The sequence below is a fragment of the Leptolyngbya sp. AN10 genome (genome assembly GCF_050565645.1).
Taxonomy (GTDB): domain Bacteria; phylum Cyanobacteriota; class Cyanobacteriia; order Leptolyngbyales; family Leptolyngbyaceae; genus Leptolyngbya.
On sequence record NZ_JBNXVP010000005.1, the window covers coordinates 1 to 54,745 of the forward strand.

The following is a 54,745-nucleotide window of genomic DNA, read 5'->3' on the forward strand; positions in this document are numbered from 1 at the left end:
CGTAAAGCGCAATGCTCGCACGTAAAGCGCAATGCTCTACACCAGACGCGCAGCAATCGCTGCGCTGGTTTCTTTGCGCTCATCGATACAAAGTTTCTCTGGCTTGCCTAACCCGCAACTTGGGTTACTAGACAGAAAGCATATTCAAGTTGTCTTTCAGCTTGATCCTGAAGTTCAAAGCGTTACAGACTTGATTATTCGCTACAACTCAGTACCGATGGCGTTCGCAGACGCTTGCTTAGAGGGTGTTTGAGAAGGATAAAAAGCGGCTTTGCTGCGTTGCCAGTCCGCCCGGAAATGAATCTCCGGGCTAATGGAAGAAACCCCGCTGAAGCGGGCTGGGAGCGTAATCCGGAGTTCTTAGCCCAGTTTAGTGGGCTTCCCCGATTAGCCCGGAGATTCATTTCCGGGCGGGTGAATGCGATCAACGATCACTTCTCAAACACCCTCTTAGTACGAATGACAGAACTTTATCCCAATAGTTCTGTTTTCACGATCGATCAAGATTTTCTAATCTATCGAAAGAATACTAATCAACTGATTTCGACGATCGCGCCTTGGAATTGAAAGAGAAGTGCGATCGAGACTCTATCACCAATTCATGCAGCACTCACAACGCGCTGAGGTTCAGGTAGAGGTTTTCCGCTTTCTTGGTAATCTTCAATCAACATTTCAATCACTTCTTGTCCACGTCTCGCTGCCTCTTCATAAGTTTCGCCATGCGTCACAAAATGCTGAGAGGGAAACTCAGGCAAATGTACCAGATAGAGATTGTCTTCCTCTGACCACTGAATCATCATGCTGTATTGAGATTTCATTCTTCCGAGTCCTCTAACGATTCCAGTCGTTTCAAAGCTTTTGCCACTTCCTTTTCTAAATATTTTGGCGCATCGTCTCCATCTTTTCCTGGAATCACTAAAGGATCATCAGGTAATTGTGGATGCGTCCAGAAGGTGTGACTTCCCTTGCCGCGCTTCGGCTGATAAATATAGCCTGCGTCTTGAATCAGCTTCTTTAGTTCGCGAATTTTCTTGGGCATTTCAGCGTTGCTCGATCGTTTAATGAATCGGTGAAATGGTCGATCGAGACTCTATCACTAATGGCTAAACCAAAAAACTCCTATATTTATATTTAAGTTGAACGTCTCAGTCTGGAGGCATGAAGGATGACGATCGCATTCCCCACAAAAACCTATACGCCGCAAGAGTACCTTGATTTAGATATCAAGGCTGAAAGCCGCAATGAATATCGCGATGGAGAAATCATTCCGATGCCCGGTGGAACCCCTGCTCACAATGAAATTAACAGCATTTTCAATTCTCTACTCCGGGTCAGTTTGAGGGGACAACCTTACAGTATTTTTATTGCAGATCAAAGACTTTGGATTCCCGATCGTAATACTTATACTTATCCCGATTCGATGATTGTACGGCGACCTGTAGAGCTACAACCAGGACGAAAGGATGTGATCGCAAATCCGATTCTAATTGCAGAGGTACTATCAGATTCAACAGAAGCATACGATCGCGGTGATAAATTCGCGGCATATCGCACGATCGCAACGTTTCAGGAATATCTCTTGATCGATCAGGAGCAACGGCATCTAGAACAGTACGTGAAACAAAGCGCAAATCAATGGTTATTTACTGAGTACAACGGTGACGAGGGGCGGGTTTCGCTGACGACAGTTCCAGTTGAATTTGCATTAGGAGATCTTTACGAGAATCTTGAAGGCTAGAACCCCTGAAATTAGTGCGATCATATCCTGAAGCTAAAAGAGAATGTCGATCGAGACTCTATCATCAATAGCAACGGATGTTACAGGAAAATAGACGCAGAATCAGGTAAAGTATTTTTGTACTGATTTAATATTGACCTATGGGTGGTAACACAAGATACGTCTCGGTTCCTACTCAAAGTCGTTTTTACGAACACTTGTTGGCAGATGAAGCATTTTATATCTTCGCAGAATGCTCTTTCTTCAGCGACTTCGAGAGCGAGTTTATATATGAGGATTGTCCAGAAGACAGCGAGAATACCCTTGAAGAGTTCATCGAAAACTACCCAGACCTTTTTCAAACTCAAGAGCAGACAGAACGCTTGACCAATGAATTTAAAGCAGAAGTGGAAAAAACAGCAATCAGGTCTGCCTCATTTGAAAAAACTGTAGGTCCTATTCACGATCGCCTTCTTGCAGTATTCAATGAATCACAAAGCGACAAGCTTGAACTGATAGATAATATATTTAGTGGCGAGTGCTTTGATCCTCACAACTTTTATCACAGCAATTATTCAGAATTTGAACTGATTTCGCTGCCAATTGTTCAAGCGGGTGCAGAACTGCTTCGCAATATTAAACCCGCAGTTTTATTCAACGTTTCTGAAAGATGGAAAGAAGGTGTTTGTCCTGATTGGAGTAGGACAACGGATGAAGACTTTCTCGCGTATGATTTTTGGTACTGGAAAAGTTTTTATCTCAATGCAGCACAGTCACAAAGCATAGTTTTTGTTGGAAGCTGTTGAAATGCAGCCAGTTTTACGGCAAGTGATTGAGATCCTTAAAACATTCCATATCGAGGAGATTTTAGAATTTACGATCGCTGCTTTTTCACTTCCAAGATTCGAGGATTAGCGGACAAACCTGCTGCATCCGAGTGAAGTCGCCATCAGCCGAAACAAGCGTAAGATTGTGTTGTAATGCGGTAGCAGCAATCCAAAGATCATTGTCATAGAAGCCAAGGGTTTGAATACTCGCTTTGCGCCGCTTGGCTTGATCTTTAGGTGCAAATTGGTTGAAAATTGCGATTTTTAATTGACTATAAATGATGGCTGTTTCTTCGTCGAGTAAATGGAGTCCGATCGTATCGAGGAAGGATTGAACGGTCTTGAGATTGCCGGCTTTTTGTGCAGATTTCTCAACCATGTAGAGAAGTTCACCTTGAGTGATGATACTAATTGCAAAGCTGGCTCCTGAACGCGATCGAAACTCTGCGCTCACTTGAGGATAATTATCGATGATGTAACTACAGTGATTGGTATCCAGTAAGTACATGATCGATGCTAGAACTCTGACTGAGAGCGAGTCTCTTGCACAAAGCGAAGACAGTCTTCAAGATCATCCCCCTGCCATGTCCCGACGAATTTGGAAAGATCTTTACCCTTTGTCTCTTGCCGCAAGGGTTCAGCACGTCGGAGGGGAAGTTGTTTCACGTCAGCCAGAAACTTGCTAAATCTCGCTTTTGGATCATCAATCTGCTCTGAGTTGACAGTCTCTACTAAATCTGATGATTCTTGATCCATTTGTTGTGAGTGATTTACTGACTTTGTTTTCAGGAATCGAATGAAGTCGATCGCTTCTGCAAGAACTTCATCGGAGGCGGTTTCAATCTCTTGCAGCAGAATGTCTCTGTAGGTCATCAATCCATTTCCCTGAGCGCTTGTCTCGAATCTTAGCAGAATGTTTTCCAAAATTGTGTTCACTAATTGGGAACGCTTCTGCTCTCGCTTAAGATATTTGATAGTGCTTGAATTAAGAACAATGCTCCTCTCTATCCTGACCGCATACTTATTTGGAATATTACTAATAGTATTAATCATCCTCACACATTGGTGCTTTAGTCGAATCTATGTCACTATGTATTTCCATCACATCGACTATCTTAAAGGTATTTCTAGTTTTGTTGGAGAAAATTTATTTTCTCTAGATTTCTTTCAACATTTCTTCCTTTTGTGTTTCACTGCTTTACCTCTCATATCAGAAATAGGAATCTCTTTTCTCTTCATATTTCTAGTCGATTCATACTTAAAGAATCTATCGCTCTTAGATATTTTTGCGATGATCTCCATTCCATACCTAATGCTGTTATTAAGCCGATTGCCAACGATGTCTGAGAAGATGTTTTATTTTCAAGGTGCGATCGTAGTCGATGAAGATATTGAAGTAACACCAGTATTTACTTGCGTTCTAGCAATTGGTTTGATTGCTGGCTTTCTGACAGCTAAATATTTCTAGAAAACATTGCTCAAAACTCCGTTTACCGAGATGATCGAGAAGATTTTTAGCTGAGAACGATCGATGCGGAAACTGATTGCAGATGTACTGGTTGTGGGAGGCGGAACCGGAGGAACAGCCGCAGCAATCCAAGCCGCAAGGCGGGGAGCCAAAACGATTTTAGTCAGCGAATTTCCCTGGTTAGGCGGAATGCTCACCAGTGCAGGTGTCACCGCTCCCGATGGGAACGAACTCGCAGCCTTTCAAACGGGAATCTGGGGCGCGTTTTTGCGAGAATTAGAGCAGCGACAGCCCGACGGATTGGATCACGCTTGGGTAAGTTTTTTCACATACCAAGCGCGAATTGGAGCCGAAATCTTTGCTGACTGGGTGAAAGCTTTGCCAAATTTAGAATGGATTCAAGGCGAAACTCCGGAGAACGTATTGAAGGATGGAGATCGCATTCTCTCCGTCGAATTCCAATCCGTCAAAGTCGAGGCAAAAATCACGATCGATGCCACCGAACTCGGAGACTTACTCGAACTCGGAAACATTCCGTATCGCTGGGGCTGGGAACTTCAATCCGAATTCAATGAACCGAGTGCCCCGATCGAACACAACGAACTCACCCAAACTTATCCCGTTCAAGCGCCCACTTGGGTTGTCGTGATGCGCGATTTTGGAGATGCGATCGCGCCCGAAATTCCCAAACCCGCCCATTACGATCCGTCCAAATTCGAGCAAGCTTGGACAAAATACGGAGCCGAAACCTTTCTCAATTACGGACGCTTACCGGGCGATCGCTTCATGATCAATTGGCCCATCTCCGGCAACGATTACGGCGAAGGCATGGAACGCTTACTCAACCCAGAAACCCGCGCCCAATTCCATCAAGAAGCCAAAGATCATTCTCTCGCCTTCGCCCACTTCATCCAATCCCAACTTGGAACCCGCTACGGACTTGCAGAAGACACCTTCCCGACAGGCGCGATCGCACTTCATCCGTACTATCGAGAAAGCCGCCGCCTCATCGGAATCACCACAGTTCGCGAACAAGACTTGCTGCCAAAAGGACGAGTCGCCCCGTTGCCGTTTCGAGTCGAAGCGATCGGGTGCGAATACGCCGAAAATTTCTGTCAATCGATCGCGATCGGCAATTACGCGAACGATCATCATTATCCAAGCGGCGATATTCCCCTCAAACCCAAATCGATTCGCTGGGGTGGACGCTGGACAGGCACACCGTTCACAATTCCTTATTCGGCTCTAGTGCCAAGGTCGATCGACAATTTCCTAGTCTGTGAAAAAAACATCTCCGTCACACACATGGCAAATGGCGCAACCCGTCTACAGCCCGTCGTCTTAGGAATTGGACAAGCCGCAGGAATGGCAGCCGCTCTTTGCATCGAACAAAACTGTCAGCCGCGAGATCTTGATGTGCGATCGCTCCAACTTGCCCTCGTTACAGATCCAGTCGCACCCGCCGCAATTTTCCCTCTGTACAATTTGTCACCTTCACACCCCGAATGGCAGTACTGGCAACGCTACTATATTGATCATTCAGAAAGCTATCCCAACAGCGGTGAATGCCCCGCCAAACCTTGGATTCAGCCACCGAGCAAGACCGCTCAACCCTTCAGCGGAATCTTTGAACGAAAAGCAGTACAAGAGTATACCTTGAGATCGATCGACAATTCTCAGCAAATTTGGTCGATCGTCACCGTAGAAGCCGCGATCGATGCCCAACTACAGAAAATCCCGTCCGGGCAACTACTGAATGGTCTAGGTAAATATAATCGAGCGGGAAATTGGATTTTAGTAGAAGCGCTGAGTGCGGAATAAGAACACTAACATCAAATATTTGTCAAGTAGGTACGACTACCGAATTTGAGTTAATCCATTGATTTCGTCCTGATTCGATGCCCCAAAGCGTGTAAAGGGGTATATCACACTGAGGACGTACTATTATGCGCGCTCAAACTTTGGTTGCACTCTTTAGCTGGCTCATCGGAGCAGTTGCTATCGGTTCCTACGCCACCGAGCGTTTCTCCCCCGCCGCTCAGTTAAACGCTTCTGAATCAGTTCCGCAAGTTCTCGCCCACCGGGGAAGCGGACGCATCGAAACCCAATGGGAGTTCATGACCGTTCCTATGTAACTTCTGTTCTAAACACGAGCTTCTCTTAACGGAGGTCACTGTTCTAGAAGGTTGACCTCCGTTTCTCAATTTTGCCCCCAATCCTCGAATCGCTTTCCATTCTCTAAACAAAGGCTATAAAATTCGACTGTTGAATCTCGGCTAAAGTTGGGCACGTTCAAAACAGCTAACTTTATCTATTGATTAGAGGTAAAGTTGGCGATGACTTCCCAACGATGAAGTTTTGACCTACAGATGGCGAATCTCACGGTTGTCCTCCGATTCTCGCTGTAGACTAAACTCTGTTGCCGTTTCGACTGTTTTCGTGTTCTTTGTTTCAGTGGTGGCGCTTCCTGATATGACAAACGACCTCGATCTGATCAAATTGCTCAGTCCAAGCGCGATGGATCAGATTATGTTGTATCTGGCTTTTAGCGCGATGCGGACTGGGGGACATCGCCACGGCGCGTTCTTAGATGCTGCCGCGACTGCCGCCAAATGTGCCATTTACATGACCTATCTGGAGCAAGATGGAAATCTCCGCATGACGGGGCATCTGCACCACATCGAACCGAAACGAGTCAAAGCGATCGTTGAGGAAGTTCGGCAAGCACTCACCGAAGGCAAGTTACTTAAAATGTTAGGGTCGCAAGAGCCTCGGTACTTGATTCAGTTGCCTTACCTCTGGATGGAACACTATCCGTGGCAGCCTGGTCGCTCAAGAATTCCGGGAACCAATCTAACTTCTGATGAAAAGCGCCAAATCGAACAAAAACTTCCGCCCAATCTCCCCGACGCGCAGTTAATCAACGCCTTTCAATTTCTGGAGTTGATCGAGTTTCTGCATGGACGATCGCAAGAGGATCTCCCCAAAGATCAACGAATGCCGCTGAGTGAGGCTTTAGCAGAACATATTAAACGTCGTCTGATTTATTCTGGAACCGTCACCCGCATCGAATCGCCTTGGGGAATGCCCTTCTATGCGCTGACTCGCGCTTCCTATTCTCCCGATGACCAAGAAGAACGCGCCTATGTCATGATCGAGGACACGGCGCGATTTTTCCGCATCATGCAGGATTGGGCGAATCGACAGAACCAAGTGATGCGAGTTTTGGAAGAATTGGATATTCCGAGCGATCGCATTGATAGCGCGATCGCAGAACTTGATGAAATTCTTCGGAACTGGGCAGACCGCTATCACAAAGATGGTGGAAAGCCCTTTGTTGTGCAAATGGTCTTTGGTTCTGCCGAGTTGTAACGCCTTCACATTACGCAATTTAAACTTTTGCAACTGTCTGAAAGAGTGTAACAACCTTGCGGAGTAAACTAGGCAATGATTCTGAGAACAGACGGTTTTACGATCGTGGACTTTTCAGGACTAAACAGATGATGCCAAATCATAAGCACTAATCTGGAGCCTTCCATAATATGTCGCATACGGTCAAAATCTATGACACCTGTATCGGGTGTACGCAATGTGTTCGGGCTTGCCCAACAGACGTTCTAGAGATGGTTCCCTGGGATGGCTGTCGAGCAGGTCAAATCGCATCTTCGCCTCGCACTGAGGACTGTGTTGGTTGCAAACGGTGTGAAACTGCTTGTCCGACCGACTTCCTCAGCATTCGGGTTTACCTGGGTGCTGAAACAACTCGCAGTATGGGTCTGGCTTACTAAGCAAAACTTCATACAGCAATCATTTTTCATTTATGTGGGTTCAAAGTATGGGGGCAGTTTGCCCTCTTTTTTTGTCTAAATCCAGCCTGAGAAATCGTGAGCGAATTGGGCGAGGGAAAGTAAGTGAATGCGATCGCTCTTTTCCCCCTCGTGCCGCTCCGATTCCGTGTTGTATCCCCAATCCGCTAAGAATAGTTCCACGTTCGCCAACGTTTCTTGTTTCTCTACAGCCTCTAACGTTTTCATACGGTCTTCGACAAACCAGATCGAAGCCGCTTCACCATAAGTCTGTTTCAATTCGCTTAAAATCTGCGGCTTCGGGCGTTTCGATTCTTTGCCGTAAACCTGTTCGTCTCTTAGGTCAATTCCTTGTTTTTGCAGCAGTTGTTTAATAAATCGACCTTCTTTGGTGCTGATGATAAAGAAGTCGGTTGAACTGGTGAGAATTGATCGCAGTCGATCGAGAACTCCTGGATAAAATTCGTGTTCTGCCAACCAGCTTTCTAGATCTGTCGCAATCTCGCGATCTCGAATCGTGTCTACGATCGCACTAATTTCCAACGGCTTCAAATTGTCTTCCGAAACGATCTGAGTCGCGATCGCGATCCAATCCCGAAAAATCTTTTCTTCCTCAACGCCTTCTACTAACGCTCGAATCAAAACAGGCATTTCCCAACCCGTTTCTACCACCGGACGCAATCGGTAAAACGCAGGCGCAAACCGTTGATCAGGAGTCTCTTCAGCCTGCCAAATTTGCGCGTAAGCCTTCCAAGCAGTCTGAAAGTATTCCTTCAGCCCATCACAAATCACACCATCAAAATCGAGCGCCAGAACGCGAGGAGTCACAGACATTTTCTTTGAGAATCGCAACTTCCCCAAAGTAGCGTATTATTCGTCTGCGATCGCTAACGGCGGCTTTGTACTGCTCGTGGCAATCACATTCATGGCATCCGGACTGACAATTCCACCCGAAATAATCACCTTGAACGCATCCTCGATCGGCATCGACAAATTAATCACATCCGCTTCAGGCACAACCGCATACCACCCCGTCGTCGGATTTGGAGTCGTGGGAATAAAGACACTCAGCATATCGTGACTAAAATTCGATTGCACTTCCGCCCCGATCGCACCTGTGACAAATCCAAGTGACCAAACTCCTTTACGCGGATATTCAACCAAAACGACTCGACGGAACTTGCCACTCGAATCGCGCAGAACCGTTTCTAGAAGCTGCTTCAGCGTTTTGTAAATCGCACCCGCTAAGGGAATCGCCTGTAAAACTTGCTCACCGACATCCAGTAGCCAGCGTCCCGCAATATTTCGCGCCATCAGTCCGATGAAAAGGATACTAAACAGCGGAACTGCCAAACCAACCAGGAAATTGAGCAGGTTTACCAATAGCGGATTCAAGCCGTCGAACGGATTCACCTGTTTCGGAACGCGAGTGAGAAAGTTGATCACCCAATTCGCGATCGTATAAGTCAGCCAGATCGTCGTCGCCAAAGGAATGACGACAAGTAAACCTGCGATCAGATCATTCTTTAGATCTTGTTTGAGACGATGGATTACAGACACTCTACTCTCCTTCATCTGATGCCATCAGTGTCGTTTGTGAGAATCAAAATCGAGCATTTCATCTGATCTCACAAGCTACATTCCTATTTTTAAAGCTTGTAAAGAAATGTTGCAAGTTTAATTGGATTTCTAAGCTGTCAATCTCCTTAAATTTAACCATTGATCCCCGATCGACTATATCCGCACATGATTAGTATATTATTTTACATTTTGCAAGGATTCAACGGGTTCGGGTACTTCAACAGGCAGATTTTTGAGTTCCCAAACCTTCAGCAGAATCAAGTACTCGTAAAATGCCTGCAACGTACACCAGGTGAAACCGGGATAACCATCAAGAATCCCACCCAACAGAAAATACATATAAAAAAATCGAATCAATGGGCGAAACGGTAAGCGAAGAGAAATATCTTTTAGAGCGCGTCGCCGTTCGACTTCCGATCGACCAAAAAACAGCGCTTGCCAATTTAGAGATCCGGTTTCGAGTTGGCGCAACGTCTCGATCGCTTCATTCGTCGAATATCGATTGTGCTTATCAATCCAGCGACTAAAGCCTTTGCCCGATGTGTAATGTGGATAAGTTTCTTTCAAAAATCCGGTTGTTCCTTCGACCACTTCCCGTTCTGTGTGCCCGTAATCGGTGAACCAAACTTTCTCCCGCTGAAACAGGCGTAATTGATAGCGCGGATATTGAGTACTGCGGCGAATCCATTTGCCCATAAACATCACACGTTCAGCTACATAATATCCAACGTGTTCAGCAGTTTTAATCGTATCCAAACATTCTTGGAAAAGCTCCGGAGTCATCCGCTCATCCGCTTCGAGAATATACACCCAATCGTACTTCACGGAAATCGATCGCAGCATCCAAGTCCGTTGTTTTCCGTGGCTCTCGAATTTGTGTTGAACGGTTCTAACTGAATACGACTCCGCGATCGACATTGTGCGATCGTCGCTAAAAGAATCCACCACAATCACATCATCCGACAACAACGCCGATTCAATACAAGCCGCAATCTCGGTTTCTTCGTTGTGCGTCAAGATGAAGATAGAAAACATAAAAAAACAAAGTGGGCGAAAGGGATCACTTTCTATTTCTCCCCGTTTGCCCACTTCATCTTTCAGATGTTTGGCTAATTTAACGCATCACAGGTTTGCGCTTGCTGCTCAGAACACCCATTTCTTTCAGACCTAGCCAACCAATAATGAAATAACCCAGTGAGAGCAAGAGGCTACTGATACCCACCCGCACTCCGGTCTTCCAAAATTCGTTACGGGCTTGTCCTTCTGCTCTCGTGCGTTCTTCACGAATCTTTGTTAACTCTGCATTACGAAACTCTTTTGCACGATCGGCAACCGAATTCGGATTTGCCTTCAATGCTTGCAGTTCTTTCTGAGCGCGTCTTGCCTGTTCAAGCTGGTCGCCTTTTAATTGACCGCTCGCGATCGCAGCATCAATCTGTTTCAACTGATCATCTAACTGCTTCGCTTGATTTGGATCACGCAGCGCAGCGGAGATTTGCGCTTCACGTTGCTGCACTTCGTTATTCAATCGGCTTTCCGTCGTTCTTGCTTGTTGATCAATCCGCTCCAACGCTTGATCAGACAATTGGCGCGTATTATTCAAATGCAGCGGGAAAGCCACAAGATAAATCAATCCAAGGAGTAGCGATAAGAGCAGTGCCCAAAAGCGAAACGTTCCGAACGGCTTACCGCGATCGCCGACCGCGATCGATCCATTTTCGAGAAACGAGCCAGCTAACAAAAAGCCGAGTCCGACCATTGGAATAATGCCGCGATCGACAATTTGCGTCACTGCATTCGCGAACCAAGCTTTGTCCGAAAAATTGGGTGGAATCAAAACCGAAGTGTAGTCTATCAGCGCTGACAGAATCAAAATCGTGCCAACGAGTCGAAGGACGAAGGGGGCGGTAGGAAGAGAATTCGTTGCTTTCATCGGACGTTCATAGTTCTAACGGTGGTCTACGGTATCGCAAATGGCTCAAATCTAATCGGGCAATTAAAGCATTCGCACAATTTTCTACGGTTCAACGTAAAGTAGTTTTAGAAACTCAGTCATTTTACATGGCTTATCACACGATTCAAGCGCAGGAACACCGAAGAAAATTTGAGTAATTTACAGGATGAATGAAAATTGGATTTGAACCGCGCCGCAAGTAGAGGGTAACATTGCCGCGCTTATAAATTACAAGGTTTTTTTACTTGAAACATTAGGGGACTTGGCTTTATGTTGTCGGTTAATTGATTTAGTTCCCCACTCCACAATGATTCAAGTTTCAGTTCTTGCTTCCAAGCTAAATATCTATACACTCCAAAGTGTCGCGGTCAGTAAAGATAACGTAATTGTGCCGCTACTTGATGGACAATTGTTGAAGTTTACGCCAGATGGAAAAAATACGTCGATCGTCAATTTAGTCGAATCTGAATTCGGTGTCCCGTTCGGAATTGTGGAGCAAGAACAAGACCTAATCGTGACAGTTTCTGGCTATTTACCGCGACATTATTTATTGAGAGTGAAGCCGGATGGCAAAGTTGAAACGATCGCAGATTTAACGCAACGCAGCGGATTCTACGGAGCGCCCTTTGGTGTCACGATCGACCAAGGAGACTACATTGTGACGCTCTCAAATGATGTGGTGGATTCAACGAGCGAATTGATTCGCGTGAGTCGGGATGGGAAAATTAGCCCGATCGCGAATTTAACTAAATTTGGAAATCCATTTGGGTTAGTGGTTCAGAATCAATCGATCGTGGTTGCTCAGTCGTATGGGCAACTGGTACGAGTCGAAAAAGGAGAAGCGACTGCGATCGTGGATCTCAAAGCTCAAGGATTCGGCATTCCGTTTGATGTTGCAATTTGGCGCGATCGCTTAACGGCAACGACAAATTCTGGGCTAGTCGTGCAAGTGGATGAAAACGGGAAAGTGAATACGATCGCAGATTTAGCCAAGGCGAAGTATCAGATTCCTTCAGGCATCGCACCTCTGGGCAAAGATTTAATCGTGACGACCAATGGCGGATTCCTTTTGAGAATTTCGGGATAGCCCCGTCTGTTACAAATCACAGCAAAGTGGCAAGACTAGGGGTACTAAATACCCCTGTTTCCCAAGCTGCGAAGGAGTGACGATCGTATGGAATATTCAATTCCAGAGCTAGAACCTATCAGCCGACAATTTATGACCCTCGATCGACCCAAGAAAACGAAAATGCTCGTGGTCGATGATGAACCTGACAATCTCGATCTGCTGTATCGGACATTTCGCCGCGATTTTCATGTTCTAAAAGCAGAAAGCGGAGTTCATGCACTTCAATTGCTCGCGGAAGAAGGCGAAGTTGCAGTCATCATCTCTGACCAGCGAATGCCTGAAATGAAAGGAACAGAATTCCTCAGCCGCACCGTTCCCCAGTTTCCCGACACGATGCGGATTATTTTGACGGGTTTTACCGATGTCGAAGATTTAGTCGAAGCGATTAACTCTGGACAGGTTTATAAGTACATTACAAAGCCTTGGGACCCGAACGAACTCAAAGCAGTCGTGCAACGGGCAGCCGAAACTTATGAACTCCTGAAGCAGCGCACCGAGGAACTCCGTCGATCGCAATCTCAAACTGCTTTACTTTCGACGATCGTTGCCGTCGCCCAAAATGCGACCACGCTCGAAAGCACTTTAGATCCGATCGCGGTTGCCTTTGCTCAGAGCTTTTTTGCCGATCGCTCTGTCATTCAACTCGTCGAAAACGGCTCATTTACCGCATTCGGCAGTCATGGAACCAGCAGCGATTTGGATTTAGCTAAATCTGAGAGTGTGAAAGCAGCGATCGAGTCTCAGAAGATGCAAATCGTAACCGAATCTGACAACCCGGAATTTGGTGCACATCTGATCGTCCCAGTGACGCTGCGGGGAGCAGTTCTCGCGGTTCTTTCCTTGCAATGGAAACAGCCTCAAAGCCTGAGAGAAGACGAGCTTTTATTACTTCATCTCTCGGCTCAACAAGTAGCACTGGCGTTAACTTGCACACGCTCGATCGCGGTTTAATTTCCAATAGATGAAAGCCTTCTCTAAAATTGCCCGTCCCAAGTGAACCTCCTGAAACTTAGAATTTTAGAGAGAACAGTTTTAGAGAAGCGCTCATCATAAATGAATTCTGATCATATTCAAGCATTATTCGATCGGATTGCCCCGGTCTACGATGAACTCAATAACGGTCTGAGCTTCGGACAGCACCGCATTTGGAAGCAAATGACCGTCAAGTGGAGCGGCGCAAAACCGGGTGATATTTCCCTCGATTTATGTTGCGGCAGTGGCGATATTGCCCAAATGCTGGTAGAAAAAGTGGGCAGAACCGGAGAAGTCTACGGGGTAGATTTTTCTGCGGCTCAGTTAGAAGTGGCAAAAGATCGGAGTGAACGCCGCTGCATCAAACCTCCGATTCATTGGATCAAATCTGATGTTTTAGAGTTGCCCTTTTCAGATCATTACTTTGATTGCGCCACAATGGGATATGGCTTACGAAATGTGGTCGATATTCTTGGCAGTCTAAAAGAAATTCACCGCGTTCTCAAACCCAAATCAAAAGCCGCAATTCTAGATATGCACCGTCCAGAGAGTGAATTGGTTCGCTCTTTTCAGCAGTGGTATCTGGATGAGGTCGTGGTTCCAGCCGCTCAACGGTTTGGCTTCACCGAGGAATATGCCTACATCGCGCCCAGTCTCGACAAATTTCCCACAGGCAGAGAGCAGATTCAACTTGCGGCTCAAGCAGGTTTTGTGACTGCCACCCATTACCCGATCGCGGGCGGTACGATGGGAGTATTGGTCGTTACAAAATAACGCGATCGCCCTTTTCACCCTTCATTGTCTTAACCCCTGTGGATCTCTCGACGCTCTGGCTTTTTGTTGGTCCTCCTGTGGTTGGCGGAGTCATTGGCTACTTCACCAACGATATTGCGATTAAAATGCTGTTCCGTCCGTATCGAGCGCGATACTTTGGGCGGCGGCGCATTCCGTTTACACCTGGTTTGATTCCTCGGAATCAAGAGCGACTCGCGAAGCGAATTTCTGACACGATTATGGGGTCTTTATTAACTCCTGAAGAGTTACAGAATTTAGCGCGGCGATTGTTACAAACGGAGCGAGTTCAATCGGCAATTCTTTGGTTGTTGCGCTTATCGATCGAGCAAATTCAGGAAAGCAAAGAGCAAAAGACCGCTAAGATTTTAGGCAATATTCTAAAGGATTTGTTTGGGCAATCTTTACCAAGATTACTAAAGGTTTTAGCGCGTCAAGAGGAATTCCTCGAAGATCAGTTAAATCATATTTTTGATCAGGTTATTTTAGAGTTTCAGCTTACTGAAGACCAGGCAGAAAAGCTGTCAGACTGGCTGATTCAAATTGTGATTCCTCCAGATGTTTTACGTCAAACACTGGTGGATTTTCTAACCGATCGTAATATTCAAGTGATCGATGAGGGATTTCGAGAAAAAACCAGCGGAACTTATTGGGTTGTCGCCAATCTATTTGGAGTTCGCAATACTTTAACTCGGTTAAGAACGTTTTGTTTAGATGAAAAAGAAGCGAGTAATTCTGTTCTCTCAGAACTGCTATTTTCGCTTGGCGTGAAACAGCGATTTAAGGAATGGCTACAAAATGTTTCATTGCAGAATCTTCCTGTTTCTACGGTGAGACAGCTTCGCAAAACAATGCGAGATAGTGTCCGTCATTATCTTCAAGATCGAGGTTCAGAAGTTTTACAAGGATTGAGCGCTTCTGTAGATTGGGAAAATGTGGCTTCGATCGTGCTAAATCGCTTACAAAATTCCGAGGCTGTTAACTCTTCTCTAGAACTTGTAAGCGAAGAATTAGCGCTGATTTTAGAACGATATTTAGAGAAGGATTTAGAAAATATTGTCGCTCAAGCCATTCCAATTCTGAATATTGATCAGGTGATTATCGATCGAGTAAAAGCGACTTCTCCAGCCGATTTAGAAGCAGCAATTAATGGAATTGTTCGGAGTGAATTACAAGCGATCGTAAATCTTGGCGGAATTTTAGGCTTCTTTATCGGTGCGCTTCAATCTGCTTCACTCTTGATTCGTTAAGCGATCGGAAGCCGTCAAAATGTCTTCGATGAATTCTACGCTTTCGCTTCTTTCTTCATAGACGAGAACGAGATGATCTTTTGCACGAGTCATTGCAGTATATAGCCCTGCTTTTTCCTCAAATTCATCAGAGGTTTCAACTCCAACAATAATCACGGCATCGAATTCGATCCCTTTGACAGCGTTCCACGAATCGACGAGTACACTTGATCGATCGACAATTCTTCGATCTCGTTCTTGCGACCTCATCGGTGCATGATGCGAAATTCCCAATCGGAAAAGTTCTTTGCTGATTTGAATTTTTAACTGATTCGGATTCTTTGGATGAAGCAGAATACCAATTGAAGAATCCGAGTGGCTTTCTAGCGCAGCTTTGACTTGATTGGCAATCTCGATCGCCATTTGATCAGAATCCACTTGCACCAAAATTGGAGGAACACCAGAACTACGAGAAGCTTTCTTTTTGGGTTCGATTAATTTGTCGATCGATGGACTGTTTTCACGTTTTTCAACTTTGATTTCTGCTTGTTCTAAACTCGGCTGAATGAATTTCCAAGCAAGTTCTAAAATCTCAGGAGCATTTCGGTAATTCAAATCAAAAATCTGCGATCGTCCAACGACATCAATTCCTAATTTTGCCCAACTCCAACCACTTTTTCTTCGATGCGATTGTCCGTAAACAGATTGAGTATTGTCGTACACAAAGAAAAGAGAATTCGTTTCTCGATCGAGAACTTTCAATAACGCCTGAAACCACTCATCATAAAAATCTTGAGCTTCATCGATCAAAATCGCTTGATAGTTCAAATCAGATTGATGTGCAGATTCAATTAGCTTTTGTCTTAATTCTTTTTCTTGATCAAACTCATAAGAATACTTCAGACGTTGAAATGCCCAACGATGAAACGTACTGCATTCAACTTGCAAATCATTTTGGTTTAAATTTGCTTCAATCCAACCGTGCATGAAGCGATTGTAGGAGAGAACGAGAATACGATCGAACTTCTCATCTACGAGCCGCTTAATGCGCTGTTGCAGCACTAAAGATTTACCCGATCCCGCCACTCCACGGACTAACGAATGCCCTCTCAAATTGAAGTTCTTTGCCTGACTTTGCGTCTCATCCAGTTGCGAGTAAATTAGTCGCTGATGAGCGGTCTTCTGGAAATCAATCCACTGCATTACAAGTCTCTCAAACACTCCGCTGAGAGTGCCCAAGAAGTTCTTGCTTGTAACTTATTCAGTTTCTTTTTCCTCGTTTTCCATCAGCTTGTCGATATCAAGTTTCCGAAGAGATTGCTGCTGATTTTTACGGGACTCGCGCCGATATCTTTTGAGGTCTAATCGTGGCTCGTATTGTGTCCCTTTACCTTTTGTTTTAAGCTTCAAGACTTCATCTGGATCGGATTGCTGATTTAATTGGGTTTCATAAGCGATCGCATCTTCCAAAAAATCCAAATAATGCTCGTATCGCTCCCAATCTCCGCGCACAATACACCCAGGTTCATCCCGATGCAAGCAATCACTAAACTGACAGGTTCCCTCAGCTAATTTTCGCCGCACTTCTGGAAAGTACTGCATTAATTCATGCGGAAGACAATATAAATCCGGCTGATTAAATCCTGGTGTATCTGCTAATAATCCGCCTGTTGGAAGCTCAAATAATTCAACGTGTCGAGTTGTATGTCGCCCTTTTTCTAATTTTCCAGAAACAGTATTCACTCGCAGATCAATACTAGGAATCAATTGATTAATTAAGCTCGATTTTCCAACGCCAGAGGGACCAGATGCAACGGTAATTTTCTGATTCAAATATTGTTTTAATTCAAGTATTCCTAATTGCTGACGCACACTAATAAAAATCGGATGATAGCCCCATTCACCTAACCGATTCTTCCAATGTTCTTGGTCATCAATTGAAACTAAATCACTCTTACTTAGAGCTAAACAAACAGATACTCCCGTCGATTCAGCTTTGACCAGAAACCGACTGAGTTGATAAGGCTCGATCGAGGGAGATGCCAGAGCAAACACAAGCAAAATCTGATCCACATTCGCGATCGGTGGACGATCTAACTCAGATCGCCTCGAAAAAACCTGCGAAATTGCACCTCGATCGCCGTTCCAATCCGGTTCCTCGACCAAAACGCGATCGCCCACCATAACCCGCTGCCCAATCTTTTTCAATCGAGTCCGCCGAGTACAAAGCAGCATCGACTTCGGCAAATCCTCATCTTGAAGTTTCACCTGATAAAAATTTGCCTGAACTGCCAAAACAGTGCCCGTAACTTGTCGGGGTTGATCTGCTTCCAAAATCTTGTCGGAACTCATGAGAAGGTTAACGGCGAATTTTGACCGCAAAAAAGTTCGATCGATCTTCGATACTCTCGATCTTATAACCTTCCATCGTGAGGCTGTCAGGAACTTGCTCGATCGGCTCCCCTGGATCAAGCCACACTTCCAGCAATGATCCAGGAGCCATCTGCTCTAACCGTAATTTGGTGCGAACAAAATTGATCGGGCAAGGAGTCCCGCGCAAATCCATCTGCACATCTGAAGTTTCTGCTGCTTGACTCATCCGCCGAAAATCTTCCCGATAAATCCTTCTACGCCACCTTTGCCGATCCGATCGCCTCGAATTTTCGCAAGTTTCTCCAACAATTCCCGCTCTTCTTGGCTAATCCGCGACGGAATATCGACCGATACCGTAATCAAATGATCACCTCGGCTCACCGGATTTCCAAGCTTCGGAACACCTTTATTTTCCAGGGTTAGAACCGTTCCCGGTTGCGTCCCTGGTGGAATTGTCAACTCTTCTTCACCGTCAACCGTTTTGACCTCAATTCGAGATCCCAAAATCGCCTGAAGGTAGCTGATCTTAACTTCTGACAGAACATTGATTCCATCACGCTGAAAGTCAGCATCATCATTGATGAAGAGATAGACATACAAATCGCCCGAAGGACCGCTTCGCTGTCCCGCATCTCCCTCACCCGATACTCTCAACCGAGTTCCATTATCGACCCCTGCCGGAATTGTAATTTTCAGCTTCTTCGTTTCCTGCCGCTGTCCGTTTCCGCCACAGACTTCACATTTCTCTTCGATCATCTGACCCGTACCATTACAGGTCGGACAGACTGAAACTTGAGTGAAGCTTCCAAACGGGGTACGAGTTGCTCGACGAACTTGACCCGAACCGGAACAAGTTGTACAAGTCCGTGGACGGGTTCCCGGCTTTGCTCCGCTACCCGTACAGTTCGTACAAGTCTCTAAATGGCTGATGCGAATTTCCTTCTCGCCACCAAACACCGCTTCCCGAAAATCGAGCTTCAGATCCAATCGCAGGTCATCCCCTCGAACCGGACCGCCGCGCCGTCGAGTTTGTCCCGCCGCTGTGCCACCAAATCCACTAAAGAAACTTTCAAAAATATCCGCAATGCCGCCCATATCGCCGAAGTCCTGATAGCCGCCTGCGCTTGCCGCAGAACCGACTCCAGCTTCACCAAAGCGATCGTATCTCGCTCGCATCTCCGGATCAGAAACCACCTCGTAAGCGCGGTTGATCTCTTTAAATCGCTCTTCAGCACCCGGCTCTTTGTTAACATCAGGGTGATATTTTCGGGCAAGGCGACGGAAGGCTTGCTTGACTTCTTCCTTGTCTGCATCACGCGAAACGCCAAGAATTTCGTAGTAATCACGAGCCATAGGGGTAGAGATTCAGGGGTAAGGGGGGCTGAACTGGAGGCGTAGGGTAACAGTCTAGACTCCCTATCTTACTACCCTACACGCTCAACTAATCGACTGCCTCATAATCCGCAGTCATGGTTGCATCTGCCTCAAAGGTGAATGCACTCATATCCACCGAGACAGTATCATCTTCAAAATTCATACCAGAATCGGTGTTCGTTTCAAAGGTGGAATTCCCGAACGGTTGAACATTTTCATAAACTGCCGACCCAACGGTATACAACAGTTGCTGCAATCCATTGAGATGCAATTTCACTTCATCGATACTAACCTTTGGATCAGCGATCGCGCTTCTTAGTTGGGCAATTTTTTCATTTGCCTGCGCTTTCAGTGAATCAGCGATCGCCATTCCATTTTCTTTCAGCGTCGTTTCATAACTGTGGAACAGACTATCCGCCTGATTCTTCAGTTCGACCAATTGCATCCGGCGGCTATCTTCCTCAGCGAACATTTCTGATTCTTGCCGCATCCGCTCAATTTCACTGTTGCTTAATCCGCCTGTATTCGAGATTTCAACGCTTTGAGCGCGTCCTGTTCCCTTGTCGCGGGCTGCAACTTTCAGAATCCCATTGGCATCGATTTCAAACGCCACTTCGATTTGAGGAACGCCTCTCGGTGCTGGCGGAATTCCAGTGAGTTGGAATTTACCCAAACTCTTGTTATCTCGCGCCATCGCCCGTTCACCCTGTAGAACGTGGATTTCTACAGAAGTTTGTCCATCCGTTGCGGTCGAGAAGACTTGGGTTTTGCTGCTGGGAATTGTGGTATTACGATCGATAATTCGCGTAAATACTTCTCCTAACGTTTCGATCCCCAATGAAAGCGGTGTTACATCAAGCAGCAACAAGTCTTTCACTTCGCCGCCCAAGACTCCAGCCTGAATCGCCGCACCGAGCGCAACAGCTTCATCCGGGTTCACAGAGCGATCGGGAGCCTTGCCGTTAAAAAACTTCTTCAACGCATCTTGAACCGCTGGAATTCGAGTCGAACCACCGACCAAAAGAATGCGATCGATTTCTTCAGTGGTTAAATTCGCGTCTTTCAGCGCCTGTTCCATTGGCTCGATCGTGGCTTGAATCAATTGACTCGCCAACTCTTCAAACTTGGCGCGAGTTAATTCAATTTCTAAGTGTTTGGGTCCAGTTTCATCTGCGGTAATAAACGGCAGATTAATAGACGTGCTGAGAGTTCCAGAAAGCTCGATTTTTGCCTTCTCAGCCGCTTCTCTTAGCCGTTGAAGCGCCATCTTATCCTGCGTCAAGTCGATGCCTTCTTGCTGGCGGAAAATGTCATTCAGCCAATCGACAATACAAGCATCAAAATCATCGCCACCCAAGTGGTTATTCCCTGAGGTCGCTTTCACTTCAAATACGCCATCGCCCAATTGAAGGATCGAGACATCAAACGTTCCGCCGCCAAGGTCAAACACTAAAACGCATTGGTCTTGGTCTTGTTTCTCCAGACCGTAAGCCAGTGCGGCAGCAGTCGGCTCATTGATGATTCTCAAAACTTCAAGACCAGCGATCGTGCCTGCATCTTTGGTCGCCTGCCGTTGAGCATCACTAAAATAAGCCGGAACCGTAATCACGGCTTGAGTAACACTTTCACCCAAATAATTCTCTGCATCCTGCTTCAATTTTTGCAGGATCATCGCGCTGATCTCTTGCGGCGTGTAATTTCGACCGCGAATCTGAACATCAACCGTATCGTCTTTTCCTTTGACACAGTTATAAGGAACCCGCGATCGCTCAATCTGCGTATCTTCCCATCGTCGTCCAATAAAACGCTTAATACTAAAAACCGTATTTTCAGCGTTGGTGACAGCCTGCCGTTTTGCTAACTGACCGACTAAGCGATCGCCCGTCTTTCCAAATCCCACCATACTCGGCGTGGTTCTTCCACCTTCCGAATTAGTGATCACAACGGGCTGACCGCCCTCCAACACTGCTACACAACTGTTGGTAGTTCCTAAGTCGATGCCGATGACTTTTCCCATATCTAGCGCTGCCAAAAGTACGCGAGGTGAACGCAGAACGTAAGTTCTCAGTTAGTTCTCCGTACTGTACGGATATATCTGAACTAACTTTACGGATGATTCCCTATTTCAGAGTTTTCTTAACGTTGCGTTCACAAACAAGCGAAACTCACTTGTCTCGGTACTTTCACAGAGCTAGTCATTAACCTTCACTTCCTGAGCCGTCTTCTGGGGGTGATGCAACCTTCACCATTGCATGACGGAGAACTTTGTCATCCAGCATATAGCCGCGCATCAATTCTTCCACGACGGCTCCTTCAGGATATTCGCTCGTTGGTTCACGCATTACCGCTTCGTGCAGGTTTGGGTCAAATTCCTTGCCTTGCGCTTTCATCGGTGCGACCCCGACTTTCTTTAAGCGATCGACCATATCTTTATAAACGCCCTGATAGCTCTTGTGGATCGCCGACTCGCCTTCGGTTTGCGGCTTGATCTGCGATCGCGCTCGTTCAAAGTTGTCCACAACCGGAAGCAACTCTTTCACGGTATTGCACTTAATTTGGGTTTCTAGTTCTTCTCGCTCTCTTTGAGTCCGGCGGCGGAAGTTCTCGAAATCGGCGGCAATTCGCATGTACTGATTATTCAGTTCTTCAGCCTGTTTTTTCAGACCTTCGATTTCTCGTTCTTTGGCGGCATAGTTCGATCGAAGTTCCATAAACGCCGCTTCATAATCCGTCGTATCTTCTTCGGTTGGAGTTTCCGCCACAACTTCTGTCTCTACAGCCTCACTCGTCGGCTCAGACGGAGGAGGAGTTTCAGAAGATTCGCTGACGGGTGCTTGAACTTCTTCGGGCTGCTGCTGATTTTGTTCGTCGATCATTGTGCGCTAATTTCCCTGTATAGAACGCTGGCTTAAGCAAGCCTCTTCCATCGTAGCGAATGGGCTGTCGGATGCCGCACCGCTTAATCGATAAGCATCATATCGCACTGATTCCGGTTTGACCGCTTGAGTTCAACTTTAAGCGTTCTTCAAAAAACATTTTGGGAATCATCAATAAGGTGATCTTCGTTCATCCGTTATGACAAATTCTTCTTCTCAGCGGCGTGCGCTTGTCGTTCAAAACAATTTTTCGCCGTTCGGTAATAAATTAATTCAATCTGGCTACGTCAATAACGAGCAGATGCAACAAGCCCTGATCGAATGTCGCAAGTCAGGAAGACCGCTCACGGCAGTTCTAGAGTCGATGACGGGTCAGCAATTGTCCCCAGATCTGATTCGCCAATACAAGAAGCAGCAACTGTTTGAGTTGAAGATTCTCTACGGAGTTGAATCGCTAGATCCTGAACTAAATCAAGTGTCTTCGGCTCAAATCGGTCAACTCATTGGCGATCTAATCCCGATCGAGCTTTGTCGCCGCTACAACTTAATTCCGTTATCTCAAAATGAGGGCAATCCGCCATCCCTTCTTGTGGCAATGGTTGATCCGGACAATCTCGCTGCTCAAGACGAATTAAATCGAATTCTGCGTCCGAAAGGGTTGGGACTTCAGCGATTGGTTATTACGATCGACGATTACCAGCGCATTATGTCCACTTATATGGATGCGCGTCTGGAGCAAGAGAAACAACTCGAAGCCCAATCTAGAGTCGATGTTCGCTCTGATCTTGAAGGCTTGGAAGGACTTGCGGAACTGAAAGATGACGACAGTGCAGAAATGGATCTGGATGCGTCGGCTGATGCTGAAGCGGCTCCAATTATTGCATTAGTCAACAAAGTTCTGATTAAAGCGCTTCAAATGGCGGTGTCTGACATTCACATCGAGCCACAAGAAGAATCGCTTCGCATCCGATTCCGTAAGGACGGTGTACTCCGAGAAGCATTTGAACCATTTCCGAAGAAAATTATCCCGGCAGTTGTAGCACGTTTCAAAATTATTGCTCAATTGGATATTGCAGAACGTCGCCAACCTCAAGACGGTCGGATTCGCCGAATCTATGACGGTCGGAAAGTCGATTTTCGGGTGAACACACTTCCCAGCCGCTACGGTGAAAAAGTCGTACTGCGGATTCTTGATAACTCTGCGACCCAACTCGGTTTAGATAAGTTGATCGGCGACGAAACTTCACTCAAAATCGTTCAAGAAATGGTGAAGCGTCCTTTCGGTCTCATCCTTGTTACCGGTCCGACTGGATCAGGTAAAACGACCACACTTTATTCAGCACTGGCTGAACGGAATGATCCTGGAGTCAATATCAGTACAGCCGAAGACCCGATCGAGTATTCACTCCCTGGTATTACTCAAGTTCAGGTGATCCGCGAAAAAGGAATGGACTTTGCCGCGATTTTGAGAGCGTTCCTCCGACAAGACCCTGATGTGATTCTAGTCGGTGAGACGCGAGATAAGGAAACGGCGAAAACAGCGATCGAAGCTGCATTAACAGGTCACTTGGTTTTGACCACTCTACACACGAATGATGCGGCAGGTGCGATCGCTCGACTCGATGAAATGGGTGTTGAACCCTTCATGGTTTCGGGTGCTTTGCTCGGCGTTGTCGCTCAACGTCTTGTCCGAAAGGTTTGCGACGAATGCCGGATTCCTTACACTCCGACCCCTGCTGAACTTTCTCGGTTTGGCTTGACCAGTTCCAGCGATGCTCAGTTAACGCTCTACAAGGCGAATACGCTCAACGGACACGAAATTCAAGAGGCGCGGGAACGAAACCAACTTTGCCAGAAGTGTAATGGCGTTGGCTATAAAGGGCGACTGGGTGTTTACGAGGTCATGCGAGTAACCGAATCGCTCCAAACGTTGATTACTGAAGGCGCACCGACTGAGCGAATCAAAGAGGTCGCGGTGGAAGAAGGAATGCAAACGCTTCTTGCTTACAGCTTAGACCTCGTGCGCCAAGGACTTTGCACCTTGGAAGAAATCGAGCGTGTCACCTTCACCGATACCGGACTTGAAGCAGAACTTAAAGCAAAACGAAAAAGTTCGCTCACCTGTCGGACTTGTAGCGCAGAAATGCAGCAAGACTGGCTCGATTGCCACTACTGCACTACACCTCGATTCCAAGATTAATTTCTTCTTCCTCAAGGGCAGACTAATTTTCAGCTTTCCAATCCTTTTTATCTCAGCAATCAGGAGCAGATCTTATGGAAATGATGATCGAAGATTTAATGGAACAACTGATCGAAATGGGTGGGTCAGACATGCACCTGACTGCTGGACTGCCGCCTTATTTCCGAATCAGTGGACATCTTCAGCCGATCAGCGATCAAGTTCTCAGTTCAGAAGAGTGTCAGCGTCTGATCTTCAGTATGCTGAACAACACCCAGCGCAAAACCTTAGAGCAAAACTGGGAGCTTGACTGTTCTTACGGTGTTCGCGGACTAGCACGATTCCGAGTAAATGTTTACAAGGATCGTGGAACCTATGCCGCTTGTTTACGGGCGCTCAGTTCCAAAATTCCGAACTTTGAGAAGCTGAATCTTCCTGATGTTGTACGAGAAATGTCAGAAAAACCGAGAGGTTTGATTCTCGTCACAGGTCCCACTGGATCAGGAAAAACGACGACATTGGCGGCAATGATCGATTTGATCAACCGCACTCGTGCTGAGCATATTTTGACGATCGAAGACCCGATCGAGTTTGTCTACGAACCCATCAAGAGCCTCGTCCACCAACGTCAACTCGGTGAAGATACGAAGAGTTTCGCCAACGCTCTAAAAGCCGCGCTCCGTGAAGACCCAGATATCGTCTTGGTCGGGGAAATGCGGGACTTAGAAACGATTTCACTCGCGATTTCTGCGGCTGAAACAGGTCACTTAGTCTTTGGAACCTTGCACACCAGTTCCGCTGCTCAAACCGTTGACCGGATGATCGATGTCTTTCCATCCGAGCGCCAAACCCAAGTTCGAGTTCAGCTTTCTAATTCGCTCGTTGCGGTATTCAGCCAAACTCTGGTTCCCAAGAAGAATCCCAAGCCGGGTGAATACGGACGAGTTATGGCGCAAGAAATCATGATCGTGACTCCAGCGATCGCGAACCTGATCCGCGAAGGAAAGACCGCCCAAATCTATTCCGCGATTCAAACAGGCGGAAAACTTGGAATGCAAACACTTGAGAAAGTCCTCGCCGATCAGTACAAAGCGGGACTGATCACATTTGAAGCGGCTGCCTCCAAAACCTCTCGCCCAGATGAACTCCAGCGTTTGATCGGGGGAACTCCCAATGGAGCCGTTGCTGGTGCAGCCATGAAGCGCTAATCCCGTTCCCATCGCATCCAAGTTCTCATTACCCCTACTGAAACGTTATGCCAACCTACGTTGCCCGCGTCCGAGACGCTAAAGGAAACGCCAAAAAAGAAAAGATCGTTGCAGACTCTCTGAGTGATGCGCGATCGGCGTTGCGCGAACAAGGCTTGTTTGTGCAAGAACTGAAAGAAAATGAAAGCTTCGATCTCAATTCGAGCTTTGCGAAATTCCAAACCTCAATGGTCTCTGTCACAGTTAAAGACAGAGCTGTTTTCTCTCGTCAATTTGCAGCACTGGTGAATGCAGGTGTTGCACTGGTTCGAGGTCTGGGTGTCTTGGCAGAGCAATGCACAAATCCCAAGCTGAAAAAAGCGCTGATGGAAATTAGTGCCGATGTCCAGCAGGGGGTGAACTTATCGGATGCGATGCGGAAACACCCTCAGTGTTTTGATGGCTTATACGTCAGTATGGTGCAGGCTGGGGAAACAGGTGGGGTACTTGATGAAGTTCTGAACCGTCTTGCGAAGTTGCTTGAAGATGTCGCACGCTTGCAGAACCAGATTAAGTCAGCCATGAGCTATCCGGTTGTCGTTGGCTTTCTTGCGACTGCAATCTTCCTAGGGATGACGATTTTTTTGATTCCAATCTTTGCTGGAATCTTTAAACAACTGGGGGGAGATTTGCCTGCTTTCACTCAGTTCATGCTGGACGTTAGTGCATTTCTTACCAGTCCCGCAGCATTCAGCCTGTTAATCATTGTTCCGCTGATCGTTTTTGCCTACAAGCAGTACTACAAAACGCGCGTTGGTCGGGAAACGATGGATCGCTTTTTTCTCAAAATGCCGCTGTTTGGTGATCTGATCCAAAAAACTGCAACTGCAAGATTTTGTCGGACTTTCGGAGCATTAACCCGATCGGGGGTTCCAATTCTGACTTGCTTAGAGATTGTACGGGATACATCAGGAAATCAGATTGTTGCGAATGCGATCGACGAAGCCCGCAAAGAAATTCAGACAGGTGGAATGATTAGCATCGCCCTGCAAAAAGAGCAAGTTTTCCCAGCGATGGCAATTCAGATGATCAGCATCGGCGAGGAAACTGGAGAAATCGATAAAATGCTGATGAAAGTGGCTGACTTCTACGAAGACGAAGTGGAACAAGCTGTAAAAGCGTTAACGAGCATTATGGAACCGATCATGATTCTGTTTCTCGGTGGTATGGTCGGAAGTATTCTAGTTGCAATGTACTTACCGATGTTCGCAATTTTCGACAAGCTCGGTTAAATCGTCTGAAACGGAACTTTTGTTGATTTGGGTCAGATGGATAGGGCTTTTACTCCCTGACATCTGACCTTTACCGTTCATGAAGTGTTATGGAAATTTCTGCTCAAAAAATTCAGTACGAGGAATTACTCGCAACCTATAGTCATCCGATCGAAGCGATCGAGCTTTTGAAGTGTCATCGCGTCTACCTCGAACTGATTCCAAGTATGCGGCGCGTCGAAGAGAGTATCATCACGATTCCATTACCGATCGTGCGAATTCGCCACACCACACCGACTGCAAATGCAACAAATGTCACAACTGTTGAATCCCAGCTTCTTCCCTGTGAACTCGCAATTTTGATGTGCGACCCAGAATGGAAAATCAAGACGGGCAAAGAAATCTTTGTATTCATTCACCGACCAAACGAGGATTTTTCAGAATTACTCGGTCGATGGCGGCGGACACAACTGATGCTTGGTAAAGATTACGAGTGGGTGTTGCCGTCTAGATATCAACACTTTCTAAACGATGGAGCCGATAAGATTTATCCGCTTTTTGTGGTGTTTGAAGACACTCCTGAGCGGATCAAGCGAGGATTGAGCGGGTCACATCTTCCATTTGCGATTCAGGGCAAAACCGAGGTCTTAGAAGAAACGATTTAATCGAACCAGATCGAGGAATAAAAAAAGGCTCCAGGCGTTTCACCTAGAGCCTTTTATCTAACTTTGATTGCGCTTCGTCTTTTCTTTACGCTTGCGTCGATTCACTGTAACCATCGCATGATCAACGGGAAATCCAGCAACCGGAATCACTTGATACTTTCGCTCTTCCTCTAGTTGCTTCAACTCAGCGTAATTTACCCAGTGAATACAATCGACTGGGCAGGTATCGATCGCTTCTTGAATCAGTTCTTCAGAATCGCCATCCTGTCGAATGACTCTTGATCGACCATAATCTGGTTCGATGTAAAACGTATTTCGTGCCACATGAGCGCAGTGTTTACAGCCGATGCAGGTAATCTCATCGACATAAACGCCGCGCTGTCGAAACACTCCTCCCAACTCAGGTTCAAGACCCGATCGCCCTTCAGCTTCACGTAGAAACCCGCCTAATTCAGGCTCTAGACCAGAGCGTTCCGAGGAGGAATCACCGTCGGACAGTTGAAAGGAGTCAGACATTACGCACTCCAGCGCTGTAGGACTAGACGAATAGAACCATCTTCATTCTTCTGTTGCTCAGACACTTGGAAGCCTTTTTGAGCGCTTTCATTCACGATCGTGTGATACGCATAGCGTTGAGTGACCTTGCTCAAAAAGCGATCGACCGAGTTGTCTAGATTCCAGAATTGTAGGTCAGCCACCAATTCATACTCGTGACCGTTCCAAGCAAAACCCACATCGTAGCCATTATTTTGTTCGATTACGACTTCCGCAGCTTGAGTTTGTCCGCGATAGCCCCGGACATCACGCGGACCCGATTTCCAGTCCATTCCTAGGTCAGACAGTGCAGACTGCAAGGAAGTAAGATTACGAATTTGAGTTTTGATTTGGCTAAAGTGTGACATGGCAAATAGTTACGAATCAAGTTGTAAGGGGTGTAAACAAACTTACCAATCGCTATATGTCGCTTGGGTTTTTACAGTCTCGGACTGTTGGACGGTTTGGGCAAAGTACTCAGAAGTTTGCTCTTGGGTAATGACTCGACCCAATTGAGCCTCGATCGCGGCAGTCACTTCCTCGCAGGATTTTCCAACGATTCCAGTCACTTTTTCTTGCACTCGACCATCTGGATAAATGATGAACTCTAACGTCTCCATTCGCTTTGCCCAAGGTAAAAGTTATCTTGCAAAACAGCGGTTTGCCTAGAGATAAATCTCAATTGAGACAATCGAAATTTACCTATTTTTAAGAACTTGGCTATTTCACTTTAAAACGTTACAGAACTTCGTAGCTAATAGAAGTGGTTTCTGATTAACTGTCAGTTTCGCTTAACTTCAGAATAGAGTCAAGATAAAAATCGGTTGAAACGCTTTACATAAATATGTATTTGTTCAAGTCTCGTATACTTCTATCGGTAGGCTGATCCCCGTTCGGGAGGATCAATTTTCCAGAGTCTCGATCCAGCAAGATGCTTACGTGAAAATACGGAGTAAGTAGACGCATTTTACTTATTGCTCGTTCAAGCCCGTCATGCGATTTCTTTGAATGAGGGGTCTTGCCCCATAGGAGTCTCAGTAAAAGATGAGTAAAAATGGCTACAGTGAGTCATCTTTTGTTCTATCTCTAGAACTTTACAATCCATCATGGTGTCTTCTATCACGTCAGGAACGCTACTACGGCAACGGTATCTCATCAAGCAAGTTCTCGGTCAAGGAGGATTTGGACGAACTTATCTTGCGATCGACCAAGAGCGCTTTAACGAACTCTGCGTCATTAAAGAGTTTACTGTTCCGTATCAGGATGATGGTTTGGTAGAGAAAGCCAAAACGCTCTTTCAGCGGGAGGCAAGTACGCTTTATCAGATTCAACACCCGCAAATTCCACGATTTTGGGCAGCGTTTGAAAGCGATCAGCGGTTGTTTCTAGTTCAGGACTTCGTACAAGGGCAGACTTATCGAAATCTACTGCAAACTCGGCGGCAGCAAGGAGAAGCGTTTTCAGAGGCTGAAATTCTCCACTTGTTGAATCATCTGTTGCCAGTTCTGACCTATCTACACGATCGAGATATTGTTCACCGGGATATCTCACCTGAAAACATTATTCTCAGAACACGAGAAGCCCGTGAGATGGTGATTCCAGCAGAAGTTACACTGACCACGAATCAAGGATTGCCTGTTCTAATCGATTTTGGAGCCGTGAAGGAAGCGGCAAGCCATTGGCCAATCATTTCAACGATTACGCGAGTCGGTAAGGTGGGATATGCTCCACCCGAACAATTGCAAACTGGAAATGTTTCGCCTCATAGCGATCTGTATGCTCTAGGTGCAACTTGTTTGGTGCTGCTTACAGGACGAGAACCGCAATCGTTGTTAGATAGTCAAACTTTGGCCTGGCAGTGGCAGCCTTACACGCAGATTAGTGAAGGGTTGGCGAGTGTTCTTCAGAAAATGTTGGCGCTGCATCCGAACGATCGCTATCAATCCGCACGAGAAGCTTGGGCAGATTTACAACCTTTGATGGAAGGATCAGTTAAAAGCACGTTGCTGAATCCAATGGTGCAGCCTCCCGCCCCGATCGATCAAGATATTGCACCTGCGGCACGAGATATCAGTCTCAAGCGAACTGCCGCGACGATTAGAACACAGCTATTTATGACTAGCAATTCTGAAAATAGCGCTTCGGATACGCCAAAATCTGGTCTTTCTAGAAGTTCTCCAAAAAGGGCAGCAACCCTGAGTCAATGGGCTGTGCCTGCTGCGATCGCGACGAGTTTACTGGTTTCTAGCGGAATCGGATTGCATTTGTTTCGGATGACTGAACCGCTTCCTAGCACACAACAAATTAGGGCAGATGCACCGTTTCGGAACACTGGAGATACTAGCAACGGCAAACCGAAACAAATCATTTTTACACCAGGAGAAATCTCAGCGGTCGTGCAGGGGAATCTGGTGGAGCGAAATTCTCACACCTATACCGTTGGTGCATCTCAAGGGCAAATCATGATTGTGACGATCGAGGGTGCAGGGGTCTTCATGAATTTGCTCCAGCAGAACGGACAAGCGATCGACAATTCATCGCATCAAACTCGGAGTTGGACTGGGCAACTGCCGAAAACGGATCAGTACCGGATCGAAGTGACAGGAACCGGAGCTTATTCTCTAGATGTGACGATTACACCTGTTTCCCAATTTATCAACTCCAATGTTCAACACGTTCGATTCCCTCGTGGTCAGAATCAAACAACTGTCACCGGAGAAGCTCAACCCAAGAAGACTCGGCGGTATCTACTAAAAGCCGCAGCGGGTCAGATTATGGCAGTTCGAGCGCTCAAAGGTGATGTCGCCCTTGTGGTGTTGGCTCCGAATGGACAACGAATTGGGGGTAGCTCCGCAGAGTCGCGAAATTGGAAGAATCGACTGCCGATGGATGGAGAGTACACGATCGAAGTTTCCTCAAAACAAAAACAGGATTTTGCTCTGGGCTTCGAGATCTATTAAGGGTTTGATTTACAGGTAACGAAGGGCGATCGTGTAGTGCGATCGCCTTTTTCTTATTGCGCTTCTAAAAAGGTTTGAACGACTCCTTTTGGAGTCAATCGCAATCGAATCACAGGTGTTCCGCCACCTTTGATCGGGGAGACGAATTCCTGCTCTGTTACGGGGAAAGAAGCATCGAGCAAGCGAACTGCCTCTTGACCGAGCGGCTCGATTCTATCGATCGTGCCATCTGCTTTAAGCGTCAGTCGATATTCAATATCTTCGATCATTCCTTGAGGTGGCTTCCAATTTTTTTGGAAGTACGTTCTGACTTCAGCAACTTGAGGAATTGTTGCGCCTGCGGGGACGGGTCGAGGTGGATTGGCTTGTAGACTTGCTGCGGCGGGAGCAATGCTTCGAGCAGTTTCAGTCGAACTTGATGCCGGAACTGGCTCGGCGTTCGGACTGGGTGAAGATCTCGCAGTTGATGGCGCTTGAGAAATTTTGGTTTGATCGGGAATGGCAGGAACGGGCACATCTCGGATCGGAATCTCAAGTTGGGGAGGAGGGCTAACAGGCGCTTCTTGAGCGACTTTGAGACGGGGCGCTTGATCGGGTTGAGTTGGAGTGGTTGAGATGCCGGGAGCGGGAGGAGTGGTGGTTGGGGGGAGTGTGGTTAAGGGAGGGGGAGCAGTGGGAAGGGTTGCGATCGTATTCGGTGCGGGTGTCGCTGGTAGAGGTTGCACTGGAAGCCGTTGATCGTTGCTGCTGGCTCCTTGGCTGGTGGCAGTTTGAGTGGGTGCAGTTGGCTCGAAGACACGAGCGATCGAGGCTGTCACTCCTACAGCGACAATCACCGCTGCTGCGATCGTGCCCCAAGCGGGTGTAACTGTCTGCCAACGTGGTTTTTCTAAGTTGGGAAGGGTGGTGACATCAGCGGAACATTCATCAAGTGCGGTCGCTAAATCTGCAAGTTGAACAGCGCTGAGAGATAGAACTGCGCCAGATGATTCGTTAGCAAGCGATCCGAGATGAAGTTCGTGCGAGATTAATCCTTTCGGTTTTAAGTGAATTCCAGCGGAATTTTGTTCGGCTTGAGTGAGGAAATCAGTCACAGGTTCAGCGACACCGATCGAGGATTGGGTGCTGAAGCGACTCGATTGACTGAGGAAGTTTTGGACGTAGTGGCTGACTGCATCGGTAAGGGCTTGAAGTTGATTGCGATCGCCTCTAACGGTGATCCATTGGTCTTCGCTGACTCGTGGATCGTCAAAGCTGAGTTTGAAGCGGAGATTTTTTAAGACGGATTGCCCCATCCAGCGAGACAGGGGTGAATCTTTCGCTGCGATCTCTAGAGTACAAGTGGGTGGGGTGTAACGGCGGATGACAGAGGTAGGTGAGGACATGGGGTTCAAAGGTTGAGCGCGTCAGTTCGGAGGAGTGGGCAGGGAGCGATCAAGCAAAGTCAGCCAAAGTCGGCGAACGCCTTGGGGACTGCCGTAGAACAGGAGATCGATTAAAAGTTTGAGCGCGAGATGGGTGAGAGCTTCAGTGGAAATTGTTTCTCCGTGTTCCATTCGCTCTTGATAAGTGTTGTGGAACGTGTCCAAGTAATTGCCTAAAAGGGCGGCTTGGTGCGGTTCGCGATTTTGTTCCGTGAGTTGTTCAAGTAAAGCAACGGCACGACGGATGAGTTCATTCTGTTGTTTTGCCAGGTGACAGATAATCAGGGTGAGAGCGCGTGCTTCATCGACATCGAGCTTTTTACGTCCGCCTTGTCCTTTGCGTAGGGGACTCGATTGGCGCAACCGCCAAAGAGACACACGATCGCTAATCATCGATTCGAGATTGAGTTCGGAGGCGGCTTGGAGCATGGCTTCCGAAGAGAGGTTTGCGATCGCTTCGAGTGCCAGCAGAATGAGATCCAGTTGGGCTTTGATGTTGTCTAACTGGTCGGGATTCGGCTGGGCGGAAAGATGCGGATCTTCCCAGTTGGAGGGGGAGGCGGTTGGCTGCACGATCGAGGTCATAGATTCAGCGTATATAAGCACCCTGGCAATGGGTGGATGGTTACAGGTCTTGAAACAAGCGACTCGCTTAATTTCAATTTGTTTCCTCGCCTAAATTCAACCACAAATCAGGCTAGAGACTGAAAGAGATGAAAAACTTCTGCCGATTGGAGGAAATTTTAGAAAATTAGGGCTTGGGTGAGGAAGAAGGCGATCGCTGCACTCGAAATCGGTACGGTTAAATTGTCGATGCCAAATTTGGAAAAGGCTTCTAGAGTAGCAGCGCTCAATCCTATAACGATCGAGATAAGCCAGATTTGCCAGATATTGCCGATCGTGAATAACAGAATTAGAGCGCAAACGGTAAAGCTAATCAGTGCCATCGCGCCTGAGCCTTCCCAACTTTTTTTCATGTCCCACAATCGGTAGGAATGTTTGCCGAAGCGTTGACCGATTAAAGCGGCGAATCCGTCTCCCCAGGTCATGACGAGAATGCCGATCGCAGCAAATTGCGGCTGGGAAATTGCCCAAAACCAAGCGACTAAAACGCCGATACTGACCGCATAAAAAAATGTTCCGAAGCTTTTTCGCCCGATGCTGTTGATGTTGGGCAGGATTGGAACGTAATAGGAAATGAGAGCAACTGCGCTAAACAGAATCGAAGCGCTCACGCCTAGCCACATTGGAGTATTGAGCCACCAGGCAAGCAGAATTACGTTTCCTGTGCCGATGTGAACGACTTTGCGAACCAATTCGTTATTGCCCGTCACACGATTGACGATTTCAGCGCACACGCCCACGATCGACAGCCAGAGAAGGACGATCGCAATTTGCCCGAAGAGAGAATGAATCCAGTCAGAACTCACAAGTTTGCCATCTAACCCGATGTCTTAACTCTAACGGGTTTCGGGATCGGAAAGAATCGTCCAAGAGCCAAAGCGATCGCCATAATACGCCAGAATTTGCTCAACCTGAGTCCGGGCTTGCGAATCGGTTGGATCAGAAAATTCAATTTCTAAACTACCGATCTGTGAGAGTTTGTACTCAAACTGTTGGGACGTTTGGGGCGTTAAGCGGGTTTGAACGCCATCCACTTGGGTCAAATGCGCTGCAACTTCTCGATAAACCGCCAGCGGTAAAGTGGGATTTTGAACTGTGTAACTCATGCCGATGTTCCGTTGCCGTTGCTATTCGGATTGTAGGGCGGCAAGGTGCAGCAGTTTACTTCATCAAGACACACTTTGCCCCACTGGAGTGCCCAGCGGACGAGGGCGACCCGATTTTCGGTTTCGGTCTTCGTCAAAATATTGCTGATGTGATTGTCTACTGTGCGCTTGCTGATTTCGAGTTTTTCCGCGATGTCTTGATTCGTTAAGCCAGCGGCTACTAATTCAATAACCTGCAACTCGCGTTCGGAAAGCGGCGCTTGTACTTGAGATTCACCGTCTGACATAGAACTATCCTTACGATGTGTATATGTACTTATCGTCAATTCTATTCTAGGTGGAAATGCTCAATTCGCAAATGGAATCTCTGATAGAAACAATTGAAGTTGAAGGGATGTGGACGAATCAGCATTGAATATTGGAAAATCGCTAGACTAAGAGAGGCTGAAATTTAGAACGATTATGCAGCATCCGAAATCTGGCTCGATCGCAGCTTCAGAGCGACGCACGTTGAATTATCAAGAGGCTTATCCTTGTCCGATTTGTCGGCATGGACAGGTGGAAGGCTTAACGCTGATGGATGCATTTGCTTGTAATTTCTGCCGCCATATTTTTACTGCGAATCTGAAAGAGCAAACGGTTCACGTCGAAGATAGTTCGCAGCCGATGACCTGGAAATGGACGGGGCGGAAGTGGCAAGCGGCAAATCAGACGGATTTGGATTTGTCGATCGTCATTTGGATTGTCGGAATCGCGCTCGTTATTTTGCCGCCGGGTTTAATTTGGCTGCCTGCTCAGATCTTTGTTCCGTTGGATGGCGCTTCAGGCAATTGGTTTCCGACGTTTTGGATTAGTCTGACGTTTTTCTGCCACTTCGCGTTTGTGGCTTGGCTCATGGCAGAACATTATCAATTGCCCTTTTATGTGGCAGGAAAGATCAGGATTCGACGGTGGTTGGAGCGGTTTAGTAGTTAGCGGAAATGGATTGCTGCGTTGGTGTCTGCCCGGAAATGAATTCAGGGTGATGAATGCGATCGAGCAGTTGAGGATCAATCGCTGCGTTGGTGTCCGCCCGGAAATGAATCCAGCGGTGATGAATGCGATCGAGCAGTTGAGGATCAATCGCTGCGTTGGTGTCCGCCCGGAAATAAATCTCCGGGCTAATGGGAGAAACCCCGCTGAAGCGGGCTAAGAGGTGGGATGCGCTTTGGGGTGGGAGGAGAGAGGTTAGGAGGGAGGAAGGTGGATTTCTAGGGCGCGAATTAGGGAGCCGTTTTCGTGATGGCGCTTTTGATTTTGGACGTAAGCGATCGCTGTCGGGGATTGAGACTCGCCCATTGAAAACACACCGTATTCTAATTGCCAAGCAAAGGCTAGAGGCTCAGAGGGCAGGCTGTGGTTGACATAGTGAGAGCTACCGCCTTTGACGCGACAGACGTAATCTGAAATTGCTAATGTTGGCGGGATTGAAACAATCAGGTGAATGTGATCTGCCATTCCACCTACGGCATGACAGATACAGTTAAGCGCATTCGTCTTTTGCTGTAGATATTGGTACAGTTCAGGTTCGCGAGTGGGCGTGATCAGAGGCTGCCGATTTTTTGTTGCCCAAACGAGATGGTAGTGAAGTTTCCAAAGCGCCATGAAGTCTCATCTGAAAAGTATTTCTCTTTTCAAAATGCCCCTTTCCAAAGTTTGCCTCTTCAGCTAAAGATGAACTCCTAGCCCGTTTTAACGGGGTTTCTCCCATTAGCCCGGAGATTCATTTCCGGGCGGGTTATGCGATCGACAATTCGCTAATTTTGCATGCTAATTTTGCCCATATGACTGCTCTGGGCGGGTCATGCAATCGACGATCCATCCTTCCATTTCGCTAGTATTACTCGCATCTAGGCAGAGCGATTTTGAACATCGATCGTTCATTTCACAAGCCTTTAACTCAGCGAAAAACGCGGCTGAGATCGAGGACGAATCCTGGTAGAACCGCCTCATCAGAAAGCGTCGCAGGATTTTGTAGGGTTTCGACGGGTTCGCCTTGGCGGTAGATCTTGACTTGTTTTGTAATCGGGTCGAGTAGCCAGCCTAGACGCACTCCATTTTCCATGTACTCTTGCATTTTGGCTTCGAGATCCTCAATGTCGTCGGTTCGGGAGCGCAGTTCGATGACGAAATCAGGCGCGATCGGGGGAAAGCGTTCTTGGTCTTCAAGAGATAGAGCATTCCAGCGATCGTTTGTGATCCAGGCAACATCAGGCGATCGTCTGGCTTCATTTGGTAGCTTGAAGACGGTCGAAGAATCAAACACGACTCCTAGATTAGTCTGACGATTCCAGAGTCCAACATCTACTGTTAAATCCGCATTGCGTTTTCCAGAACCTCCTCCCGTTGGCGGCATGACGATTAATGCTCCTTCTGCGGTTGATTCGATTCTGAGATCTGGATTCTGTTGGCAGAAGTTAAGAAATTCGTCATCGGTAAGCTCGATCGTGGGTTTGAGATTAATTACTAGGGCTGTCATGGCTTTTAGTCCGCTAAAATAGTTTCCGCAAGCTCGATCGGTAAACCGACAAGAGATTTCACCCGCAATTCTTGATAAAACTCATCCTGGGATAATTCAACCTTCGATTGGGCAGAGAGTAGCAACAGCGCCCAAAATACGCCGACTCGCTCATAGTTTTCGGAGTGATGCGGCTCGATCTTATTATTGCGTTCTTGAACGGCGACCCAGAATTCTAGAACCAGTTCAAAATCGATCCAGTCTTGTCCTTTTGAGACATCTGACCAGTGATCCGCGAAAAAGCCTTCGATCGCGACTGCCATTTCAGACAGATTTTCCTCGTGTGCCAGAGCCGCGATCGCTTTAACGGCTTCGGCTCTTGGGATTTTTGTGCGTTTGATTCGGGCGCGTGGCTCTTTTTCTTCGAGCGCGATCGCAATAATTTGCAGTTGTTCGATTAGTTCTTTTAGCGTTACTCGTCGGCGTTTGGGCGGTTGGGCGACGGCTCTTCGACGCAGTTGACGTTCTAAATTCAGCGGTAAAGTGGTCTGCGTGAATTCCATTTCGTCGAGGAATTCGCCGCCTTCAGGAAATTCTGAAAGTTCTGGAGTGGTATCAACTTGAGCCAGCGTATTTGCTTTTAAGAGTAGCAACATCGACGCATACAAAAAAGCTTGCCCTGACTGGGTGAGGTTTGCCTCGTAGAGTTCTCGTCCGGTTGCAGGGGCAAGCTCACTCAGAAAGCGATCGATGACATCAATCACTTTCACATCCCACGGGTCAATTTCGCCGCGTTCAGCTAAATCAATTAAAAGCGCGATCGCGTCTTCAGCAAGGGAGACTGGCATAAATGGGAGGAAGTTAGCGAATCTTGACTCGTGCGAAATAGACGGCAGTTAGCACGATAAAAGCTAATAGCGTCAATGGTACACAAAAACTTAAGTCTCGACTCGTTAAACCACCCAGATTTTCCATTTATTGAGCGTAAATTTCACGCGATTCGGCATCTTGAACGGTTTGAGCAGCAGGTAAAAGTCGCTGTTGTTCTTCGAGTTCGGCTTTGTAGCGTTCTAAGTTGTCTTCGAGTTCGTGAATACGATCGTCGCGAACGGTGACTTCTTTGCGGATTTCGACGGTTTTCTGAACTTGCGACCACACGCTAAACACCCAAGCTAAAACGGCTCCAATTCCGGCTGCCAAAATCAGTTCGATCGATAACGGGGCTTGAAACTGAATGTTTTTAACAATGTGAATCACTGCGGGTTCAGTGTTCTCGATTCCAAACAGAACCAGCGCTAAACAAATTACGAAAATGATTACGAAGTTAACTTGTCTCATCGTTGATGCTCCAAATCACGCCGCTAGTCTACCAAGGTTCGATTCGATGTGATGTAAAGAAAATCTAATCAAGTGGCGGAGGAAGCTCTTTTTCGGGTGGAATGACGATCGGGGGTTCAGGATGGCGAATCGCATCGATCGTGCCCTTGATTGTGCCTGCGATCGGAACGGCAACAATGACTCCGAGAATTCCTGCAACTTGTAATCCGATTAGTAAGGCAATGAAGATCCAGAGCGGGTTTAAGCCTGTGAAATCGCCCATAATCTTCGGAGCGAGGAGATTGTCGCGGATTTGCTGAAGGATCATGCAAGCGATCGCAACTTGCAAGGCTAACCACCAGTTTTGAAGCGCGATGATCAGAGTGACGAGTCCAATTCCTAGCGCTGCACCGATAAATGGAATGACTTCAGCGATTCCAATAATTAATGAGAATACGAGCGTAAAGGGGACTTTTAAGGCAGTAAAAATCGGAATAACTGCTAGTGCCATAAATAGCGCTAGAAGGATTTGGCTGAGAAAGAAATTATGGAAGTTCTTACGAAGTGAATCGCCAAATGGAATCGAAAATTTAGCTGGAATTAAATTCAGTAATCCATGCCAAAGTTGCGCTCCATAAAGCAACATATAAAAGGCTAGAACAATGACTAGGATTGTATCGACTAATCCGGTTAATGTACCTAATGCCAGTCCTAATGCTTGAGGTGCAATGTTTTGCAGTTGGCTTTCAATTTGTGTGCTTAAGCGACCTCCGAATCCTCTAAGATCGATCGGGTAATTTCGCTCTCTTGCCCAATTATCCCAAGCATCTAAATTTAAGCGACTGGTTTCTAGCCATCCTGGAATCTTTTCTAAAAGCTGCGTTGTTTGAGATAATAGGATCGGCATTAATGTGGTTGCGAGAATCGCTAAAAGCGCGATCGTAATTACGCTAACAATGACGATCGCACCTTGTCGTTTGATTCCAAATTGCTGAAACGCTCGAACAGGATAATTAAGCAAGAAAGCCAGAATTGCAGAAATCGTTAGAATCGCAATTAGATGATCGAAATAGGTAAATAATTGACTAAGCAGCCAAACATTTAAAGCGATGATTGGACCGCTTAAGCCAATAATTAACCATCGCTGCAAATCTTGTGAACGACGCGCCATAGTGGATTAGACCGCAGGTTTAGCCGCAGGCGGTAACTGTTGATTTTTGAAATAGATACCCGTCGCTACGATCGCAATTACAATTACGGTTCCAATTCCAAGCGGGCTAGGCATCCAAAATGCAGTTTCAATATGATTTTGCAGACCGGGTTGAAGTGTCCAAATCACCCGTTTTCCATCTCGATGAACGGTGCTGTTTTTGGTTGAGCTACTGGCTCCCCAAGGTGCATCAATGCTGAATTCTAGTTCTAGAAGCGAATTTGGATTAACTAAACCATCAGCGACACCCAGCGATCGCAAGTCCACATCGTAAATTAATCGAGTTCGTTCAAATAAGATGAAATTGCCTTGTTTAACTTGTAATTTAGAATCAATTTTAGGCAAATCGATCGGCTTTTTATTCCGAATCTTTGATGCCAGTTCTTCACTAAAATAACGATTAAATTTCTTCTCTAAATCTTGTCCGCTACTAAACGGAATTGTGGCTAAAACTTCTTGATTTGAAAGCTTTCGAGTTTTGCCTTGTAATCGTTTGACTCGCTGATCAATGTTTGAAAGCCAAGATTGTGCTGTCCCGCTTGTGAATGTGCTTAAGCGATCGTCAAGTTGAATTCGCTGCACGATCGCCCCCCGGTTTGGACTCTCAAACTGAATTCCCACATCGTAGTTGACACAACCAGAAGTCACAAGTGCGACAAATACAAGAATGATGCAGGTTTTGAATAGTCGGAAGAATTTTGCAAACATATCTAGGGGGCGATCGAATCAGCGATTTCTATAATGGCTCACGATCGACGATCGTGGACGGTTCGCTTAACGGGAATTCAAAGAACTATGCTGCAACCTGTTCAACGGCTTGCATATCGACGGGCGCACCTTCTTCGACCATTTGCGCCATTTTGCCGCCTTTGTTGAGGAAGTTTTGCATCGCAGCCAGCATCGCATCGACTTTTCTCGATCGCCATTCATCGATCAAGATCTGAGTCTGACGCGCTCCATATCGACGCTCCATCGCCTCACGCAAATAAGCTGCGTGTCCCGTCTCATCCAGTGCCACGCTCATAATTCCTTTCTTGAGATTTGTGCTGGCTGGATCATCAGGGAGCGCATTGGCGATTCTGACAAAATCCTTACTAGCATCGAGTTCGAGAATGTAAGTGCTTGCCATGAACACGCTCCATTCGATGTTTTCGGGCTTCAACTGTTCTTGAGAATAGCCCTTGAAATATGAACCAAAGAACGGACTGCGCTGTTCGCTCGGATTGCCGTCGATTTCTCGTTCGCGCATTTTGCTAAAATCCATCACGCGGCGATTCAGTTGCTTCAGACCGTGGGCGAAAATTTGACCGTGACGTTTTTCATCGCTGGCGTGTCGATCGAGTTTTTCTGCCAGCCAAGTTTCTCCTTCAGATGCGGCTCGATCGCGTAATGCTTGTAAGAATGGAACGGCTCCCGATTCTGCCATTTGGAAGCCTGCAATGACATTGGGACGAGTTTTCGGGTCGCGAATACTGCTGGAAAGAACGTAAGCGCTCGCACCGGAACCAACAATGTGAAGAACTTGAGTAAGAAGATTCATAAGTGAGGGTTGAAATTCTTACTGGAAATGGTAACGTGCGATTTCAGTTCAAGAAATCAACCTTGCTACACATCTCAAATTCGTGAGCAAGGGTACATTTTTGGCATCGCGAAAAAGCGAGAATACTGAAATTCACACAGGGTACTGAGATGCTCACTGTCGGAAATTGGCGCAAAACCTTAGAGGCGATCTGTATTCCGATCGCTGCCCTCCTCTTTTCATTGGTTTTGTTTGGAATTTTTTGTTTCGCTGCTGGTGCAAATCCGTTTGAAGTTTACGGCGCGATTTACCAAGCAGCATTCGGAAGCTGGTCATCGTTCCAGAATTCTCTGATTCGGGCGGCTCCGTTGATGTTGACTTCACTTTGTACGGCGTTGCCTGCTCGATTGGGCTTGGTGATTATCGGGAATGAAGGCGCGTTAGTGATGGGCGGAATTGCAGCGACGATCGTGGGATTGTCTGCGATTAATCAAGCGCCTGCTTCGGTGACTCAGGCTTCAATGGCGATCGCAGGAATGATCGGCGGCGGAATTTGGATTGGAATCGTGGGAGCTTTGAAACACTACCGAGGCGTGAATGAGACGATTAGTAGTTTGCTGATGAACTATATTGCGATCGCGCTTCTAAACCATTTAGTTGGCGGTCCGATCCGCGATCCGAGTTCGCTGAATAAGCCTTCGAGTTATCCGATACCGGATCTCGATCGCTTAGGCACAATTCCATTTTTGCCCAGAGTTCACTACGGTCTGATTTACGGAATTATTGCCTGTGTGATTGCCTATTTCCTGATTCAGCGCACGACATTTGGATTTGCTGCTCGAACCGCAGGCGGAAATATCAAAGCTGCGAGAATTGCAGGGCTTCCGGTTGGACAGTTAACGCTGGCAATTTGCTTTCTCGCGGGATCTTGTGCGGGCTTGGCGGGAATGGTGGAAATTGCCGCAGTGCATGGACGGGCGAATGAATCCCTGAATGCGAATTATGGCTATTCGGGAATTTTGGTTGCATTTGTGGCGCGGAATAACCCGATCGCAGCCAGTCTGATCGCGATTCTATTCGGTGGCATTCTCGCATCGGGCAGTATTCTACAGCGACGATTAGATTTGCCCGATGCCACGGTTTATGTTTTACAAGGACTCGTCTTTTTGGTGGTGCTCTATAGTGAATCGCTGTATGGACGGTTCAAGATTTTCAAAGAGCCAGAGCCGAAATTACCCGCGTCATCTGCTGTTCAAGGAGGTTAAACAACATGGCAACCGAAGCATTGGGATGGTGGGGAGTACCTTTAGCGATCGTGGCTGGAACGCTCCGAGGTAGCGCACCCTTTTTGTTCGTCAGTTTGGGCGAATGTTTGACCGAGAAAAGCGGCAAGATTAATCTCGGCTTGGAAGGCAATTTGTTAATGGGAGCCATGAGCGCGTATGCGGTGGCATATCTGGCTCAAGGAACGGTTGGAAGTGCCTTGTCTCCTTGGCTCGGTGTTCTCGCGGCGGGAATCGCTGGAATGTTGCTGGCGTTCATTCATGCTTGGTTGTCTCAACAGCCGAAAGTGAATGATGTGGCAGTTGGAATTGCGATGATTATTTTTGGAAGTGGATTGGCATTCTTTTTAGGCAAGCCATTTATTCAACCTTCTGCCCCAGGATTACCATCGATCGGGCTTGGAGATTGGAGTTCGGTTCCGCAGATTCAGCAGACGTTTCGGATCAATTTGCTGTTTATTTTGGGAATTGCGATCGCGTTCGTCATGAATTGGTTTTTCAGAGCAACCCGCTGGGGCTTATTCATTCGAGCAGTGGGAGACAATCCTGAAGCGGCTTTGGCGATGGGGATTTCGATTAAGAAAGTTCGGATGCTGTGTATTATGGCAGGCGGATTTTTGGCGGGAATTGGAGGCGCATATTTGTCGCTGTATTATCCCGGTAGTTGGTCGGAACGGATTTCAAGTGGACAAGGATTGATGGCGGTTGCGCTCGTGATTTTTGCCCGATGGAATCCGATTCAATGTTTGTGGGCTTCGATGTTGTTTGGGGGCGCACAAGCGATCGGACCTGCACTGCAAGGAGTCGGAATTGAGACTGGCTACTATTTGTTCAATGCCGCTCCGTATGTGTTGACGCTGATTATTATGATTTTGACTTGTTCACCCAAACGAACAATCTCCGGTGCTCCTGGGGCATTGGGCACATTGAATTGAGACTTGAACTTTTGTGGGTTGGGCATCTTGCCCGACCTTAAGAGCAGGCAAGATGCCTGCACCACATTACAACATCCAAACTTATGACCACTGCAACTCAACTTTCAGCTTTAGAAACTCGACAATTTCCCCCGCTGCTCCAAGTCCGGGAAATGACGAAACGGTTTGGAACTTTTACCGCACTGGATCACGTTTCGATGACGCTGAAACCGGGAACCTTTCATGCGCTGTTGGGTGAAAACGGAGCCGGGAAAAGTACCCTTGTGAAGTGCATTATGGGGTTCTATACGCCCACCAGTGGGAAAGTTCAATTAGACGGGCAGGATTGTACGATCGCTTCTCCACGTGATGCCCAAAAATACGGAATCGGCATGGTGTATCAGCATTTCACCTCGGTTCCCGCGATGACGGTTGCGGAAAATTTGCTGATTGCTCGATCGGGTGGCGATTTAGTCATCAATTGGAAAGCTGAAACCGAAAAACTCTCAGCGTTCATGCAAACTTCGCCGTTTCAACTGCCGCTCGATGCGTTGGTGTCTCAACTGGCGGCAGGCGAAAAACAAAAGCTCGAAATTCTCAAACTGCTGTATCTCAAGAGCAAAATTCTGATTCTTGATGAACCAACTTCCGTTTTAACTCCGAGTGAAGCGGATGAAATTCTCGGATTGCTGCGGGAACAGGTCAGCGCAGGACAATTAAGCGTTTTGCTGATTAGCCACAAGATGCGAGAAGTCACAGGCTTTACCGATGAAATCACCGTTTTGCGGCGCGGTAAATTGGCGGGAACGGGTAGCATGAGCGTCTTAAAGGTTCCTGATATCACTGAGATGATGATGGGCGAACGGCGCGAGGCGCAACCCGTCGAAAAAGTGCCACATGATAATCCGGTTCCGGTGCTGGAAGTTCAGAATCTTCATGCCGATAAAGATAATGGACTCGAAGGCGTTGCAGGCGTAAATCTGAATGTTCACAGCGGCGAAATCGTAGGTATTGCTGGCATCTCAGGGAATGGACAGCGAGAATTCGTTGAAGTCTTGGCGGGACAGCGATCGCCTACTTCCGGTGAAGTCCGAGTGAATGGAGAAGTCTATCAAGCGAGTCGATCGCAGATGTTCCAACATGGCGTATTTGTTCTGCCGGAAGAACCACTGAAAAATGCCTGTGTTCCTCACATGAGCGTCGCGGAAAATCTCGCGTTGAGAACCTTCGATCGACCTCCGCAGTCCAAAGGTCTACTCCTGATTTTCAAAGCAATTCGCGAATCGGCTTTAGGACTAATTCAACAATTTCGGATTAAAACGCCTTCGCCAGAAACACCAGTGAGAGATTTATCGGGCGGAAATGTGCAACGAACCGTTTTGGCGCGGGAACTCTCTTCGGATCACGTCAAGTTATTAATCACAGCGAACCCCTGCTTTGGTCTAGATTTTGCGGCAGTCGAAGATATTCACAATCAAATTCTTCAAGCTCGAAATCGCGGTGTCGCCGTTCTCTTGGTGAGTGAAGACTTAGACGAATTGCTGAAATTGTCCGATCGTATTCTCGTGATCAGCGGCGGAAAATTCCTATACGAAAGTTCAATTGACAAAGCCGACTTTAATGCGATCGGACGCAGTATGACTGGGCACTAATAAGTAAGTTACACAGCAGTTTTGTAAAAACTTTACGGAACTGCTGACTTTCTTACTGAGATCTCCGTATGAAATCGTCCGCTCAGATTTGGCTCCCGTTAGCAGTCTTCTCACTTTCGCTATTTGCACAACCGCAATTGGTTGCTCAAACTCCTACGCTCGTCCAAGAAAGCGCCCAGAGTCATCGTGCCTTTGAACAGGGCATGAGACATTTACGCAATCGAAATTATCAACCCGCGATCGCAGAATTTAACCGAGCGATTCAACTTGATCCAAACTTCAAAGAAGCCTACAGCGGACGAGGATTCGCCCAATTACAAAGCGGACAATTGCCACAAGCGTTAGAAAGTTACAACCGGATTCTGCAAATTGATCCGAAAGCCGCGATTGCATACTCCGGATTAGCACTGGTGCGATCGCGCTTAGGAGATGAACGCCAAGCGAGACTCGACACTGAAAAGAGCGCGGCTTTAATGGCAGAACAAACCACTCGACATCTTTATCACAGCGAAATTAGTCTACTTGAACTTTCAGTTGCAACCGCTGGACAAACTCCACAAGGCGATGTCTGGAAACTGATCGAGCAAGGCTATCAACAAATCGATGCCCGAAATTTTCGAGCGGCATTGAATACGTTTAATCAAGCGGTGAAATTATTGCCGTCAGGATCAGCGCGTCCTTATGTCGATCGAGGAGTGGCGTATTTTTGGATGCAGGATTATCGATCGGCGATCGATGATTTTTCCACCGCAATCCGGTTCAATCCGTTCTACATCAAAGCCTATGAGTATCGCGCTCGTGCCTATGAACAGATGGGACGATCTCAAGCTGCAAGAGCGGATTTGCAAAAAGCGATCAATCTAGCGCGTCAGTTTGGTGCTCAAGCAATGTATCAAGAGCTAACCACTCGCCAACAAGCGAAACAATAGAGTTCTTGCATGAATGCTGATCGAATTCTACTCGCTACGGCATTCATGCAGAAAGTTGATTTTTGCTGCGATGATACGATCGCGCTGTGACGCTCTAATTAAGAAGTACATATCGGGATGACAGGATTTGAACCTGCGGCATCCTGCTCCCAAAGCAGGCGCGCTACCAAGCTGCGCTACATCCCGTAACTAAGCTCTGAAATTATAGCGTGGAAAACGCGATCGTACAATCTAAATCTCTAAACTGTTAGAGAATGGTTGAATTGACAGATTCCTCTCAAAATGAGAGCATGGAGCAACATTCAATTGAATTAATCATTATGAAAAATTTGTACGGTAATGCACCTAATTCACATTCGCAACTTACGCATTGATGCGGCTCAGTATTCTGATGTAAGTTCTCAAATAGAGCAGTGGTACGCCACAGTCAGAAAGGCAAACTGGCAATCCTTAGAAGATGCTCGACTAATCTATCGAGATGCTGAAGCTGTTGGCAATTTTACCGTCTTCAACATCAAGGGAAATGCTTATCGATTGATTGTTGGCATTGACTACGAGACGCAAACAATCTTTTACAAATATTTCCTAACTCACGCTGAATACGACAAAGACAAGTGGAAAAATGACCCTTACTTTTGATCAAACTAAATACCGTCAACTGCTGACCGAAACATTACCGCAAGTAATCGACTCAGAACAAGAATACGAGCGAATTCTAACAGTCACAGAGCAACTGCACTTTAAGAAAGATCGAACCTTAGAAGAGCAGAAGTTGTATCAATTGCTTGTGACACTGGTAGAACTCTATGAAACAGAGCACTACCCAATTCCAGAAGCCGCTCCACACGAGATTCTTCAGCATATTATGGAATCGAGTGGAACACGTCAGGCGGATCTCGTGGGCATACTGGGTTCAAGCGGGGTAGTCAGCGAAGTTGTGAATGGAAAAAGAGCCATTAGCAAGTCACAGGCTAAAGCGTTAGCCGATCGCTTCAAAGTTTCTCCGGATCTATTTCTGTAGAGCGATCGAAAAAAGGGAGGCAATTCTGAGCCTCCCCTAAAATTCACCGATTAATGATGGTGATGCTCGTGTCCGTGATGGTGATGTCCGTGATCATGATCGTGGTGGATTTCGCCATGTACCGGAACAACCGCCAAAGCTTGTTCGGATAGGAGCGACTCAATTTGGGGAGTTGCCCACTCTGCAACCATCTTGAGAAATTCGGGATCATCGTTCACGCAGGGCATTCTGACGTACTTCACATCGGAATATTTGCGGTGAAGCTTTTCGATGATGTGCTCAACATCGAGAAGGGTTTCATGATTTTCAGTGGCAAAGCCGATCGGCATAAAGACGATCGCTTTTGCTCCCAGTTCGATCAAGTTTCTCGCTGCCAAATCTGCGTTCGGTTGCGTCCATTCGATCAGCGGCGTTTGGTGATTCAGCCAACCGACGGAAATGAGAGGATATCGATCGATTAAGCGATCGCGTACCTTGTCGTACAGGGCTTGGCTCTCGGTAATTCCAGACGTAAAGCCTTTTGCTTTGTGTGGACAACCGTGATTCATCAAGACAATGCCGATCTGAGACGGCAAGTAATGTTCAGCCAGATCAGATTGGACTTGGGCTTCGACTAAATGAGCCATGCGATCGATATATTCAGGTCGATCGAAGAATGAAGGAATATAACGAGTTCCCTTCAGCCAATGTTCTCCTTCGTCTGCTAGATTTGCCAACGCTTTATTCACTTGCTCGACTGCGATCCCGCTTGTGAAGATGGAATCTACAACCAGTAAGGGATAGATCAGAATTTTGGTAAAGCCTTGAGCTTTGATGTCTGTGAGGACTTGTTCGGGTAAAAAGGGCTTGCAGAAGTTGAAGGCTTTGAAGACTTCAATGCGATCGCCCCATTTTTCTTGTAATGCAGCTTCTACGCCTGCACGTTGTTTCTCAAAGATTTCATTGTGTGGAGAAATGAATTGTCCGTGTTGATGTCCCCATTCATGCAGATCGAAGATAGCTAATAGTTTTGCTAACGGTGGATAAACCCAGGTGGGAACAGGGGCGAATTTTGCTGTTAATAGATTTAGCGCCTGTTCGTTGTAATTGGCAAAATCGTCGTAGCTCTCGACCTCGCCGTATCCCATAAGCAGAACCGCAACTCGATTTGAGTCTAAAGATGCGGAATGATGGTGAGTGTGTTCGAGCTTTTCTGGAGTCGCGACCACGTGTAAAACCCCTTTTTTTTGCAATGTATCGGTTTCGATTTAGTTTCAGGCTAACATCCCCTACGGGGGGAGAGGATCAATGAGTGAAATATTGTTACGTAAGCAATGCAGATTCTAATTTGTCCAGGGATGCACCCTGCTGAATTGACGGAGGCGTTTGTTTCTAAAGTGCCTCTGTCAGTGGAAAGATGTTCGATTTTTCCATCCGATCGACAGCCTGTGTATTCGTCTCAACACATTCTAGAGTTCTTTCAGCCGAGCAATTCTGTTTTAATTGTTGCGTTTAGTGCGGGTGTGGTGGGCGCGATCGCGGCGGCAAGAATTTGGCATCGTCAAGGGATTCGGATTGCCCGACTGATTGCGATCGATGGTTGGGGCGTTCCTTTGTTTGGCGACTTTCCGATTCATCGAATGAGCCACGATCGTTTCACGCACTGGAGTTCTCTAATGCTTGGCGGAAATGCAACTCACTTTTATGCAGATCCCGCCGTTGAACATCTGACACTTTGGCATTCTCCGGATGCTGTGCGAGGCGTGATTGAATCCTCGAATCGTGAGATGACTGCGGCTGATTTTATTTCTGAGTTGGTCTTGCTTGAGTGAATTCGTCGATCGACAAAGTTCAAAAGTGGATCGATTGATTAGGATTGAGATAGCCAGACTTGGTGCGATATCAAGGTTCTGTGACATAAGAATTTGTGCGGTTCATTCCAGATGCTTGGTATCGTGGGCATCTTGAAAAATCCGTAAGACATTCTCTCGACACAGGTAGGGTTCAGCCTTACACTATATTTCTATTACTTGCATCCTACGATACAAAAGTCTTCCAATTTATCCAATCGAGCATACTTGAAGAGGGTATTCCTGTGCAGTTGCAGCAACGATCAGCAGTCCAAAAGGTGACGGGTGCTTTTGCTTTAATCGACAGCCTAAGTCGTCATGGTGTGAAGCATATTTTCGGCTATCCAGGCGGCGCAATTTTACCGATTTATGATGAACTCTATCGGGCTGAACAGGCTGGAATCCTCAAGCACGTTCTCGTGCGCCACGAACAGGGAGCCGCTCACGCTGCCGATGGATATGCGCGTGCAACTGGACAGGTGGGAGTTTGTTTTGCAACTTCAGGACCGGGTGCGACGAATTTGGTGACAGGAATTGCAACGGCTCACATGGACTCGATCCCGATGGTGATTGTGACAGGACAAGTTCCGCGTCCTGCGATCGGAAGTGATGCGTTCCAAGAAACGGATATTTACGGAATCACGTTGCCGATCGTTAAACATTCATATGTCGTTCGCGATCCCAGAGATATGGCGCGAATCGTTGCTGAAGCGTTCTACATCGCGAGTACGGGACGACCGGGACCTGTTTTAATTGATGTGCCGAAAGATGTCGGAGTTGAGCAATTCGATTATGTTCCGGTTGATCCGGGTTCAGTGCGGTTAACGGGCTATCGTCCGACCGTGAAAGGTAATCCGCGTCAGATTGGACAAGCCTTAAAGCTGATTCGGCAGGCACAGCGTCCATTGTTGTACGTCGGTGGAGGCGCGATCGCAGCAGGTGCACATTCAGAAGTGAAAGAACTCGCTGAGCGGTTTAAATTGCCTGTCACCACAACGCTGATGGGAATTGGCGCATTTGATGAGCATCATCCTTTGTCAGTTGGAATGCTTGGAATGCACGGAACAGCTTACGCGAATTTTGCTGTAACCGAATGTGATTTGCTGATTGCGGTGGGAGCACGATTTGACGATCGTGTGACTGGAAAGCTCGATGAATTTGCGTCTCGTGCAAAAGTAATTCACATCGACATTGATCCAGCGGAAGTTGGAAAAGTTCGCTTACCTGACGTGCCGATCGTGGGAGATGTGAAGCAAGTTCTGAGCGACTTGTTAGAGCGGAGTGCGGAAGAAGGCGATCCGGCGAATCCGGAACAGACTGCCGCTTGGTTGGCGCGAGTCGATCGCTGGCGTGAAGATTATCCGCTGATTGTGCCTGAATATCCGAGTGTGCTGTCGCCGCAAGAAGTGATCGCGGAAGTTGGACGGCAAGCTCCGAATGCTTTCTATACAACGGATGTGGGACAGCATCAAATGTGGGCAGCGCAGTTTCTCAAGAATGGTCCTCGTCGTTGGATTTCGAGTGCAGGACTCGGAACGATGGGCTTTGGAATGCCTGCGGCGATGGGAGCTAAAGTTGCAGTTCCAGATGAAGAAGTGATCTGTATTAGTGGCGATTCCAGCATTCAGATGAATATTCAAGAGCTTGGAACCTTGGCGCAATATGGGATTAATGTCAAAACCGTGATTATTAACAACGGTTGGCAGGGCATGGTGCGTCAGTGGCAAGAAGCGTTCTACGATGAGCGCTATTCCAACTCGAATATGCAGGTCGGAACGCCGGATTTTGTCAAATTGGCAGAGGCGTTTGGGATCAAAGGAATGGTGGTTGAAACACGCGAGGAACTGAAAGATGCGATCGCGGAAATGATCGCGCATCCGGGTCCAGTTTTGATGGATGTGCGTGTGAAGAAGAACGAAAACTGTTATCCGATGGTTCCCTCTGGTAAGAGCAATGCTCAGATGATTGGACTACCTGAGCGGAAATTGTTGGAGCGGGCGGCGGAAACAATCAGTTGCCACAATTGTGGTGCTGAGAATGTTCCGACGAATAAGTTCTGTCCGAGTTGTGGAACGAAGATGTAGAATCGATTGAACAAAAAGAGGGAACGGCGCGATCGTACCGTTCCCCTTTTTTGTGTTTTAACGTGATCGCGTTTGTACCCAGTCCGCGATCGGTCTAACCTTCTCTGGCATATTGGTTTCGCTTAGATCAATCGAATGCGATCGACCATTCATCTCAATCATGAGCGTGTATCCGAAGCGATCGGGCTGCGGAGAGGCTTCGACGATCGAATTCAACTGAAAGAAATTGGAGCTTTTCACCAAATTCTCAAGCTGTTGGGCTTCGGATGGAGAGAGATCTTGAGTATCGATCGATTTCGTGATCATTAGCCCCGCGAATCCTCCACTTTGTTCAAGCGTGACGCGCATTGCTCTCTCCTTTTGAGTTAGACAACACCAACTGTTTTCCAAGCAGTTTGAACTGCTTTTTGTTCGTTGCTGTTTGCGCCATAAAGTTCTGCTGCGATCGCAGATGTGACTCGTGCAGCGGTGCGGAAATTAGATGAAGGGCGCAAACGCTCTGTAAGTGCAAGATACCAAATTTTTCCAGCTTTTTCCCAGGCGTATCCTCCGATCGCGGTTGCGGTGAGATAGAAGGCACGATTCGGAATTCCAGAATTAATATGAACGCCGCCGTTATCTGCATTTCCGGTGTAAAGGTTCTTCATCTCCGCAGGTTGGGGATCTTTGCCAAGGACTTTATCATCGTAGGCAGTTCCAGGAGCTTTCATCGATCGTAAAGCTTTGCCATTAATCTTAGAAGTCAGTAACCCTTCGCCAATGAGCCAATCGGCTTGATCAGCGGTTTGGTTCAAAACTTTTTGCTTGATCAAACTGCCAAACATATCAGAAAACGATTCATTCAGCGCTCCGGATTGTCCTCGGTAAATTAAAGCAGCTTCGTTTGATTGCTCCAAAGTTTTGATGGATTCGATGCACTCGCGACGATTCTCTGTAGACCAGACTACAAATCAGTTCGCAACTCTCCGCGTTTTCTTTAGAAATTGTTTGGGAAGGGGGTGAAATTCAATGGGATTCGATCGACGGGTGAATTAACACAAATCAAGGATTTATCTCAATGTGTTAAGCAACGCTACAAATTATCGAAAGAATTGCTAGGGAGAAATGCTTAAATTATTCTCTTAGAATGAACTGGAGATTTCTTTGTAAATTGTTAGATTAATGCTTGTTTTATCATTTGGGCAACGTATGTAGCAATACGTTTGCAAACGCTAACCGACACAAGGAATGAACTGTTATGACAATGGCTCTCGATCGCACAACGACCCCGCTCGATGTTCCGACCGCAATTTTGCAACGTCGATCGATTAAATCGTTCAAGCCTGATGCGATCGCACCGGAACTCTTACGCCAATTAGTTGAACTGACGGTCGCTGCTCCCAGTAGCTTCAATACTCAAAGTTGGCGAATTATTTTGGTGCAAGACGAAGCGCAAAAACAGGCTTTATGTGCGGCTTCTTGGAATCAACAGCAAATCGCTCAGGCTCCCGTCACTTTTGTTTTTGCGGCTGATCCTCATGCTCCAGAAGGTGATCTCACTCCGATCCTTGAACAAGGAATGGCGACAGGCGCATGGAATGAGGGAACCGCGAACTATTTCAAAAATGCAGTGCCACAGTTTCAAGTTGGACTGGGCGAGAAGCGACGTGAGTATGCGATCAAAGATGCCATGATTGCGGCGACTCATGCAGCTTTAGCAGCAGAGAGTTTGGGACTTTCAACTTGTTTTATGAATGGTTGGATTGAAGACCAAGTGAAAGCGGTGATCGGAGCAGATAATTTAGCGATCGCGGTTCTTCTCCCCGTTGGCTATGCAGCGGAACCCCGAAAAAATCCCGGACGATTGCCGCTGAGTGCAAATGTGTTTGTCGATCGGGTTGATAATAGTTACAGCGGTTGATCTTCCCCCCACTCCCCACTCCCTACTTCATAAATAACTTAGGATTGCTACAGCAGCCAATATAATCAGGTCTTTAGTCCAGTAAACGGAACTAAAGACCTGATTTCTAATCCAAGGCGGAATGAATCGTCGTGAAGACACTTCTTATCCCTTTAAACATCCTCTAATTGCTACCTGATCCGGGTTCGCTCAATTGACGATGAGCCGCTGCCTTGATCGGTTCGGGCATGGCTTGAATGACCGCAGCCTGAACCTTATTCATGAATGATCCAGCAACCACTTCATCTTTACCCGACATCAACGCTTCAAAGCCCTGTTTTGCCACTTGAGCCGGATCATCTTTTTTGCTCGATGCTGCTCTAGTATCATCCATCTCAGCAGCATGGAAAAAGTTCGTATCGGTCGGACCTGGCATTAATGCTGTGACAGTCACACCGAAATCTTTCATCTCTTCGCGCAGTGCTTGGGAGAACGATCGTAGAAATGTTTTCGTCGCAGCATACACCGCTTCAAAGGGTCCTGGCATCAATGCTGCGATCGAGGACGTAAACAGAATCCGACCTTTACGCCGCTGTTCCATCACTTGTGTTGCAAACTTTGCCAGATGCACTGAAGAAGAGATATTGAGGTCGATCATCTTCAATTCTTTTTGCAGGTCGGTTTGGGTGAATTTTCCACCTTCCCCGAATCCAGCATTAATCGCGATCGCTTCAAGCGGTTGTCCGGTTGCTTTAATTGCCTGAATCAGTTTTTCAACGCCTTCGTATTCTGCTAAATCTGCTTGAACGGTTTGAACTTTCGCACCAAAGAATTCAAACGCAGGAGCCGCTTCGTCGATTTTAGAATCAATGTCCGTGACCAACAGATCAAAGCCATGTTCAGCGAATTGTTTCGCCAATTCATAGCCAATTCCGCTTGAGGCTCCTGTTACGACTGCAAAGGGACGATCACTCATTTTTAAATTCCTTCTTTCACATACGTACTGTCATGCTAGGAAGGCAAAACTACGATCGCGTCTTTACAAAGTTAGAGTTCTAAACCAAGGCAGGAACCGCTTGCAAAATGCTTTCAAACAAAGCTAATCCATCTGTGCAGCCTAAAGCTCGATCGCTGGCTCGCTCCGGATGCGGCATCATTCCTAATACATTGCCCTGACGATTACAAATTCCAGCAATATGATTCAGCGATCCATTCGGATTACTTTCATCCGTTAGATTGCCGTTTGAATCACAGTAACGGAAGAGAACTTGATTGTTATCTTCGATCGATTTCAATGTATCCGGATCAGCGTAATAGCTGCCTTCTCCATGCGCGATCGGAATATCAATCACTTGTCCTTTCTCATAGTTCCGAGTCCAAATCAAATCATTGCGCTCGACTCGTAACGGAACGCGATCGCAAATAAAATGTAAATCTCGATTTCGCACCAATGCACCAGGTAACAATCCCGCTTCGGTTAAGACTTGAAATCCGTTGCAGATTCCGATCACTAATTTGCCAGCGTTCGCATGGTCGATCGTCGATCGCATCACCGGAGAAAATCTTGCGATCGCACCACAGCGAAGATAATCCCCGTAACTAAAACCACCCGGAACGACTACAACATCAATATCAGACAAATCACTATCTTCATGCCAAATCATTCGAGTTGGCTGATTCAGTAAACCTTGAGTCACCCAAACAATATCGCGATCGCAGTTCGATCCTGGAAACACTAACACGCCAAATTTCATCGTCTTTCTCCTTGATTAAACTTGTGCCAGTGCTTGAAGTTCGATGCGATAATTTTCAATTACTGGATTTGCCAACAACTGATCACAAATTACGTCTAATTGTTCTCGTGCGGCAGTTTCGCTCTCGGCAGTCAGCGACAGTTCCACATACTTTCCGATTCGGACTTGTTCCACATTCGAGTAGCCCATGTGTGATAATCCCGACTGAACCGCTGTTCCGGCAGGATCTAACACCGAAGGACGAAGAGTAACATAGATCTGAGCGTGAAATTTCTGAGTCACAACGGTCTCCCGACTGATGGTTCAAAGCCTATCTATTCTAAAACTGCGGTGATTCAAAACGGCATTGATCTCTACAATTTATTGATATGAAACGTACCCAAAGCCAAGACCGAATCCTGGATATTCTCAAGAGCCTCAATCGATCGATTTCTGCTCAAGATTTATACGTTGAGTTGCGAAATCGAAATCAAAGTATGGGCTTGGCAACGGTGTATCGTGCTCTAGAAGCATTAAAACTCGAAGGAATGATTCAAGCTCGAACGCTTCCAAATGGGGAATCGCTGTATGGATTAATTCAAGAAGATCGGCATCATTTAACCTGTTTGCAGTGTGGAAATTCAATTCCGATCGATGAGTGTCCCGTTCATGATCTCGAACAAGAGTTGAATCGATCGCATCGCTTCAAGATTTACTATCACATGCTGGAATTTTTTGGATTGTGCGATCGCTGTCAAGCCAAAGCAGAAGAAGCATAGAATTCATCGATTGCGTATTCCATTTAATAGCAATCGCTGTTCTGCTCGTGC

64 protein-coding genes and 1 tRNA gene (1 of these 65 cut by a window edge) are annotated in these 54,745 nt (G+C 46.8%); 28 read left to right on the top strand and 37 right to left on the bottom strand.

Going from position 1 to position 54,745, the window contains the following annotated elements:
• Positions 1 to 599 precede the first annotated feature (599 nt).
• Positions 600 to 818 carry a type II toxin-antitoxin system HicB family antitoxin gene (locus ACQ4M5_RS08325; protein WP_430675116.1) on the bottom strand — a complete coding sequence of 73 codons (219 nt, stop codon included), beginning with the start codon at positions 816 to 818 and terminating at the stop codon, positions 600 to 602.
• Positions 815 to 1,039 (bottom strand): type II toxin-antitoxin system HicA family toxin, encoded by a 225-nt coding sequence (locus tag ACQ4M5_RS08330; protein ID WP_430675117.1) that lies wholly within the window; start codon positions 1,037 to 1,039, stop codon positions 815 to 817. The genes ACQ4M5_RS08325 and ACQ4M5_RS08330 overlap by 4 nt, the downstream gene beginning before the upstream one ends.
• A gap of 126 nt (positions 1,040 to 1,165) precedes the next feature.
• Here ACQ4M5_RS08330 and ACQ4M5_RS08335 point away from each other — a divergent pair, with 126 nt between their 5' ends.
• Positions 1,166 to 1,738 (top strand): Uma2 family endonuclease, encoded by a 573-nt coding sequence (locus ACQ4M5_RS08335; RefSeq protein WP_430675118.1) that lies wholly within the window; start codon positions 1,166 to 1,168, stop codon positions 1,736 to 1,738.
• Positions 1,739 to 1,878: 140 nt separating this feature from the next.
• Positions 1,879 to 2,523, top strand: a complete 645-nt coding sequence (locus ACQ4M5_RS08340; protein WP_430675119.1) for a hypothetical protein — start codon at positions 1,879 to 1,881, stop codon at positions 2,521 to 2,523.
• A gap of 85 nt (positions 2,524 to 2,608) precedes the next feature.
• Here the strand turns inward: ACQ4M5_RS08340 and ACQ4M5_RS08345 are convergent, their stop codons facing one another.
• Positions 2,609 to 3,052 (bottom strand): type II toxin-antitoxin system VapC family toxin, encoded by a 444-nt coding sequence (locus ACQ4M5_RS08345; protein ID WP_430675120.1) that lies wholly within the window; start codon positions 3,050 to 3,052, stop codon positions 2,609 to 2,611.
• Between the two features lie 8 nt (positions 3,053 to 3,060).
• Positions 3,061 to 3,417, bottom strand: coding sequence for a hypothetical protein (locus ACQ4M5_RS08350; RefSeq protein ID WP_430675121.1), 357 nt, complete (start codon positions 3,415 to 3,417; stop codon positions 3,061 to 3,063).
• 439 nt (positions 3,418 to 3,856) lie between these two features.
• Here ACQ4M5_RS08350 and ACQ4M5_RS08355 point away from each other — a divergent pair, with 439 nt between their 5' ends.
• From ACQ4M5_RS08355 to psaC, 5 genes are all read left to right on the top strand, one after another.
• On the top strand, positions 3,857 to 4,012 hold the full coding sequence (locus ACQ4M5_RS08355; protein ID WP_430675122.1) for a hypothetical protein: 156 nt from the start codon (positions 3,857 to 3,859) through the stop codon (positions 4,010 to 4,012).
• A 63-nt stretch (positions 4,013 to 4,075) separates the two neighbouring features.
• Positions 4,076 to 5,833, top strand: coding sequence for an FAD-dependent oxidoreductase (locus ACQ4M5_RS08360; protein ID WP_430675123.1), 1,758 nt, complete (start codon positions 4,076 to 4,078; stop codon positions 5,831 to 5,833).
• Positions 5,834 to 5,958: 125 nt separating this feature from the next.
• Positions 5,959 to 6,147 (top strand): hypothetical protein, encoded by a 189-nt coding sequence (locus ACQ4M5_RS08365; protein WP_430675124.1) that lies wholly within the window; start codon positions 5,959 to 5,961, stop codon positions 6,145 to 6,147.
• 337 nt (positions 6,148 to 6,484) lie between these two features.
• Positions 6,485 to 7,384, top strand: a complete 900-nt coding sequence (gene hetR, locus ACQ4M5_RS08370) for a heterocyst differentiation master regulator HetR (RefSeq protein WP_430675125.1) — start codon at positions 6,485 to 6,487, stop codon at positions 7,382 to 7,384.
• A gap of 170 nt (positions 7,385 to 7,554) precedes the next feature.
• Positions 7,555 to 7,800, top strand: coding sequence for a photosystem I iron-sulfur center protein PsaC (gene psaC / locus ACQ4M5_RS08375; protein ID WP_009458117.1), 246 nt, complete (start codon positions 7,555 to 7,557; stop codon positions 7,798 to 7,800).
• Positions 7,801 to 7,875: 75 nt separating this feature from the next.
• Here psaC and ACQ4M5_RS08380 read toward each other — a convergent pair whose 3' ends face one another.
• From ACQ4M5_RS08380 to ACQ4M5_RS08395, 4 genes are all read right to left on the bottom strand, one after another.
• Positions 7,876 to 8,652: an HAD family hydrolase gene (locus ACQ4M5_RS08380; protein ID WP_430675126.1), complete on the bottom strand. Its 777-nt coding sequence runs from the start codon at positions 8,650 to 8,652 to the stop codon at positions 7,876 to 7,878.
• Positions 8,653 to 8,688: 36 nt separating this feature from the next.
• The gene (locus ACQ4M5_RS08385; protein ID WP_430675127.1) at positions 8,689 to 9,378 is read right to left on the bottom strand and encodes a DUF502 domain-containing protein; all 690 of its coding nucleotides are present in this window, start codon (positions 9,376 to 9,378) and stop codon (positions 8,689 to 8,691) included.
• Between the two features lie 198 nt (positions 9,379 to 9,576).
• Positions 9,577 to 10,434, bottom strand: coding sequence for a glycosyltransferase family 2 protein (locus ACQ4M5_RS08390; RefSeq protein ID WP_430675128.1), 858 nt, complete (start codon positions 10,432 to 10,434; stop codon positions 9,577 to 9,579).
• Between the two features lie 79 nt (positions 10,435 to 10,513).
• Complete coding sequence (locus ACQ4M5_RS08395; RefSeq protein ID WP_430675129.1) at positions 10,514 to 11,332, bottom strand: HpsJ family protein; 819 nt, start codon at positions 11,330 to 11,332, stop codon at positions 10,514 to 10,516.
• Between ACQ4M5_RS08395 and ACQ4M5_RS08400 the strand changes: the two genes are divergently transcribed.
• The 5 genes from ACQ4M5_RS08400 (at position 11,323) to ACQ4M5_RS08420 (ending at position 15,496) form a co-directional block, all read left to right on the top strand.
• A complete protein-coding gene (locus ACQ4M5_RS08400; protein WP_430675130.1) occupies positions 11,323 to 11,511 on the top strand; it encodes a hypothetical protein in 189 nt (62 codons plus the stop codon). The two genes, ACQ4M5_RS08395 and ACQ4M5_RS08400, sit on opposite strands and share 10 nt — an antisense overlap.
• A 149-nt stretch (positions 11,512 to 11,660) precedes the next feature.
• On the top strand, positions 11,661 to 12,440 hold the full coding sequence (locus tag ACQ4M5_RS08405; RefSeq protein WP_430675131.1) for a hypothetical protein: 780 nt from the start codon (positions 11,661 to 11,663) through the stop codon (positions 12,438 to 12,440).
• An 87-nt stretch (positions 12,441 to 12,527) separates the two neighbouring features.
• Entirely contained in the window at positions 12,528 to 13,433 is a 906-nt protein-coding gene (locus ACQ4M5_RS08410) for a response regulator (RefSeq protein ID WP_430675132.1), read from the top strand.
• Positions 13,434 to 13,535: 102 nt separating this feature from the next.
• Positions 13,536 to 14,228 carry a bifunctional demethylmenaquinone methyltransferase/2-methoxy-6-polyprenyl-1,4-benzoquinol methylase UbiE gene (ubiE, locus tag ACQ4M5_RS08415; RefSeq protein ID WP_430675133.1) on the top strand — a complete coding sequence of 231 codons (693 nt, stop codon included), beginning with the start codon at positions 13,536 to 13,538 and terminating at the stop codon, positions 14,226 to 14,228.
• A gap of 38 nt (positions 14,229 to 14,266) precedes the next feature.
• Positions 14,267 to 15,496, top strand: a complete 1,230-nt coding sequence (locus ACQ4M5_RS08420; protein WP_430675134.1) for a DUF445 domain-containing protein — start codon at positions 14,267 to 14,269, stop codon at positions 15,494 to 15,496.
• On the opposite strand, the gene ACQ4M5_RS08425 is transcribed toward ACQ4M5_RS08420, so the two are convergent.
• From ACQ4M5_RS08425 to grpE, 6 genes are all read right to left on the bottom strand, one after another.
• Positions 15,479 to 16,678, bottom strand: coding sequence for a UvrD-helicase domain-containing protein (locus ACQ4M5_RS08425; RefSeq protein WP_430675135.1), 1,200 nt, complete (start codon positions 16,676 to 16,678; stop codon positions 15,479 to 15,481). The genes ACQ4M5_RS08420 and ACQ4M5_RS08425 overlap by 18 nt on opposite strands.
• Positions 16,679 to 16,732: 54 nt before the next feature.
• On the bottom strand, positions 16,733 to 17,827 hold the full coding sequence (gene rsgA / locus ACQ4M5_RS08430; protein WP_430675136.1) for a small ribosomal subunit biogenesis GTPase RsgA: 1,095 nt from the start codon (positions 17,825 to 17,827) through the stop codon (positions 16,733 to 16,735).
• A gap of 7 nt (positions 17,828 to 17,834) precedes the next feature.
• Positions 17,835 to 18,074 carry a sulfurtransferase TusA family protein gene (locus tag ACQ4M5_RS08435; RefSeq protein ID WP_430675137.1) on the bottom strand — a complete coding sequence of 80 codons (240 nt, stop codon included), beginning with the start codon at positions 18,072 to 18,074 and terminating at the stop codon, positions 17,835 to 17,837.
• Entirely contained in the window at positions 18,071 to 19,201 is a 1,131-nt protein-coding gene (gene dnaJ, locus ACQ4M5_RS08440; RefSeq protein WP_430675138.1) for a molecular chaperone DnaJ, read from the bottom strand. Before dnaJ ends, ACQ4M5_RS08435 begins: the two co-directional genes overlap by 4 nt.
• Before the next feature lie 88 nt (positions 19,202 to 19,289).
• Positions 19,290 to 21,239: a molecular chaperone DnaK gene (dnaK, locus tag ACQ4M5_RS08445; RefSeq protein WP_430675139.1), complete on the bottom strand. Its 1,950-nt coding sequence runs from the start codon at positions 21,237 to 21,239 to the stop codon at positions 19,290 to 19,292.
• Positions 21,240 to 21,420: 181 nt separating this feature from the next.
• On the bottom strand, positions 21,421 to 22,098 hold the full coding sequence (grpE, locus tag ACQ4M5_RS08450) for a nucleotide exchange factor GrpE (protein WP_430675140.1): 678 nt from the start codon (positions 22,096 to 22,098) through the stop codon (positions 21,421 to 21,423).
• Between the two features lie 199 nt (positions 22,099 to 22,297).
• Between grpE and ACQ4M5_RS08455 the strand changes: the two genes are divergently transcribed.
• The 4 genes from ACQ4M5_RS08455 (at position 22,298) to ACQ4M5_RS08470 (ending at position 27,400) form a co-directional block, all read left to right on the top strand.
• On the top strand, positions 22,298 to 24,298 hold the full coding sequence (locus ACQ4M5_RS08455) for a GspE/PulE family protein (protein ID WP_430675141.1): 2,001 nt from the start codon (positions 22,298 to 22,300) through the stop codon (positions 24,296 to 24,298).
• A 74-nt stretch (positions 24,299 to 24,372) separates the two neighbouring features.
• Complete coding sequence (locus ACQ4M5_RS08460) at positions 24,373 to 25,485, top strand: type IV pilus twitching motility protein PilT (RefSeq protein WP_430675142.1); 1,113 nt, start codon at positions 24,373 to 24,375, stop codon at positions 25,483 to 25,485.
• Between the two features lie 47 nt (positions 25,486 to 25,532).
• Complete coding sequence (locus ACQ4M5_RS08465; protein ID WP_430675143.1) at positions 25,533 to 26,756, top strand: type II secretion system F family protein; 1,224 nt, start codon at positions 25,533 to 25,535, stop codon at positions 26,754 to 26,756.
• A gap of 89 nt (positions 26,757 to 26,845) precedes the next feature.
• Positions 26,846 to 27,400: a hypothetical protein gene (locus ACQ4M5_RS08470; protein ID WP_430675144.1), complete on the top strand. Its 555-nt coding sequence runs from the start codon at positions 26,846 to 26,848 to the stop codon at positions 27,398 to 27,400.
• 57 nt (positions 27,401 to 27,457) lie between these two features.
• Here ACQ4M5_RS08470 and ACQ4M5_RS08475 read toward each other — a convergent pair whose 3' ends face one another.
• Genes ACQ4M5_RS08475 through ACQ4M5_RS08485 form a run of 3 tightly spaced genes read right to left on the bottom strand, consistent with a single transcriptional unit; the run spans position 27,458 to position 28,554 of the window.
• On the bottom strand, positions 27,458 to 27,916 hold the full coding sequence (locus tag ACQ4M5_RS08475) for a ferredoxin (RefSeq protein ID WP_430675145.1): 459 nt from the start codon (positions 27,914 to 27,916) through the stop codon (positions 27,458 to 27,460).
• Positions 27,916 to 28,302: a DUF1257 domain-containing protein gene (locus ACQ4M5_RS08480; protein WP_430675146.1), complete on the bottom strand. Its 387-nt coding sequence runs from the start codon at positions 28,300 to 28,302 to the stop codon at positions 27,916 to 27,918. Before ACQ4M5_RS08480 ends, ACQ4M5_RS08475 begins: the two co-directional genes overlap by 1 nt.
• A gap of 42 nt (positions 28,303 to 28,344) precedes the next feature.
• Positions 28,345 to 28,554: a DUF2997 domain-containing protein gene (locus ACQ4M5_RS08485; protein WP_430675147.1), complete on the bottom strand. Its 210-nt coding sequence runs from the start codon at positions 28,552 to 28,554 to the stop codon at positions 28,345 to 28,347.
• A gap of 486 nt (positions 28,555 to 29,040) precedes the next feature.
• On the opposite strand from ACQ4M5_RS08485, the gene ACQ4M5_RS08490 reads away from it, so the two are divergent.
• A complete protein-coding gene (locus ACQ4M5_RS08490) occupies positions 29,041 to 30,894 on the top strand; it encodes a serine/threonine protein kinase (RefSeq protein WP_430675148.1) in 1,854 nt (617 codons plus the stop codon).
• A 53-nt stretch (positions 30,895 to 30,947) separates the two neighbouring features.
• On the opposite strand, the gene ACQ4M5_RS08495 is transcribed toward ACQ4M5_RS08490, so the two are convergent.
• From ACQ4M5_RS08495 to ACQ4M5_RS08515, 5 genes are all read right to left on the bottom strand, one after another.
• Positions 30,948 to 32,279: a DUF4335 domain-containing protein gene (locus ACQ4M5_RS08495; protein WP_430675149.1), complete on the bottom strand. Its 1,332-nt coding sequence runs from the start codon at positions 32,277 to 32,279 to the stop codon at positions 30,948 to 30,950.
• 21 nt (positions 32,280 to 32,300) lie between these two features.
• Positions 32,301 to 32,903, bottom strand: coding sequence for a DUF3038 domain-containing protein (locus tag ACQ4M5_RS08500; RefSeq protein ID WP_430675150.1), 603 nt, complete (start codon positions 32,901 to 32,903; stop codon positions 32,301 to 32,303).
• Between the two features lie 158 nt (positions 32,904 to 33,061).
• A complete protein-coding gene (locus tag ACQ4M5_RS08505) occupies positions 33,062 to 33,748 on the bottom strand; it encodes a diacylglycerol/polyprenol kinase family protein (RefSeq protein WP_430675151.1) in 687 nt (228 codons plus the stop codon).
• A 30-nt stretch (positions 33,749 to 33,778) separates the two neighbouring features.
• Positions 33,779 to 34,048 carry a hypothetical protein gene (locus ACQ4M5_RS08510; protein WP_430675152.1) on the bottom strand — a complete coding sequence of 90 codons (270 nt, stop codon included), beginning with the start codon at positions 34,046 to 34,048 and terminating at the stop codon, positions 33,779 to 33,781.
• Positions 34,045 to 34,335 (bottom strand): helix-turn-helix domain-containing protein, encoded by a 291-nt coding sequence (locus tag ACQ4M5_RS08515; protein WP_430675153.1) that lies wholly within the window; start codon positions 34,333 to 34,335, stop codon positions 34,045 to 34,047. The genes ACQ4M5_RS08510 and ACQ4M5_RS08515 overlap by 4 nt, the downstream gene beginning before the upstream one ends.
• Positions 34,336 to 34,510: 175 nt before the next feature.
• Here ACQ4M5_RS08515 and ACQ4M5_RS08520 point away from each other — a divergent pair, with 175 nt between their 5' ends.
• Positions 34,511 to 35,023 (top strand): hypothetical protein, encoded by a 513-nt coding sequence (locus ACQ4M5_RS08520; protein WP_430675154.1) that lies wholly within the window; start codon positions 34,511 to 34,513, stop codon positions 35,021 to 35,023.
• Positions 35,024 to 35,275: 252 nt separating this feature from the next.
• Here ACQ4M5_RS08520 and tnpA read toward each other — a convergent pair whose 3' ends face one another.
• The 7 genes from tnpA to ACQ4M5_RS08555 all read right to left on the bottom strand — a co-directional run bounded on the left by tnpA (position 35,276) and on the right by ACQ4M5_RS08555 (position 40,612).
• A complete protein-coding gene (gene tnpA / locus ACQ4M5_RS08525) occupies positions 35,276 to 35,692 on the bottom strand; it encodes an IS200/IS605 family transposase (RefSeq protein WP_430675155.1) in 417 nt (138 codons plus the stop codon).
• 295 nt (positions 35,693 to 35,987) lie between these two features.
• Entirely contained in the window at positions 35,988 to 36,566 is a 579-nt protein-coding gene (locus ACQ4M5_RS08530) for a Uma2 family endonuclease (RefSeq protein ID WP_430675156.1), read from the bottom strand.
• A 5-nt stretch (positions 36,567 to 36,571) separates the two neighbouring features.
• Positions 36,572 to 37,393: a segregation/condensation protein A gene (locus ACQ4M5_RS08535; protein ID WP_430675158.1), complete on the bottom strand. Its 822-nt coding sequence runs from the start codon at positions 37,391 to 37,393 to the stop codon at positions 36,572 to 36,574.
• A 127-nt stretch (positions 37,394 to 37,520) separates the two neighbouring features.
• Positions 37,521 to 37,883: a lipopolysaccharide assembly protein LapA domain-containing protein gene (locus ACQ4M5_RS08540; RefSeq protein WP_430675159.1), complete on the bottom strand. Its 363-nt coding sequence runs from the start codon at positions 37,881 to 37,883 to the stop codon at positions 37,521 to 37,523.
• A gap of 64 nt (positions 37,884 to 37,947) precedes the next feature.
• On the bottom strand, positions 37,948 to 39,033 hold the full coding sequence (locus tag ACQ4M5_RS08545; RefSeq protein WP_430675160.1) for an AI-2E family transporter: 1,086 nt from the start codon (positions 39,031 to 39,033) through the stop codon (positions 37,948 to 37,950).
• Positions 39,034 to 39,039: 6 nt separating this feature from the next.
• Complete coding sequence (locus tag ACQ4M5_RS08550) at positions 39,040 to 39,780, bottom strand: DUF3153 domain-containing protein (protein WP_430675162.1); 741 nt, start codon at positions 39,778 to 39,780, stop codon at positions 39,040 to 39,042.
• Positions 39,781 to 39,865: 85 nt separating this feature from the next.
• A complete protein-coding gene (locus ACQ4M5_RS08555) occupies positions 39,866 to 40,612 on the bottom strand; it encodes a ferritin-like domain-containing protein (RefSeq protein ID WP_430675163.1) in 747 nt (248 codons plus the stop codon).
• Between the two features lie 149 nt (positions 40,613 to 40,761).
• Here ACQ4M5_RS08555 and ACQ4M5_RS08560 point away from each other — a divergent pair, with 149 nt between their 5' ends.
• From ACQ4M5_RS08560 to ACQ4M5_RS08575, 4 genes are all read left to right on the top strand, one after another.
• Positions 40,762 to 41,856, top strand: a complete 1,095-nt coding sequence (locus ACQ4M5_RS08560) for an ABC transporter permease (RefSeq protein ID WP_430675164.1) — start codon at positions 40,762 to 40,764, stop codon at positions 41,854 to 41,856.
• A 5-nt stretch (positions 41,857 to 41,861) separates the two neighbouring features.
• Positions 41,862 to 42,809 carry an ABC transporter permease gene (locus ACQ4M5_RS08565; protein ID WP_430675165.1) on the top strand — a complete coding sequence of 316 codons (948 nt, stop codon included), beginning with the start codon at positions 41,862 to 41,864 and terminating at the stop codon, positions 42,807 to 42,809.
• A gap of 83 nt (positions 42,810 to 42,892) precedes the next feature.
• Positions 42,893 to 44,440 (top strand): ABC transporter ATP-binding protein, encoded by a 1,548-nt coding sequence (locus ACQ4M5_RS08570; protein ID WP_430675166.1) that lies wholly within the window; start codon positions 42,893 to 42,895, stop codon positions 44,438 to 44,440.
• Between the two features lie 68 nt (positions 44,441 to 44,508).
• Positions 44,509 to 45,369 carry a tetratricopeptide repeat protein gene (locus ACQ4M5_RS08575; RefSeq protein ID WP_430675167.1) on the top strand — a complete coding sequence of 287 codons (861 nt, stop codon included), beginning with the start codon at positions 44,509 to 44,511 and terminating at the stop codon, positions 45,367 to 45,369.
• Between the two features lie 112 nt (positions 45,370 to 45,481).
• Here ACQ4M5_RS08575 and ACQ4M5_RS08580 read toward each other — a convergent pair.
• A tRNA-Pro gene (locus ACQ4M5_RS08580) sits at positions 45,482 to 45,555 on the bottom strand.
• 153 nt (positions 45,556 to 45,708) lie between these two features.
• On the opposite strand from ACQ4M5_RS08580, the gene ACQ4M5_RS08585 reads away from it, so the two are divergent.
• Entirely contained in the window at positions 45,709 to 46,008 is a 300-nt protein-coding gene (locus ACQ4M5_RS08585) for a type II toxin-antitoxin system HigB family toxin (protein ID WP_430675168.1), read from the top strand.
• On the top strand, positions 45,992 to 46,390 hold the full coding sequence (locus ACQ4M5_RS08590) for a helix-turn-helix domain-containing protein (RefSeq protein WP_430675169.1): 399 nt from the start codon (positions 45,992 to 45,994) through the stop codon (positions 46,388 to 46,390). The genes ACQ4M5_RS08585 and ACQ4M5_RS08590 overlap by 17 nt, the downstream gene beginning before the upstream one ends.
• Before the next feature lie 50 nt (positions 46,391 to 46,440).
• Here the strand turns inward: ACQ4M5_RS08590 and ACQ4M5_RS08595 are convergent, their stop codons facing one another.
• Positions 46,441 to 47,598, bottom strand: a complete 1,158-nt coding sequence (locus ACQ4M5_RS08595; protein WP_430675170.1) for a ferrochelatase — start codon at positions 47,596 to 47,598, stop codon at positions 46,441 to 46,443.
• 105 nt (positions 47,599 to 47,703) lie between these two features.
• Between ACQ4M5_RS08595 and ACQ4M5_RS08600 the strand changes: the two genes are divergently transcribed.
• Positions 47,704 to 48,201: a hypothetical protein gene (locus ACQ4M5_RS08600; RefSeq protein WP_430675171.1), complete on the top strand. Its 498-nt coding sequence runs from the start codon at positions 47,704 to 47,706 to the stop codon at positions 48,199 to 48,201.
• A 263-nt stretch (positions 48,202 to 48,464) separates the two neighbouring features.
• The gene (ilvB, locus tag ACQ4M5_RS08605) at positions 48,465 to 50,303 is read left to right on the top strand and encodes a biosynthetic-type acetolactate synthase large subunit (protein ID WP_430675172.1); all 1,839 of its coding nucleotides are present in this window, start codon (positions 48,465 to 48,467) and stop codon (positions 50,301 to 50,303) included.
• A 57-nt stretch (positions 50,304 to 50,360) separates the two neighbouring features.
• On the opposite strand, the gene ACQ4M5_RS08610 is transcribed toward ilvB, so the two are convergent.
• Complete coding sequence (locus ACQ4M5_RS08610; RefSeq protein WP_430675173.1) at positions 50,361 to 50,651, bottom strand: protealysin inhibitor emfourin; 291 nt, start codon at positions 50,649 to 50,651, stop codon at positions 50,361 to 50,363.
• Between the two features lie 17 nt (positions 50,652 to 50,668).
• The gene (locus ACQ4M5_RS08615) at positions 50,669 to 51,199 is read right to left on the bottom strand and encodes a M4 family metallopeptidase (RefSeq protein ID WP_430675174.1); all 531 of its coding nucleotides are present in this window, start codon (positions 51,197 to 51,199) and stop codon (positions 50,669 to 50,671) included.
• A gap of 341 nt (positions 51,200 to 51,540) precedes the next feature.
• Here ACQ4M5_RS08615 and ACQ4M5_RS08620 point away from each other — a divergent pair, with 341 nt between their 5' ends.
• Positions 51,541 to 52,203 carry a nitroreductase family protein gene (locus ACQ4M5_RS08620; RefSeq protein WP_430675175.1) on the top strand — a complete coding sequence of 221 codons (663 nt, stop codon included), beginning with the start codon at positions 51,541 to 51,543 and terminating at the stop codon, positions 52,201 to 52,203.
• Positions 52,204 to 52,366: 163 nt separating this feature from the next.
• On the opposite strand, the gene ACQ4M5_RS08625 is transcribed toward ACQ4M5_RS08620, so the two are convergent.
• The 3 genes from ACQ4M5_RS08625 to purS form a co-directional block, all read right to left on the bottom strand.
• Positions 52,367 to 53,158: an SDR family NAD(P)-dependent oxidoreductase gene (locus ACQ4M5_RS08625; RefSeq protein WP_430675176.1), complete on the bottom strand. Its 792-nt coding sequence runs from the start codon at positions 53,156 to 53,158 to the stop codon at positions 52,367 to 52,369.
• Between the two features lie 79 nt (positions 53,159 to 53,237).
• Positions 53,238 to 53,936, bottom strand: a complete 699-nt coding sequence (purQ, locus tag ACQ4M5_RS08630) for a phosphoribosylformylglycinamidine synthase subunit PurQ (protein ID WP_430675177.1) — start codon at positions 53,934 to 53,936, stop codon at positions 53,238 to 53,240.
• Positions 53,937 to 53,951: 15 nt separating this feature from the next.
• Entirely contained in the window at positions 53,952 to 54,218 is a 267-nt protein-coding gene (gene purS, locus ACQ4M5_RS08635; RefSeq protein ID WP_430675178.1) for a phosphoribosylformylglycinamidine synthase subunit PurS, read from the bottom strand.
• An 86-nt stretch (positions 54,219 to 54,304) separates the two neighbouring features.
• On the opposite strand from purS, the gene ACQ4M5_RS08640 reads away from it, so the two are divergent.
• Positions 54,305 to 54,694 carry a Fur family transcriptional regulator gene (locus tag ACQ4M5_RS08640; RefSeq protein WP_430675179.1) on the top strand — a complete coding sequence of 130 codons (390 nt, stop codon included), beginning with the start codon at positions 54,305 to 54,307 and terminating at the stop codon, positions 54,692 to 54,694.
• A gap of 3 nt (positions 54,695 to 54,697) precedes the next feature.
• On the opposite strand, the gene ACQ4M5_RS08645 is transcribed toward ACQ4M5_RS08640, so the two are convergent.
• Positions 54,698 to 54,745, bottom strand: partial view of a putative PEP-binding protein gene (locus ACQ4M5_RS08645; RefSeq protein ID WP_430675180.1) — the 3' portion only. The gene runs 2,106 nt beyond the window's last position; 48 of the gene's 2,154 nt are visible here — the last part of the coding sequence; its start codon lies beyond the right edge, outside the window; the stop codon is at positions 54,698 to 54,700.

Coding starts and splice junctions, on each gene's coding strand:
- ACQ4M5_RS08490 (WP_430675148.1), top strand. CDS start 29,041: ATGGTGTCTTCTATCACGTCAGGAACGCTACTACGGCAACGGTATCTC.
- grpE (WP_430675140.1), bottom strand. CDS start 22,098: ATGATCGACGAACAAAATCAGCAGCAGCCCGAAGAAGTTCAAGCACCC.
- ACQ4M5_RS08495 (WP_430675149.1), bottom strand. CDS start 32,279: ATGTCCTCACCTACCTCTGTCATCCGCCGTTACACCCCACCCACTTGT.
- ACQ4M5_RS08405 (WP_430675131.1), top strand. CDS start 11,661: ATGATTCAAGTTTCAGTTCTTGCTTCCAAGCTAAATATCTATACACTC.
- tnpA (WP_430675155.1), bottom strand. CDS start 35,692: ATGGCGCTTTGGAAACTTCACTACCATCTCGTTTGGGCAACAAAAAAT.
- ACQ4M5_RS08515 (WP_430675153.1), bottom strand. CDS start 34,335: ATGTCAGACGGTGAATCTCAAGTACAAGCGCCGCTTTCCGAACGCGAG.
- ACQ4M5_RS08535 (WP_430675158.1), bottom strand. CDS start 37,393: ATGCCAGTCTCCCTTGCTGAAGACGCGATCGCGCTTTTAATTGATTTA.
- ACQ4M5_RS08480 (WP_430675146.1), bottom strand. CDS start 28,302: ATGTCACACTTTAGCCAAATCAAAACTCAAATTCGTAATCTTACTTCC.
- ACQ4M5_RS08500 (WP_430675150.1), bottom strand. CDS start 32,903: ATGACCTCGATCGTGCAGCCAACCGCCTCCCCCTCCAACTGGGAAGAT.
- ACQ4M5_RS08590 (WP_430675169.1), top strand. CDS start 45,992: ATGACCCTTACTTTTGATCAAACTAAATACCGTCAACTGCTGACCGAA.
- ACQ4M5_RS08435 (WP_430675137.1), bottom strand. CDS start 18,074: ATGAGTCAAGCAGCAGAAACTTCAGATGTGCAGATGGATTTGCGCGGG.
- ACQ4M5_RS08425 (WP_430675135.1), bottom strand. CDS start 16,678: ATGCAGTGGATTGATTTCCAGAAGACCGCTCATCAGCGACTAATTTAC.
- ACQ4M5_RS08585 (WP_430675168.1), top strand. CDS start 45,709: ATGCACCTAATTCACATTCGCAACTTACGCATTGATGCGGCTCAGTAT.
- ACQ4M5_RS08600 (WP_430675171.1), top strand. CDS start 47,704: ATGCAGATTCTAATTTGTCCAGGGATGCACCCTGCTGAATTGACGGAG.
- ACQ4M5_RS08530 (WP_430675156.1), bottom strand. CDS start 36,566: ATGACAGCCCTAGTAATTAATCTCAAACCCACGATCGAGCTTACCGAT.
- ACQ4M5_RS08625 (WP_430675176.1), bottom strand. CDS start 53,158: ATGAGTGATCGTCCCTTTGCAGTCGTAACAGGAGCCTCAAGCGGAATT.
- ACQ4M5_RS08485 (WP_430675147.1), bottom strand. CDS start 28,554: ATGGAGACGTTAGAGTTCATCATTTATCCAGATGGTCGAGTGCAAGAA.
- purQ (WP_430675177.1), bottom strand. CDS start 53,936: ATGAAATTTGGCGTGTTAGTGTTTCCAGGATCGAACTGCGATCGCGAT.
- ACQ4M5_RS08560 (WP_430675164.1), top strand. CDS start 40,762: ATGCTCACTGTCGGAAATTGGCGCAAAACCTTAGAGGCGATCTGTATT.
- hetR (WP_430675125.1), top strand. CDS start 6,485: ATGACAAACGACCTCGATCTGATCAAATTGCTCAGTCCAAGCGCGATG.
- ACQ4M5_RS08510 (WP_430675152.1), bottom strand. CDS start 34,048: ATGAGTTACACAGTTCAAAATCCCACTTTACCGCTGGCGGTTTATCGA.
- ACQ4M5_RS08380 (WP_430675126.1), bottom strand. CDS start 8,652: ATGTCTGTGACTCCTCGCGTTCTGGCGCTCGATTTTGATGGTGTGATT.
- ACQ4M5_RS08555 (WP_430675163.1), bottom strand. CDS start 40,612: ATGAATCTTCTTACTCAAGTTCTTCACATTGTTGGTTCCGGTGCGAGC.
- ACQ4M5_RS08570 (WP_430675166.1), top strand. CDS start 42,893: ATGACCACTGCAACTCAACTTTCAGCTTTAGAAACTCGACAATTTCCC.
- ACQ4M5_RS08640 (WP_430675179.1), top strand. CDS start 54,305: ATGAAACGTACCCAAAGCCAAGACCGAATCCTGGATATTCTCAAGAGC.
- ACQ4M5_RS08345 (WP_430675120.1), bottom strand. CDS start 3,052: ATGTACTTACTGGATACCAATCACTGTAGTTACATCATCGATAATTAT.
- rsgA (WP_430675136.1), bottom strand. CDS start 17,827: ATGAGTTCCGACAAGATTTTGGAAGCAGATCAACCCCGACAAGTTACG.
- ACQ4M5_RS08360 (WP_430675123.1), top strand. CDS start 4,076: ATGCGGAAACTGATTGCAGATGTACTGGTTGTGGGAGGCGGAACCGGA.
- ACQ4M5_RS08365 (WP_430675124.1), top strand. CDS start 5,959: ATGCGCGCTCAAACTTTGGTTGCACTCTTTAGCTGGCTCATCGGAGCA.
- ACQ4M5_RS08520 (WP_430675154.1), top strand. CDS start 34,511: ATGCAGCATCCGAAATCTGGCTCGATCGCAGCTTCAGAGCGACGCACG.
- ACQ4M5_RS08475 (WP_430675145.1), bottom strand. CDS start 27,916: ATGTCTGACTCCTTTCAACTGTCCGACGGTGATTCCTCCTCGGAACGC.
- ACQ4M5_RS08610 (WP_430675173.1), bottom strand. CDS start 50,651: ATGCGCGTCACGCTTGAACAAAGTGGAGGATTCGCGGGGCTAATGATC.
- ACQ4M5_RS08465 (WP_430675143.1), top strand. CDS start 25,533: ATGCCAACCTACGTTGCCCGCGTCCGAGACGCTAAAGGAAACGCCAAA.
- psaC (WP_009458117.1), top strand. CDS start 7,555: ATGTCGCATACGGTCAAAATCTATGACACCTGTATCGGGTGTACGCAA.
- ACQ4M5_RS08565 (WP_430675165.1), top strand. CDS start 41,862: ATGGCAACCGAAGCATTGGGATGGTGGGGAGTACCTTTAGCGATCGTG.
- ACQ4M5_RS08460 (WP_430675142.1), top strand. CDS start 24,373: ATGGAAATGATGATCGAAGATTTAATGGAACAACTGATCGAAATGGGT.
- ACQ4M5_RS08545 (WP_430675160.1), bottom strand. CDS start 39,033: ATGGCGCGTCGTTCACAAGATTTGCAGCGATGGTTAATTATTGGCTTA.
- ACQ4M5_RS08550 (WP_430675162.1), bottom strand. CDS start 39,780: ATGTTTGCAAAATTCTTCCGACTATTCAAAACCTGCATCATTCTTGTA.
- dnaJ (WP_430675138.1), bottom strand. CDS start 19,201: ATGGCTCGTGATTACTACGAAATTCTTGGCGTTTCGCGTGATGCAGAC.
- ACQ4M5_RS08575 (WP_430675167.1), top strand. CDS start 44,509: ATGAAATCGTCCGCTCAGATTTGGCTCCCGTTAGCAGTCTTCTCACTT.
- ubiE (WP_430675133.1), top strand. CDS start 13,536: ATGAATTCTGATCATATTCAAGCATTATTCGATCGGATTGCCCCGGTC.
- ACQ4M5_RS08390 (WP_430675128.1), bottom strand. CDS start 10,434: ATGTTTTCTATCTTCATCTTGACGCACAACGAAGAAACCGAGATTGCG.
- ACQ4M5_RS08620 (WP_430675175.1), top strand. CDS start 51,541: ATGACAATGGCTCTCGATCGCACAACGACCCCGCTCGATGTTCCGACC.
- ACQ4M5_RS08470 (WP_430675144.1), top strand. CDS start 26,846: ATGGAAATTTCTGCTCAAAAAATTCAGTACGAGGAATTACTCGCAACC.
- ACQ4M5_RS08455 (WP_430675141.1), top strand. CDS start 22,298: ATGACAAATTCTTCTTCTCAGCGGCGTGCGCTTGTCGTTCAAAACAAT.
- ACQ4M5_RS08350 (WP_430675121.1), bottom strand. CDS start 3,417: ATGACCTACAGAGACATTCTGCTGCAAGAGATTGAAACCGCCTCCGAT.
- ACQ4M5_RS08325 (WP_430675116.1), bottom strand. CDS start 818: ATGAAATCTCAATACAGCATGATGATTCAGTGGTCAGAGGAAGACAAT.
- ACQ4M5_RS08540 (WP_430675159.1), bottom strand. CDS start 37,883: ATGAGACAAGTTAACTTCGTAATCATTTTCGTAATTTGTTTAGCGCTG.
- ACQ4M5_RS08335 (WP_430675118.1), top strand. CDS start 1,166: ATGACGATCGCATTCCCCACAAAAACCTATACGCCGCAAGAGTACCTT.
- ACQ4M5_RS08395 (WP_430675129.1), bottom strand. CDS start 11,332: ATGAAAGCAACGAATTCTCTTCCTACCGCCCCCTTCGTCCTTCGACTC.
- ACQ4M5_RS08410 (WP_430675132.1), top strand. CDS start 12,528: ATGGAATATTCAATTCCAGAGCTAGAACCTATCAGCCGACAATTTATG.
- dnaK (WP_430675139.1), bottom strand. CDS start 21,239: ATGGGAAAAGTCATCGGCATCGACTTAGGAACTACCAACAGTTGTGTA.
- ACQ4M5_RS08330 (WP_430675117.1), bottom strand. CDS start 1,039: ATGCCCAAGAAAATTCGCGAACTAAAGAAGCTGATTCAAGACGCAGGC.
- ACQ4M5_RS08355 (WP_430675122.1), top strand. CDS start 3,857: ATGCTGTTATTAAGCCGATTGCCAACGATGTCTGAGAAGATGTTTTAT.
- ACQ4M5_RS08340 (WP_430675119.1), top strand. CDS start 1,879: ATGGGTGGTAACACAAGATACGTCTCGGTTCCTACTCAAAGTCGTTTT.